The 43344-nt window shown below is 61.7% G+C and carries 41 protein-coding genes and 1 tRNA gene (1 of these 42 only partly in view); 10 read left to right on the top strand and 32 right to left on the bottom strand.

Annotation, left to right across the window (positions count from 1 at the left end):
• A protein-coding gene (locus ASD64_RS17880) for a M23 family metallopeptidase (RefSeq protein ID WP_056107790.1) crosses the window boundary here: on the top strand, positions 1-485 show its end. 1483 nt of this gene lie to the left of the window's left edge; the window shows 485 of its 1968 coding nt (coding positions 1484-1968); its start codon lies off the left edge, out of view; the stop codon is at positions 483-485.
• Positions 486-634: 149 nt separating this feature from the next.
• Here the strand turns inward: ASD64_RS17880 and ASD64_RS17885 are convergent, their stop codons facing one another.
• From ASD64_RS17885 to ASD64_RS17925, 8 genes are all read right to left on the bottom strand, one after another.
• Entirely contained in the window at positions 635-2197 is a 1563-nt protein-coding gene (locus ASD64_RS17885; RefSeq protein WP_082550042.1) for an MFS transporter, read from the bottom strand.
• A gap of 72 nt (positions 2198-2269) precedes the next feature.
• Entirely contained in the window at positions 2270-3736 is a 1467-nt protein-coding gene (locus ASD64_RS17890) for a L,D-transpeptidase family protein (protein WP_056107793.1), read from the bottom strand.
• 178 nt (positions 3737-3914) lie between these two features.
• Entirely contained in the window at positions 3915-6524 is a 2610-nt protein-coding gene (gene clpB, locus ASD64_RS17895) for an ATP-dependent chaperone ClpB (protein ID WP_056107796.1), read from the bottom strand.
• A 242-nt stretch (positions 6525-6766) separates the two neighbouring features.
• Positions 6767-7615 (bottom strand): DUF4167 domain-containing protein, encoded by an 849-nt coding sequence (locus tag ASD64_RS17905; protein WP_056107801.1) that lies wholly within the window; start codon positions 7613-7615, stop codon positions 6767-6769.
• A 313-nt stretch (positions 7616-7928) separates the two neighbouring features.
• Positions 7929-8804 (bottom strand): peptide chain release factor N(5)-glutamine methyltransferase, encoded by an 876-nt coding sequence (gene prmC / locus ASD64_RS17910; protein ID WP_156460211.1) that lies wholly within the window; start codon positions 8802-8804, stop codon positions 7929-7931.
• A gap of 7 nt (positions 8805-8811) precedes the next feature.
• The gene (gene prfA, locus ASD64_RS17915; RefSeq protein ID WP_056107807.1) at positions 8812-9888 is read right to left on the bottom strand and encodes a peptide chain release factor 1; all 1077 of its coding nucleotides are present in this window, start codon (positions 9886-9888) and stop codon (positions 8812-8814) included.
• Between the two features lie 26 nt (positions 9889-9914).
• Positions 9915-12185 (bottom strand): phosphoenolpyruvate--protein phosphotransferase, encoded by a 2271-nt coding sequence (gene ptsP, locus ASD64_RS17920; protein ID WP_056107810.1) that lies wholly within the window; start codon positions 12183-12185, stop codon positions 9915-9917.
• 83 nt (positions 12186-12268) lie between these two features.
• A complete protein-coding gene (locus tag ASD64_RS17925; RefSeq protein ID WP_056107813.1) occupies positions 12269-13522 on the bottom strand; it encodes an aspartate kinase in 1254 nt (417 codons plus the stop codon).
• A 212-nt stretch (positions 13523-13734) separates the two neighbouring features.
• On the opposite strand from ASD64_RS17925, the gene ubiG reads away from it, so the two are divergent.
• Complete coding sequence (gene ubiG, locus ASD64_RS17930; protein WP_056108109.1) at positions 13735-14484, top strand: bifunctional 2-polyprenyl-6-hydroxyphenol methylase/3-demethylubiquinol 3-O-methyltransferase UbiG; 750 nt, start codon at positions 13735-13737, stop codon at positions 14482-14484.
• Positions 14485-14490: 6 nt separating this feature from the next.
• On the opposite strand, the gene ASD64_RS17935 is transcribed toward ubiG, so the two are convergent.
• From ASD64_RS17935 to ASD64_RS17955, 5 genes are all read right to left on the bottom strand, one after another.
• Complete coding sequence (locus ASD64_RS17935; protein WP_056107817.1) at positions 14491-15387, bottom strand: DMT family transporter; 897 nt, start codon at positions 15385-15387, stop codon at positions 14491-14493.
• Positions 15388-15467: 80 nt separating this feature from the next.
• Positions 15468-15893, bottom strand: a complete 426-nt coding sequence (locus ASD64_RS17940; RefSeq protein WP_056107819.1) for a DUF1178 family protein — start codon at positions 15891-15893, stop codon at positions 15468-15470.
• Complete coding sequence (locus ASD64_RS17945) at positions 15890-16753, bottom strand: carbon-nitrogen hydrolase family protein (RefSeq protein WP_056107822.1); 864 nt, start codon at positions 16751-16753, stop codon at positions 15890-15892. Before ASD64_RS17945 ends, ASD64_RS17940 begins: the two co-directional genes overlap by 4 nt.
• Before the next feature lie 9 nt (positions 16754-16762).
• Entirely contained in the window at positions 16763-17032 is a 270-nt protein-coding gene (grxC, locus tag ASD64_RS17950) for a glutaredoxin 3 (protein WP_056107824.1), read from the bottom strand.
• Between the two features lie 31 nt (positions 17033-17063).
• Entirely contained in the window at positions 17064-17837 is a 774-nt protein-coding gene (locus tag ASD64_RS17955; RefSeq protein WP_056107827.1) for a ComF family protein, read from the bottom strand.
• A 67-nt stretch (positions 17838-17904) separates the two neighbouring features.
• On the opposite strand from ASD64_RS17955, the gene ASD64_RS17960 reads away from it, so the two are divergent.
• Positions 17905-18786, top strand: a complete 882-nt coding sequence (locus tag ASD64_RS17960; protein WP_056107829.1) for a methyltransferase domain-containing protein — start codon at positions 17905-17907, stop codon at positions 18784-18786.
• Between the two features lie 96 nt (positions 18787-18882).
• On the opposite strand, the gene ASD64_RS17965 is transcribed toward ASD64_RS17960, so the two are convergent.
• The 6 genes from ASD64_RS17965 to ASD64_RS17990 form a co-directional block, all read right to left on the bottom strand.
• Positions 18883-19059: a Flp family type IVb pilin gene (locus tag ASD64_RS17965; protein ID WP_056107832.1), complete on the bottom strand. Its 177-nt coding sequence runs from the start codon at positions 19057-19059 to the stop codon at positions 18883-18885.
• 134 nt (positions 19060-19193) lie between these two features.
• Positions 19194-19505, bottom strand: coding sequence for a hypothetical protein (locus ASD64_RS17970; protein ID WP_056107834.1), 312 nt, complete (start codon positions 19503-19505; stop codon positions 19194-19196).
• Positions 19506-19620: 115 nt separating this feature from the next.
• Positions 19621-20043: an 8-oxo-dGTP diphosphatase MutT gene (gene mutT / locus ASD64_RS17975; protein WP_056107837.1), complete on the bottom strand. Its 423-nt coding sequence runs from the start codon at positions 20041-20043 to the stop codon at positions 19621-19623.
• Positions 20040-20807, bottom strand: coding sequence for a GNAT family N-acetyltransferase (locus ASD64_RS17980; protein ID WP_413813617.1), 768 nt, complete (start codon positions 20805-20807; stop codon positions 20040-20042). Before ASD64_RS17980 ends, mutT begins: the two co-directional genes overlap by 4 nt.
• Before the next feature lie 6 nt (positions 20808-20813).
• A complete protein-coding gene (gene argJ / locus ASD64_RS17985) occupies positions 20814-22055 on the bottom strand; it encodes a bifunctional glutamate N-acetyltransferase/amino-acid acetyltransferase ArgJ (RefSeq protein ID WP_056108114.1) in 1242 nt (413 codons plus the stop codon).
• A gap of 171 nt (positions 22056-22226) precedes the next feature.
• Positions 22227-23141 (bottom strand): peptidylprolyl isomerase, encoded by a 915-nt coding sequence (locus ASD64_RS17990; protein WP_056108118.1) that lies wholly within the window; start codon positions 23139-23141, stop codon positions 22227-22229.
• 254 nt (positions 23142-23395) lie between these two features.
• Here ASD64_RS17990 and secA point away from each other — a divergent pair, with 254 nt between their 5' ends.
• Both secA and ASD64_RS18000 read left to right on the top strand, forming a co-directional pair.
• On the top strand, positions 23396-26122 hold the full coding sequence (secA, locus tag ASD64_RS17995) for a preprotein translocase subunit SecA (protein ID WP_056107838.1): 2727 nt from the start codon (positions 23396-23398) through the stop codon (positions 26120-26122).
• Positions 26123-26484: 362 nt separating this feature from the next.
• Entirely contained in the window at positions 26485-28734 is a 2250-nt protein-coding gene (locus ASD64_RS18000) for a diguanylate cyclase domain-containing protein (protein WP_244480843.1), read from the top strand.
• A 28-nt stretch (positions 28735-28762) separates the two neighbouring features.
• Here the strand turns inward: ASD64_RS18000 and ASD64_RS18005 are convergent, their stop codons facing one another.
• The 7 genes from ASD64_RS18005 to ASD64_RS18035 form a co-directional block, all read right to left on the bottom strand.
• A complete protein-coding gene (locus tag ASD64_RS18005) occupies positions 28763-29641 on the bottom strand; it encodes a 3-hydroxybutyryl-CoA dehydrogenase (protein WP_056107844.1) in 879 nt (292 codons plus the stop codon).
• 104 nt (positions 29642-29745) lie between these two features.
• Positions 29746-30675 (bottom strand): electron transfer flavoprotein subunit alpha/FixB family protein, encoded by a 930-nt coding sequence (locus ASD64_RS18010; protein ID WP_056107847.1) that lies wholly within the window; start codon positions 30673-30675, stop codon positions 29746-29748.
• A gap of 25 nt (positions 30676-30700) precedes the next feature.
• On the bottom strand, positions 30701-31450 hold the full coding sequence (locus ASD64_RS18015) for an electron transfer flavoprotein subunit beta/FixA family protein (protein ID WP_056107850.1): 750 nt from the start codon (positions 31448-31450) through the stop codon (positions 30701-30703).
• 205 nt (positions 31451-31655) lie between these two features.
• On the bottom strand, positions 31656-32426 hold the full coding sequence (locus ASD64_RS18020) for a rhomboid family intramembrane serine protease (RefSeq protein ID WP_056107853.1): 771 nt from the start codon (positions 32424-32426) through the stop codon (positions 31656-31658).
• A gap of 27 nt (positions 32427-32453) precedes the next feature.
• Positions 32454-33035, bottom strand: a complete 582-nt coding sequence (locus ASD64_RS18025; RefSeq protein WP_056107857.1) for a cob(I)yrinic acid a,c-diamide adenosyltransferase — start codon at positions 33033-33035, stop codon at positions 32454-32456.
• Positions 33036-33067: 32 nt separating this feature from the next.
• Positions 33068-33259: a twin transmembrane helix small protein gene (locus ASD64_RS18030; protein ID WP_056107860.1), complete on the bottom strand. Its 192-nt coding sequence runs from the start codon at positions 33257-33259 to the stop codon at positions 33068-33070.
• 21 nt (positions 33260-33280) lie between these two features.
• Complete coding sequence (locus ASD64_RS18035; protein ID WP_082550043.1) at positions 33281-34141, bottom strand: SDR family oxidoreductase; 861 nt, start codon at positions 34139-34141, stop codon at positions 33281-33283.
• Positions 34142-34195: 54 nt separating this feature from the next.
• Between ASD64_RS18035 and ASD64_RS18040 the strand changes: the two genes are divergently transcribed.
• On the top strand, positions 34196-35050 hold the full coding sequence (locus tag ASD64_RS18040) for a YihY/virulence factor BrkB family protein (RefSeq protein WP_056107863.1): 855 nt from the start codon (positions 34196-34198) through the stop codon (positions 35048-35050).
• Here ASD64_RS18040 and ASD64_RS18045 read toward each other — a convergent pair.
• Positions 35017-35907: a DMT family transporter gene (locus tag ASD64_RS18045; protein WP_056107866.1), complete on the bottom strand. Its 891-nt coding sequence runs from the start codon at positions 35905-35907 to the stop codon at positions 35017-35019. The two genes, ASD64_RS18040 and ASD64_RS18045, sit on opposite strands and share 34 nt — an antisense overlap.
• A 269-nt stretch (positions 35908-36176) precedes the next feature.
• Between ASD64_RS18045 and ASD64_RS18050 the strand changes: the two genes are divergently transcribed.
• Positions 36177-36461 (top strand): hypothetical protein, encoded by a 285-nt coding sequence (locus tag ASD64_RS18050; protein WP_056108124.1) that lies wholly within the window; start codon positions 36177-36179, stop codon positions 36459-36461.
• On the opposite strand, the gene gluQRS is transcribed toward ASD64_RS18050, so the two are convergent.
• Entirely contained in the window at positions 36436-37338 is a 903-nt protein-coding gene (gene gluQRS, locus ASD64_RS18055; RefSeq protein ID WP_056107868.1) for a tRNA glutamyl-Q(34) synthetase GluQRS, read from the bottom strand. The two genes, ASD64_RS18050 and gluQRS, sit on opposite strands and share 26 nt — an antisense overlap.
• 75 nt (positions 37339-37413) lie before the next feature.
• On the opposite strand from gluQRS, the gene ASD64_RS18060 reads away from it, so the two are divergent.
• A complete protein-coding gene (locus ASD64_RS18060) occupies positions 37414-38055 on the top strand; it encodes a DNA-3-methyladenine glycosylase family protein (protein WP_056107870.1) in 642 nt (213 codons plus the stop codon).
• Between the two features lie 127 nt (positions 38056-38182).
• A complete protein-coding gene (locus ASD64_RS18065) occupies positions 38183-38740 on the top strand; it encodes an HNH endonuclease (RefSeq protein ID WP_056107873.1) in 558 nt (185 codons plus the stop codon).
• A gap of 13 nt (positions 38741-38753) precedes the next feature.
• On the opposite strand, the gene ASD64_RS18070 is transcribed toward ASD64_RS18065, so the two are convergent.
• Both ASD64_RS18070 and ASD64_RS18075 read right to left on the bottom strand, forming a co-directional pair.
• Positions 38754-39281 carry a disulfide bond formation protein B gene (locus ASD64_RS18070; protein ID WP_056107876.1) on the bottom strand — a complete coding sequence of 176 codons (528 nt, stop codon included), beginning with the start codon at positions 39279-39281 and terminating at the stop codon, positions 38754-38756.
• A 29-nt stretch (positions 39282-39310) separates the two neighbouring features.
• Positions 39311-39898: a YqaA family protein gene (locus tag ASD64_RS18075; protein WP_056107879.1), complete on the bottom strand. Its 588-nt coding sequence runs from the start codon at positions 39896-39898 to the stop codon at positions 39311-39313.
• A gap of 177 nt (positions 39899-40075) precedes the next feature.
• On the opposite strand from ASD64_RS18075, the gene ASD64_RS18080 reads away from it, so the two are divergent.
• Positions 40076-40160 (top strand) — tRNA-Leu (locus tag ASD64_RS18080).
• A gap of 110 nt (positions 40161-40270) precedes the next feature.
• Here ASD64_RS18080 and ASD64_RS18085 read toward each other — a convergent pair.
• Both ASD64_RS18085 and ASD64_RS18090 read right to left on the bottom strand, forming a co-directional pair.
• On the bottom strand, positions 40271-41554 hold the full coding sequence (locus tag ASD64_RS18085; RefSeq protein ID WP_056107882.1) for a GNAT family N-acetyltransferase: 1284 nt from the start codon (positions 41552-41554) through the stop codon (positions 40271-40273).
• Entirely contained in the window at positions 41554-42957 is a 1404-nt protein-coding gene (locus tag ASD64_RS18090) for a lipopolysaccharide biosynthesis protein (RefSeq protein ID WP_056107885.1), read from the bottom strand. The genes ASD64_RS18085 and ASD64_RS18090 overlap by 1 nt, the downstream gene beginning before the upstream one ends.
• Positions 42958-43344: the final 387 nt, after the last annotated feature.

Below are 43344 nucleotides of genomic sequence, written 5' to 3' on the forward strand. Positions count from 1 at the left end.
GCTCCGGCTTCGGCGCCCGGCGGCATCCGATTCTGGGATATGTGCGCATGCACACCGGCGTCGACTGGTCGGCTCCCGTCGGCACGCCGATCATCGCGGCTGGCAACGGCGTCGTTGAAAAGGCCGGCTGGGCAGGCGGCTACGGCAAGCAAATCATGGTTCGCCACGCCAATGGCTACGAAACCTCGTACAATCACCAAAGCGCCTTCGCCAAGGGAATGGCTCCCGGCGTGCGCGTGCGCCAAGGCCAGGTCATCGGCTATCTCGGCCAGACGGGCCTCGCAACCGGCCCGCATCTTCACTACGAACTGATAGTCAATGGCACCAAGGTGAACCCGATGCGCGTCCGCTTGCCGGTCGGCAAGGTGTTGAAGGGTGACGAACTCATCACCTTCAAGCGCGAACGCGAGCGCATCGACGACCTGTTGAAGCAGGAAGAGAAAGATCAATTGAAGGTCGCCAGCGCCAGCAAGGCCGAAGGCTGATCGACGCGACCTGGCGATTCGCGTTCCCCTGCGAAAATTCATTCTTCTAGAGTGCGTCGCGATCTTTCGGATTCGCCGGCGCGCTCTAAGTACCTGTTTCTATGCATGGCGTTATCCCGAAACCGGCGCCCATTTTCGGGCAACATGCATTAAGGCTGGCGATCCTGCCACGGCCAGGCGCTGCCCGGCGTGCTGACCCAGGCGACAGCTGCCGAAATCAGGCACAGTCCAGCCGTCACCCAAGCCACCACCGCAAAGGCAAAATTGCTCGCGGCAATCCGGGCCATGTCGAGGCCTTGCCCGATAGTGCCGGCCACCGGCTCGCCAAAACCCGGAAAATCCGCAATCGCCTGCGGCCCGAGCGCCCAGGCATAGGCCCAGGCCGCGATCGACCCCATCGCCGCCACCGCCATAAGGCCGCCTATGCGCGAAACCGCGTTGTTGATTCCGGACGCAGCGCCCGTGTCGCTGTCTTCGACCGAGGTCATGACCGCCGTCGACAATGGCGACACCACCAGCGCCATGCCCAGCCCCATGATGACCATGAACGGAAAGATGCCCAGCCAGAAATGGCGGATGCCCATACCGACCGTTACAGCTGAACCGGCAAACGCCAGCCCGACCAGAAGGCTTCCCGCAGCAATCGGAAAACGCGGCCCGATCCGATCGGACAGGTTTCCCACTGGCCCCGACAGAACGGCGATCGCAGCCGAGAGCGGTGCGAACGTAAAGCCGACCACCGCGGTGCTCAGCCCCCAGCCGGCAATCAGCAGCATGGGCAGGTAGAACAGGACGGCGGATAACGCAAAATAGAGGAAGAAGGTGACGATGTTGGCACCCGAGAAAGCGCGATTGGCAAACAGGTAAAGTTCGATCATCGGCTGGCGCTGGCGTCGTTCCCACCAGATGAATGCGATGAGGACAAGAAACCCCGCCGCGACCGCAATCAGGCTTTGGCCGGCCGTCCCTGCCGGGCTTTCCCCGCTAACCGACGTCAGCCCGTAAGCCATCGCACCGAAGGCCACAGTTGCCAGCGCTGCCCCGCCGAGATCCAGCGACCGCTTTTCCGTCGGCACGTCGTTCGGTACTTTCGTCAACAACAGGAAGATCGCCAAGCCGCCCAAAGGCAGGTTGATGGCGAAGATGGCGCGCCAGATGCCATCGCCGAATGCCGACAGAACCAAGCCGCCAAGGATCGGGCCGAGCGCCGTGGTCAACGCCGAGGCAGCCGCCCAGATGCCAATCGCCCTGCCCCGCTCCTTCTTCGGATAAGCCTTGGCGATGATGGCGAGGCTGCATGGCACCATGATGGCCGCGCCGATGCCCTGAACGGCCCGACACAAAATGAGCACAGACGGATTCGGCGCGACGGCGCAGGCAAGAGATGCTGCAATGAAGAGAGCGATACCCGCTGCAAAGACGAACCGCAGCCCGAACCGGTCCCCTGCTGTTCCGCCGGCAAGAATGAGAGCCGACAAGGCGAGCGCATAGGCATTCGAAATCCACTGCGCCTCGACAAGGCTGGCGCCGAGATCGACGCGGATCGCCGGGATGGCGATGGCGAGAACGGAACCGTCAATGAACCCGAGCGCCGATGCCAGGATTGCTGAAATCAGTACGAACTTGCGCTGGCTCTGCGGGCAGAACGAGCGCTCTTGTCCCTGACCGTTCAGGGCGGCGGCTGTATCATTTGCCGAAGGCGCCGATTGCATCCGCCACGATTAGACCTTCGGCAGTCACGCGGCAATGCGGCGGCTTCCGATTCGCGGCACGGATCGACCTGGTCAGTCGACGAACTCCACGGTGACTCCGGGCTTCACCAGCTTCGCCAGTTCCGTCGCATCCCAATTGGTCAGGCGGATGCAGCCATGACTTTCGGTCTTGCCGATCTTGGACGGTTCCGGCGTGCCGTGAATGCCGTAGGTCGGCTTGTCGAGGGCGATCCAGATCGACCCGACCGGCCCGTTCGGACCAGGAGGAATGGTCAGGACCTTGTCGTTGTTGCCCTGCTTGAAATTGAGATTGGGATTGTAGGTATAGTTTGGGTTGACCGCGATACGTGAGATCGCGTGGATACCCGACGGCGATGGCGTATCTGTGGAGCCGATTGTTGCCGGATAGGCCGCGACCAGTTTGCCGTCCGCTCCATAGGCGCGCACCTGCTTCTTGGCCTTGTCGGCAAGAATTCTTGCCACGGGCTTGTTGACCAGCTTGCCGAAATTGGCGACCTTGATGATGGTGCCCGGCCGGTTGAAATTGAGACCGGGGTTGATCGCCTTCAGATAATTCTCGTCCATGTGGAAACGTTCGGCGATCGCCTCGGTCACGGAAGTGTAGGCCATGCGCTCCAGTTGCGCCTTCTGGCTGTAGTCTTCCGGAATGGAAGCGACGTAAGGGCCGGCGGCATCCTCGGGCGTGATGGTGTAGGATGCAAAGGCATCGCCGCCACTATTGGCAAGCGCTTCGGTGATGCCGACCGAATCCGTCGATTTCAGGTAATTACCGGTAATTTCGCGGTAAGCGGCGAGCGATTTGTCGACATTGGAACCGAAACGCCCGTCGATGACGCCAGGCGAGGCGCCGGCACGATCGAGCAGGACTTGTAGGGCGGCGACCTCCTCGCGCGCTCCGATCGATAGGGACGAATCGACCTTGCCGGAGACATTGGGGGCCGAGGCATTGGGGACGGCAGATTCCGTGAGACCCTCTTCCGGTTGCGCCGGCTGGATGGAAGCTTCCTCCAGAGGCCTGCGTTCGACCGGCGGCTGGCTTGTCACGCGAGGTTGCTCGCGCTCCGTCGCACCCGGATAGCCGTCATTGCCCGGCGCATCGGGAAACACGCCCTGGTCATATGGATCGTAATTGTCGACCGGCGGGGCGATAACGCGCCCCTCCTCTTCCAGTTGCCGTTGCCGCAACCGGGCCATGTCTTCCGGATCATCGAGATAGTAGCGATCTTCCCCGGCCGGTTCCTGGCCGAATTGCCGTGCCTGCTGGCGTCGCAACGCCCGCCGGTCCAGGCGCGTTTGTGGCGGTTGTATAGCCACGACCTCGCCGGTATTGGCGTCGACGATGACGCGGTTTCCACGGCCGTCATAATACACTTCGTAGTCGCCGTTCTGGGCAACGACAATGGCGCCGGCCTCGGCTGGGCGGTCGTTGTGCTGATCGCTCACGTTCTGCGAAGCCGCCGCACAGGTCGAAAAAAGCGCCGCAGCAACCGCTGAAAGCGAAAAGATCATGCGCAACATCTGGATCAGAACCTAGCTCTCCGGTGCATTTCGTGCCGCTCACCTCGAGCGGTTAAAGAATAGAGGTGCAACCGCGCCCCAAACCATTCATTCAAAATAAGGTTCCAACATGAACCGGGCATGAAGATGGCCGCATTGCTGCGGCCATCTTGTGTTGCATCGTCTGATTTCGCGGAGCTTACGCGGCCTTCTCCTCATCCTCGACCACTGTCGGCTTGGAGCGGAAGTTCAACCTGTCGGAACCGGCAGTCACCTTGACGGTCGAGCCATCGAGGATTTCGCCCATCAAGATCTTCTCCGCCAACGGATCCTGCAATTCCTTCTGCATGATGCGCTTAAGCGGGCGGGCGCCATAGGCGGGGTCGTAACCCTTGCCGGCAAGCCACTCGATCGCATCTGCATCGAGTTGAAGCTCGATCTTGCGGTCGGCCAACAGCGATTCCAGCCGCTTGAGTTGGATTTCAACGATATGGTCCATATCCTTGCGGTGCAGCCGATGGAAAAGCACGACTTCGTCTATGCGGTTGTAGAACTCCGGCTTGAATGACGCCTTGACGACGTCCATCACCTCGTTGCGAACGGCATCGACGTCCTGTTCCTCGCCGAGATTAACAAGATACTCGGCACCAAGGTTCGAGGTCATGATGATCAGCGTATTGCGGAAATCGACGGTGCGGCCCTGCCCGTCGGTCAGGCGGCCGTCGTCCAGAACCTGCAACAGCACGTTGAAGACATCCGGGTGCGCCTTCTCGATCTCGTCGAACAGAACCACCTGATAAGGTCGCCGACGCACCGCTTCAGTCAGCGCGCCGCCTTCCTCGTAACCGACATAGCCGGGAGGAGCGCCGATGAGGCGGGACACGGAATGCTTTTCCATGAACTCCGACATATCGATGCGCACCATCGCGCTCTCGTCATCGAACAGGAAGTTCGCGAGCGCCTTGGTGAGTTCCGTCTTGCCGACACCAGTGGGGCCAAGAAACATGAACGAACCGATCGGCCGGTTCGGGTCCTGCAAGCCGGCACGGGCACGGCGAACCGCTTTCGATACGGCCTGCACTGCCTCGCCCTGTCCGACAACGCGCTTGCCGATCTCGTCTTCCATGCGCAGGAGCTTGCCGCGCTCGCCTTCAAGCATCTTGTCGACGGGAATGCCGGTCCAGCGCGACACGATGTGGGCAACGTGATCAGGCGTGACCACTTCCTCGACCATGCCGCCCTGACCGTCGCGGGCTTCAGCTTCCTTCAACCGCTTTTCCAGTTCCGGGATCTTGCCATAGGCCAATTCGCCGGCGCGCTGGAACTCGCCCTTGCGCTGGGCAGTGGCCAGTTCGTTGCGCGCCTCTTCCAGTTCCTTCTTGAGGTCGGCGGCAAGACCGAGCTTCTGCTTCTCAGCCTGCCACTTCGAGGTCAGTGCAGTCGATTCTTCCTCAAGGCCGGCGAGTTCCTTTTCGAGCCGCACAAGCCGATCCTTCGAGCCCTCATCCTTCTCGACCTTCAGCGCCTCGCGCTCGATCTTGAGCTGCATGATGCGGCGGTCGACTTCGTCCAGCGCTTCAGGCTTCGAATCGACCTGCATGCGAAGCCGCGAGGCGGCCTCATCGACAAGATCGATGGCCTTGTCGGGCAGGAACCGGTCGGCGATGTAACGGTTGGAAAGCGTTGCGGCCGATACCAGCGCCGAATCGGAGATACGCACCTTGTGGTGCTGCTCGTACTTTTCCTTCAGGCCGCGCAGGATCGACACCGTGTCCTCGACGGTCGGCTCATCGACGAACACCGGCTGGAACCGGCGGGCAAGGGCGGCATCCTTTTCGACGTGCTTGCGATATTCTTCCAGCGTGGTTGCGCCAACGCAGTGCAGTTCGCCGCGCGCCAAAGCGGGCTTGAGCAGGTTCGACGCATCCATAGCGCCGTCGGCCTTGCCGGCACCGACCAGCGTATGCATCTCGTCAATGAACAGGATGATGCCGCCAGCCGCCGAAGTAACTTCCGACAGCACGGCCTTCAGCCGTTCCTCGAACTCGCCGCGATATTTGGCGCCCGCGATCAACGCGCCCATGTCGAGCGCCATCAACTGCTTGTCCTTGAGCGATTCCGGCACGTCGCCGTTGACGATGCGCAGCGCCAGGCCCTCGGCGATCGCTGTCTTGCCGACGCCGGGCTCGCCGATCAGCACGGGATTGTTCTTGGTGCGCCGCGACAGCACCTGGATGGTGCGGCGAATTTCGTCGTCGCGGCCGATAACCGGATCGAGCTTGCCCGCGCGAGCTTCGGCAGTAAGATCGCGGGCGTATTTCTTCAGCGCATCGTAGCCCTGCTCCGCACTCGCTGAATCGGCGGTGCGTCCCTTGCGCATATCGTTGATGACCTGATTGAGCGCCTGCGCCGTCACACCTGCCCTGGCAAGGATGTCAGCCGTCTTTGCCGACTTTTCCATGGCCAGCGCCTGCAAAAGCCGCTCGACGGTGACGAAGCTGTCGCCGGCCTTGGTCGCCAGTTCCTCGGCAGTCGAGAACACCTTGGCCAGCGGCTGCGCCAGATAGAGCTGGCCATTGCCGCCCTCCACCTTGGGCATCGCCTCAAGGGCTGCTTCGACGCCCAGCTTGGCGTCGCGCGCCCGCCCGCCTGCCCGCTCGATAAGCGAAGCAGCCAGGCCTTCATCGTCATCGACCAGAACTTTCAGGATATGCTCGGGCGTGAATTGCTGATGGTTGCGCGACAACGCCATGGTCTGCGCAGACTGGATGAAGCCGCGCACGCGCTCGGAATACTTCTCAAGATTCATACCTGTCTCCTTCCATCACCGGCCCGCTTTGCGGCACCGGATCAGCTTGCGGTGACGAACCCGCCGAAGGGCCGGGTCCAGTTCTGGACTGATATGGTACACGAACCCCGCCGCCTCAAGAAGCTTGAGGGCCAGCCATATCAAAATGTGGCCAGCCTCTAAGATAACACTGTAAAGCCCTCTCAAAGCAAAAACGGCGGGGATTTCTCCCCGCCGGATGCATTGCATGAATGGTTTCGAAATCAGGTTTCCGAAACCGCTGGCGCCGGTTCTCCGGCTCCAGTCTCAGTCTCCACTACATTGCCGTTCGCATCGTCGGCGCTCACGCGCGGGCGGCGCGGACGGCGTACGCGGCGTGGTGCAGCACTTTCCGCTGCGGCTTCGTTGAGTTCTGCCTTGGCGGCCAAAGCGGCAGGTCCAAGGTTCTCGACCGGCACCGACTCGACGGCAACCGGCTTGACTGGCTGGCTCTCTTCGCTCGGCGCCGCCGCTGACTGCGCCTCGCTTTGAGTGTTGTCCTGGTCATTGCGCGGGCGGAAATCGTTGCGCTGACCGTTCCGGCCATATTCGCTGTGACGACGATGCCGGCCGTTATTTTCGCGGCTGTCGCGATTGCCGCGGTCTTCACCAGTGCTGTCGGAATTGAGCGCGACTTCAGCAGGCGTCCCTTCGATCTCAGGCTGGGGGCCGGAACCGTTGGCCAAATCCTGGGCCTCGCCGCCATTCGCGTTTCCTTCGAAATCGTCGCGATCTTCCTCGCCGTCGTCATCGAAGTCGTCACGGGACTGCTGGGTGTGCTGGATCGGCATCTGCGCCTGGGCGGCGGCAATGATGCGGTTATAATGTTCGGCGTGCTGGAGATAGTTCTCCGCCATCACCCTGTCGCCGGAACTCATCGCATCACGGGCGAGCGTGGCGTATTTTTCGGCAATCTGCTGTGCGGAGCCACGAATTTTGACGTCCGGGCCATTGCTCTCGTAGTTGCGGTTGAGAGGATTGGGCCCCTTGCGATTGTTGTTGTTGTTATTGTTGTTGTTGCCGCCGCTATTGTTGCGACCGCGCATGCGTCTGTTCTGCTGTTGTGGCCTCATCAGACTCTCTTCAGTTGGATATTTTGAAAAACCCATCGCGAAAGGCGGCGCTCATGCAGCCAGCCGTCTCGTCATCCCGCCGGTGTTCGCCCGCATCGATTGCGTTGGCGCCACGTGCCATCCTGTTCTGGTCACATAACACTTGCCGGATGATTCCCGCACGAAGCTCAAGCGTCATTTGCACAAGAGGGCAGCTATTTCCAAGGAAACCGAATCGCTAGGAGCACTGCCTGCTTCGTCTCATCCGGTTGCCGCGACCCTATATATATTCCCAACCCTTGCCAAGCTTTATTTCGTTGCGCCCATAAGCCTTTTACCGATGGGCAAACACCAGAACCCGATCATTTCCGGCCAGATCGGCCAGCGCATGAAGCACGGCAAAACCGGCCTGCTCGAATATGTGGATCACATCGAACCTCTGCGTGCTGCCCATTTCGACTGCAACGACGCCACCTTCTTCCAGATGGGCAGCACTCTGCGTCGCGATGATACGATAAGCCTCAAGCCCATCGGCTCCGCCATCAAGGGCGCGAAGCGGATCAAAGGCACGAACTTCCTTTTGCAAGGTTCCGATTTCGTCGGACCTTATATAGGGAGGGTTCGAGGCGATTACATGATATCGTCCGGAAATACCTGCCAGCCAATCGGACTTGACGGCAGTGAACCGGTCCGACAGGCCGAGCGAGCGGGCGTTCGATGCAGCCGTCGCCAGCGCATCTTCGGAAATGTCGGTTCCAGTCGCCTCCGCTCGCGATTCGGCACTCAAAAGCGCCAGCGCAATGGCGCCGGTCCCCGTGCCAAGGTCGAGAATGCGGCACTTGCCCCCACGCGCCGCGACCATTCTCACAATAGGCAGCAAGGCATCGACCAGCGTTTCCGTGTCCGGTCGCGGCTCCAGCGTTTCGGACGAGAGCGCCAGATGCAGGCCATAGAATTCGCGAAACCCGAGGATACGGTGAACCGGCTCGCCTGCTGCCCGCCTCTCCAGCGCCGCCTCGATTGCCGCAACGGCGTCCGCCTCCACCACGCGGCTGGGATCGGCGATTGCGTCCGTCCGCCCGGTGCCGGAAATATGTTCGACCAGAAGCCGCGCATCCAGAGCAGGGTCGTCCACGCCGGCAACGACCAGGCGAGCGCGCGCAGCGCGGTGGATCGCCGCCAATGTCGCCGCAACGTTTACGGGCGGCAACACAGCCTCAGCCCTCGGAAATATCGGCCAGCAGCCTGGATTGGTGATCGGCGATCAAGGCATCGACGATTTCGTCCAGTTCGCCCATCATCACCCGATCGAGCTTGTAGAGCGTCAGGTTGATGCGATGGTCGGTCACCCGTCCCTGGGGGAAATTATAGGTGCGGATACGCTCTGACCGGTCGCCTGATCCAACCTGCGATTTTCGCGACGAGGAGCGCTCTTCGTCGGCGCGGCTGCGCTCGAGGTCGTAAAGCCTGGCGCGTAAAATCTGCATGGCGCGCGCCCGGTTCTGGTGCTGCGATTTTTCCGCCTGCACCACCATGATGCCGGTCGGCAGATGGGTGATGCGCACCGCCGAATCGGTGGTGTTGACGTGCTGACCGCCGGAACCGGAGGCGCGCATCGTATCGATGCGGATATCCTCCGACCTGATTTCGATGTCCACTTCTTCCGCCTCAGGCAAAACCGCAACGGTAGCCGCCGACGTATGGATACGCCCTTGCGCTTCCGTTGCCGGCACGCGCTGCACCCGATGCACGCCCGATTCGAACTTCAGATGCGCAAACACGCCCCTACCCGAGATGGTGGCGATGATTTCCTTGAAGCCGCCAGCATCACCATCGCTGGCCGAGGCCGTTTCAAACCGCCAGCCGCGCTCGGCGGCGTAGCGCTCATACATGCGGAAAAGATCGCCGGCAAACAAGGCCGCCTCGTCGCCGCCGGTGCCGGCGCGGATTTCCAGGATGGCATTCTTTTCATCGGCGGCATCCTTGGGCAAAAGCAGAATCTGGATATCCTGCTGCAACGCCTCGATCCGCTCCTCGACATCCGGCAAATCCGCCTCGGCCAGCGCCCGCATCTCGGCGTCGGTGCCCTTGTCGGCAAGCATCGCCTCGAGGTCGGCCTGTTCGTGCTCGGCCGCGCGCAACGCCCTGATCCTAGCGACAAGATCCTGGATATCGGCATATTCGGACGCCATTTTGACATAGGCGTCAGCTGCCGGCCCGGCCGCCATCTGCGCTTCGAGCATCTCGAAACGCTTGACGACCTGATCCATGCGGTCACGAGGAAGATTGGCCATGATTTCCAGACGCGGCTAGATAAATCTCAAAGCGGGATCGAACGGTCGTCGGCGAACGCCTGCAACAGTGCCCGCATCGGTATGCCGTTTGCCGGCGCCTGCAGGTTGTCGTCGAAGAAGGCTTCGAGTTCCGCCACCGGAAGTTCGCACAACATCGCCTTGACCGGGCCGATCGAGGCTGGCGACATGGAAATCGAGCGGAAGCCGACGCCGATCAGCGCCATGGCCGAGATCGGCTTGCCGGCCAGTTCGCCACACAAGGTCACCGGGGTATGGTTGCGCCGGCTGGCGTCTGCGATCTGCTTCAGCACGCGCAGGAACGGCACCGACAATGGATCGAAGCGGTCCGACACCAGGGTGTTGCCGCGATCGACGGCCATTACGAACTGGAACAGGTCGTTGGACCCGACCGAGACGAAATCGACCGACCTCATGAGATCGTCGAGCTGGAACAGGAGCGACGGCACCTCCAGCATGGCGCCTAGCTTGAGGCTGGTTGGCAAAAGGTGGGCGAAGCGTGACAGGTGGCGAACCTCGCGATCGATGATTTCGCGCGCCTGGACAATCTCGCCGAGTTCGGTGACCATCGGCAGCATCAGCTTCAGTTCGCGCCCGCCGGCAGCCTTCAGCAAGGCCCGTATCTGCGTTCTCAAAAGACCCGGGCGATCCAGCGTGAGACGGATCGCCCGCCAGCCAAGTGCGGGATTTTCCTCCTGCACGGTGTTCTTGAAATACGGCAGCACCTTGTCGCCGCCGATATCGATGGTGCGGAAGGTGACCGGCTTGCCACGCGCAGCTTCGAGCACGTCGCGATAGAGCTCTTCCTGGGCTTCGGCACGCGGGAAGGTCGACGCCACCATGAACTGCAGTTCGGTGCGGAACAGGCCGATGCCGCCGGCGCCCGATTCGGCCAGTTGCGGCAGATCGACCATCAGCCCGGCGTTCATCAGGAGATCGACCTGCACGCCGTCCGTTGAGACGGAAGGCTTGTTGCGCAGTTCGCGATAGAGTTCCTGCCGCCGCGCCCTGAAACGCACCTTCTCGGCATAGGCCTTCTCGAGGTCGGATTGCGGCCGAAGATGGACCGTGCCTTCCTCTCCGTCGACGATAACGGCATCGCCGTTCTCAGCCATGGAGACAGCGCCCTTGACCTGTCCGGCCACCGGTATGCCCATGGCACGCGCCACGATCACCACATGGCTGGTCGCGGTTCCGTCCTCCAGAACCAGGCCTCGCAGCTTGTCGCGCGGGTAGTCGAGCAATTCGGCCGCGCCCATGGAGCGGGCCACGATGATGGCGTCCTTGGGCAAGGACGTCGCCACATCGTCCGGTCCGCGTCCCATCAACTGGCGCAGCAGCCTGTTGGCGAGGTCGTCGAAATCGCTCATCCGCTCGCGCAGATACGGATCGGTCATGTGGAGCATGCGGGCGCGCATGTCGCTTTGCACTTTTTCCACCGCCGCTTCGGCAGTCAGGCCGTTGCTAATCGCCTCCTCCAGCCGGCGCACCCAGCCGCGGTCGTTGGCAAACATGCGATAGGCTTCCAGGACTTCGCGATGTTCGCCTTCGAAGGCGACGTCGCGGCGCTCGAGCATGTCGTCGATGGAAAGCCTCAGCGAGCCGAGCGCACCGGCCAGGCGGCGCACCTCGTCTTCGCTGTCTTCGTTGAACAGGTTCGTGACGACGATGCGGGGTTCGTGCAGCACCACATGGCCAAGCCCGATTCCTTCGTTGAAGGAAACGCCTGCAAAGCTGGCCGGCCGCTTGAGATCGAGTTCGAGGCCGGGCCGTGTCAGACGGGCAAGGTCGCCGGTGGCGATCATTTCCGCGATCACCATCGCGGTGGTTTCCAGCGCCTCGACTTCGTCGTCGCGGTAGGTGCGCATGGTCTTGTTCTGGACAACCAGTACGCCAAGGGTGCGGCCGGCCCTCAGCAACGGCACGCCAAGGAAGGAGGAGTAAATCTCCTCCCCTGTTTCCGGAAGATAGGCGAAGGCTGGATGTTCCTGTGCATTGGAGAGATTGAGCGGGCGCGCGCTGGCGGCGATCGTGCCGACAAGGCCCTGGCCGAGCCGCAGTTGCGCCATGTGCACGGCGTTCGGGTTAAGACCCTCTGTGGCATAGAGTTCGAGCATGGAGTCGGAACGCAGCACATAGAGCGAGCAAACCTCGGCCACCATGTTGGAGGCGATGTCGCGCACGATCCGGTCAAGCCTCTCCTGCGGCTCAAGCGGCTCTTGCATGAGCTCGCGGAGCCGTTTCAGCAAAACGCGTGGGCCAACGGCCGTTTCACGCATCGAGGCATGTTCTCCAATGGCTTTCGCCCAGTGAGCACTGCTGCTCACCGGCGTTCAACGCAACAACCGACTCTTGACGCCCTTTATTGCCTATCTAGACCGTATACGGAATGGAGAGTGCGAACTGCAAGCTCTGTATAAGGTCCGTCGATCAGGATCGAGATCTTGATCTCCGATGTCGTGATGGCGCGGATGTTGATCGACTTTTCCGATAGAGCCTTGAACGCCGTTGCCGCGACGCCGGTGTGGCTGCGCATTCCGATGCCGATGACAGACACCTTCGACATGCCGTCGTCATGCTGGACAGCGTCGAACCCGACCGTTTCCTTGACCTTTTCCAGAACTGCCAGCGCCTTGCCGACATCGCCGGAAGGCACCGTGAAGGTCATGTCGGTCGACTTGCCGTCTTCCGAGATATTCTGGACGATCATGTCCACATTGATGCCGGCTTCGGCCAGCGGGCCGAAAATGCCGGCGGCAACGCCCGGCCGGTCGGCGACCCGGCGCAATGAAATCTGTGCCTCATCCTTGGCGTAGGCGATTCCGGTGACGACCTGCTGTTCCACGATTTCTTCCTCGTCGCAAATAAGCGTTCCGGGCGGGTTGATCGGATCTCCCATGCCGGGCGCGTCCGGGTCTGCAAATGACGACCGCACGAAGGTACGCACCTTGTGCACCATGGCAAGCTCGACCGAGCGGACCTGCAGCACCTTGGCGCCGAGCGAAGCCATTTCGAGCATTTCCTCAAACGAGATCTTCGCCAGCCGCCGCGCCTTCGGCTCGACGCGCGGGTCCGTCGTATAGACGCCGTCGACATCGGTATAGATATCACAGCGGTCGGCCTTCACGGCTGCCGCAATGGCAACGGCGCTGGTATCGGAACCGCCCCGGCCCAGCGTCGCAATGCGGTTGTCGGGGCTGATGCCCTGAAAACCGGCAACCACCGCAACCTGCCCCTCGCCGAACCGCTTGATCAGGAAAGACCCGTCGATGTCGGTGATGCGGGCAGCGCCATGGGCGTTGTCGGTCTTGATCGGGATTTGCCAGCCCTGCCAGGAGCGGGCATGCACACCCATGTTCTGCAAGGTGATGGCAAGAAGCCCGGCAGTGACCTGCTCACCGGAGGCGACCACCGCGTCGTATTCGCGCGCATCGTGCATGGGCGACGCTTCGCGTGTCCATGCGACAAGTTCATTGGTTTTGCCGGCCATGGCCGAAACCACCACGGCAACGTCGTGGCCGGCATCGACCTCGCGTTTGACATGGCGCGCAACATTGCGGATGCGGGCGATGTCGGCGACCGAAGTCCCGCCGAATTTCATCACGATACGCGCCATGGGAGCGGAATGCCTTTGGATACTCGACCGAGCTGGCCGAAAACGACTTTATTGAGCGTCCAAGATGTCTGAACGCCGATGCGCGGCCTCCTTAGCCAAAACGGCCAATGTGTGCAAGCGACAGGAGACCGCGCCTTGAGGTCTGACAAATTGTTGCCTTGACATTCGTCGCCCCGCGCACGACTTCCTATGACTTCCACGGAGATCAGGACATGCCCGACACCCGACGGTCAACCATCGATGCCGGTGAAGTGGAGCGCTTCTCGGCGCTTGCCGCGGAATGGTGGAACCCAAACGGCAAATTCCGCCCCCTGCACAAATTCAACCCCGTTCGCCTTGCCTATATTCGCGACCAGGTGGCTCAGCGCTTCGGCCGTGATCCGCGCGAGGCACGGCCGTTCGAAGGCCTGCGCATCCTCGATATCGGTTGCGGCGGCGGGTTGCTGTGCGAGCCGATGGCTCGGCTGGGAGCCGAAATTGTCGGTGCGGACGCATCATCCACCAACATCGAGGTCGCCAGGCTGCACGCCTCGGACTCCGGCGTCGAGGTCGACTATCGCGCAACGACGGCGGAAGACCTCGCCGAGGCCGGTGAAAAATTCGACGTGATCCTCAACATGGAAGTCGTCGAACATGTCTCCGACATCGACCTTTTCGTTGGAAAATGCGGTGAAATGGTCAAGCCGGGCGGGATCATGTTCGTCGCCACGATCAACCGGACGCTGAAGGCGCTTGGCCTTGCCATCATCGGGGCCGAATACGTGCTGCGCTGGCTGCCGCGCGGCACTCACCAGTTCGGCAAGCTGGTGCGTCCGGAGGAACTGGAACGCGCGCTCACCAGCGCCAGCCTTGCCATTACGGATCGCACCGGCGTCACCTACAATCCGCTTGCCGACCGCTGGCAGCGCTCGAAGGACATGGACGTCAACTACATGGTGCTGGCCGAGAAAGCGGCGGCCTGACCGTTATTACGGCCCGGTTTCCTGGCGCTGCGCCCTGGTGGTGACAATGACCCCAAGCGTGATGATCACGGCTCCCGTCCAGGTCAGCCACTGATAGTGCTCGCCGAGAAAGAAAAGGCCGGAGAAAAGGCCGATTGCGGCGGCCACATAGCCGATCTGGCTGAGATAGACCGGGCCCCCGACGGCTTGCAGCCGGAAGAAAAAGACAAACATGGCCGAGGCAGACGCGATCTGGGCCGCGGTGATGGCGGGCACTGCCCCCAATTGGCCGAATGGCTCGCCCCCTTGCACAACAAGGACTGCCGCAAGCAGCATGATCGCCGCCGCCAGATGGCTGCCGACGGCAAGTTCGATCGGGCCGGTTTCGCCGGGCCAGTCCCAGGTCCGGTAGATGTTGCCGACAGCGAGGCTCACCGGGATCATAAGCCCGGCCGCTACCCACAGCGGGTCGGCCGGCTGGCCCGCCTCGCCGCGCGTTACCGCCACCATGACGGCACCTGAAAAGCCGACAACTATGCCAACGACACCGAGCAGGTTGGGCCGTCTTACCCCAAGCAGGATCGAAAACATCAAGGTAATGACCGGCGACAGGGTGAACATGATGCCGGTGTAGCCGGCCCCGAGATGCCTGATCGCCGAGAACATCAAGAGATTGGGTAGAGCATAGGAAACGGCTGCCGTTACCGCAAAATAGCGCAGCTTGTGGGCATCAAGCCGGATCGGCTTGCGGCGCAGCAGCAGCGAGATCAAGAGGACGCTCCCCGCCCCGGCCGAAATCACGAAGGCCCAGACGATGCCCTCGACGCCTGCATCGGTGGCCAACTTCCCGAACGGAAGCGACAGACCAAGCAACGCGCCCGTGATCACCAGCAATCCCGGTGCCGAAGCCCAGATAGGGTTCATGGATTATCCCGACGTTTCGGTGTGTATTTGGCGCAAACGCAGTGTCGCGCGAATAAGCCAGTCGACGCCAAAGGAGAGGGTCAGTTCTGGTCGTCGGGGAAAACCGGCACCGGCATGAACTCCACGCCGTCTTCTACCAGGGCCTTTGCATCATCGAGCGTCGCCTCGCCATAGATGCCGCGCTTATCGGCTTCACCGAAATGGATCTTGCGCGCCTCCTCGGCGAACTTGTCACCGACGTAATCGGCATTGGCGCGGATCTTGTCGGCCATGGCCTTCATCTGCGCCATCATGCGGCGCTGGTCCTCTCCCATGGCAAGGGCGACCTTCTCCTTCTTGCCGCCTGTCGAGACCGCCGGCGCCATCAGCGCCTTCTCGATCTTGTGCGAACCGCAGGCTGGACAATCAACGAAACCGCGTTTCTTTTGTGCTTCGAAGTCATCGCTGGAGCGGAACCAGGCTTCGAACTCGTGCTCGCTGTCGCAGACGAGGGAAAAGCGGATCAAGACGCCGCCCCTTTCAGGTTCACGTCCCCGGACGCAAGTTTGACCGAGAATTCGCGCGCGTTCTTCAGGTTGGGTATCTTGCGCCGCGCCGCTGCCGATTGGGACGGATCGATCTCGGCAACGACCACTCCAGGTTCGTTGTGATCCGCCTCGGCAAGAACCCGGCCCCACGGATCGACGATCAGCGAATGCCCGTAGGTTTCGCGGCCGTCCTCGTGCAGTCCGCCTTGCGCGGCGGCAACGACGAATGCGCCGTTCTCGATGGCGCGGGCGCGCAGCAGCACATGCCAGTGCGCCTCGCCAGTCTGGCGCGTGAAGGCTGCTGGAACCGACAGGATTTCGGCACCGGCAAGCGCCTCCGACCTGAAAAGCTGCGGAAAGCGCAGATCATAGCACACGGCGAAGCCCAGCTTCGCGCCGTTCACTTCAGAAACTACAGCTTGGGCGCCGGGTTCGTAAGCAGCCGATTCGCGCCAGCTTTCGCCATTGTCGAGATCGACATCGAACATGTGGATCTTGTCATAGGAGGCCAGCGTCTTGCCTTCCGGCGAAAACAACAGCGCACGATTGGCGATCTTGCCGTCTGCACGCAGGATCGCAGTCGAGCCGATGTGCAGGAAAATACCGAGTTCGCTGGCCAGTTTGCGGGCGGTGGCAACGATGATGTCGCGATCCTCTGCAACGAACAACGCCGCGCGCGCCTCCTTGTCGCGCAGCAATGCGCCGGTCATCTCAGGCGTCTGGATGTAGGTAGCACCTTGCGCCACCGCATCTCGAACAAGCCGCTCCATATCGATCGCGTTGCGTTCCGGGCTCGTTCCTGAACGCATCTGAACTGCTGCAGCCTTGAAAACACTCATATCCTGACCTCAAACAAACGTGCCGTTGGCGAGCAGTGTATCAAGCCTGCCTTCCGCTTCCAACGCGTGCAGGTCATCGCAGCCGCCGACATGCGTCGAGCCGATGAATATCTGCGGAAAAGTCGTGTGCCCATTGGCGCGCGCCATCATCTCCCGGCGCAACTCCGGCGAGAACGAGGCGTCGTGCTCGGTAAACGCAATGCCCTTCTTTTCGAGCAGCCGCTTGGCTGCCGAACAATAACCACACATTGCGCGCGTATAGATCGTCACGTCGACCATGGGTCAACAATCCTGTCTTTTGTTACGACGCTTATATAGGCGTTGTTTCGTCGGCTCGGAAGTCCTCAGGCAGGACCCGCGCAAAAGTGAGGACGTCGACGGCGGCGGCGCCGCCCTTTCTCAGCGCCCTGGTGGCGGCGGCAACGGTAGCCCCTGTGGTATAGACATCGTCGATCAACAGCACCCGCCGGCCGGCGACCGCGATTTCTGCCTCCGGTGGGACGCGAAAGGCGCGATGCACGTTGTCTTCCCGCTCCTTGCGTTGCAGGCCGACTTGTTGGCGTGTCAACTTCACGCGTTTCAAGGCGGAAGGCGCAAGCGGCACGCTGCTCTGCCTTGATATGGCACGGCCGAGTTCGGCCGACTGGTTGAACGTGCGCCTGAAGAAGCGCCGCCAATGCAGCGGCACCGGCACGATCACGTCGGCGTCTGCAATAAGCTCGCTGCCTGCCCGCACCATCCACCTGGCCATCCAGGGCGCTAGATCGGTGCGGTCGTGATATTTCAGGCCCTGCACCATATCGCGGGCGACGCCGCCATAGGCGACAGCGGCACGCGCCCGCTCGAATGGAGGCGGATCGGCGATCGCCTCTGCCGAAAGAAACCCGTCGCCCATTTCATGCACGAACGGCGTGCCCATCACCGGGCACCAGGGCCGCTCAAGAAGCTTGAGCCTCGACCAGCAGGCGCCGCAAAGCACACCAGGCTCCAGCACATGTCTGCGGCACCCGGCGCAAATCGGAGGAAACAGGATTCGCACCGGCCACTTCAGAACCGTATGAGCAAAACTCTTGATCTCAGCCATCTAATCGGCCACGTGACTTGGGTAACGGCTCACCCTACAGCAGACGCCGGTTGAATCGAGACATTTCGTGCAGACGATCTTCGACACTCCGTTATGGCTTGCGCGCAAACAGCGAGCGCTTGCGGCCCCTGTTTCGGGCGCTGATTTCCTCATGAAACGTGCTGCCGAAGACCTTGCCGACCGCCTTGCCGCCGTGGAGCGGAGCTTCAACAAGGGCGCGGCCCTGTTTTGCCAGACCTGTGACGGTGCGCGTGTCCTTGCCGAAAGCCACAAGGTGGCCGAGTCCGTGCGGGTCGAGGCCGACACGGCTTTCCTGCTCGGCGGTGAGGAGGGAACAGAACTGGTCGCAACGCCCGAAACTGTGCCGTTCGAGCCGGAGAGCCTCGACCTCGCCGTGTCTCTCCTCTCGATGCAGGCGATGAACGACATTCCTGGCTTCATCGTTCAGGTCCGGCGCGCGCTGAGGCCGGACGGGCTTTTTCTGGGCGCCATGGCCGGTGCCGGCACACTCAACGAATTGCGCGAGAGCCTGCTCGCTGCCGAAACCGAACTCCATGGCGGCATCAGTCCGCGCGTCAGCCCCTTCGTCGACGTGCGAGATGCAGGCGCCTTGCTGCAGAGGGCAGGCCTGGCCTTGCCCGTAGCCGATATCGAAACCGTGACGGTGCGCTATGACAATCTGTTTGCACTGATGGCCGACCTGCGCGCGATGGGCGAAACCAGCGTGCTCGCCGACCGGTCGAGGCGACCGGGCACGCGTCGCCTGTTCACACGCACGGCTGAAATCTATGCCGAGCGCTTTTCCGATCCGGATGGGCGCATCAGGGCCAGTTTCGCCATAGTTTGGCTATCGGGCTGGGCGCCGGACCCGTCGCAGCAAAAGCCGCTCAAGCCAGGCTCGGCGAAGATGTCGTTGGCGAAGGCGCTGGAAAACCCCGGCAAATCCTAGAGCATCGGACTGCAAAGTGGAATCCGGTTTTCGGAATATCCGATGCTGAACAAGGCGATAGATCGCCACTATGCATCCGTCAGGATGCACGGCGATCTAGCGGAAAACTTTGGCGAGCTCGCTGTTGTTGCCGTTCCACAATTCGACCAGGGAATCGGCTGCAACTCCCACGCCGGCGATGATGACCAACGAAAGAACCGCGACAATCAACCCGTATTCGATTGCCGTCGCGCCTCGATCGTCGCTCAAGAACTCCTGGAGAAGTCGTGCCATGGCTGTCGATCCTCGTTGACCAACGCTACCATCCGGCCGTTAAGAAAGGTTAACGCAACGCAATTAACGCCCGGTGAAGCAACGGCGTAAAAACGATCAGAAACCTACCGACGTCTCGCAGGAGCCACAAGGCTTCAGCAGTCGCCGTTGCGCACGCCGTTGTCGCGGATGATGCAGACCGCGCTCGGCGACTGCTGCAGCACGCTACGCCTTACAGTATAGGTGTTTGTCCCCACCGATCCCGTGCTCATCAGGTCCAGTCCGCCAAATCCTGTGCCGACAGAACGCTGTCGGCCGTGATCAGCCAGATATGGCGTCGCGAAAAGGGCAAGCGCGATGGCGGCCGATCCGAAAAGCAGGGTAACACGCAACATGCCCATGCCGGCTTTGACGGTGCGAGCGCCACGGCTGGGGTGGTCTGGGTTCCAATCAGTGTCGAGGCTCATGCTGGATTCCCCGCAAATGCTGCTGCGCGGCCTGTTCTGGCTTCGCTCAATTTTTCACGGCAAGATAAATCTTCCATTAACGCTCGCAAAAGGCGGCATCCCGAAGCGGCACAACTCACAGGAGTTCGATCAGGAAGGGAATGAGCGGCGCATCCGCCGGCGGCATCGGGTAGTCGCGCAGTTGGCGCGGCTTGACCCACTTCAACGTCTGCGCCTCCTTCGGCTGCGGAATTCCGGTGAAACGCCGGCATACGTAGAGCGGCATCAGGAGGTGAAAATCATCGTAGCTGTGGCTGGCGAAGGTCAGCGGGGCCAGGCACGCAATCTTGGTCTCGATGCCAAGTTCCTCTCGCAGTTCGCGCACCAGGCATTCCTCGGGCGTCTCGCCCTTTTCCACCTTGCCGCCGGGAAACTCCCACAGGCCGGCAAGTTGCTTGCCTTCGGGACGCTGTGCAATCAGCACGCGCCCGTCGGTATCGATCAACGCACAGGCGGTAACCAGAAGCAGGCGTTTCCCCGCTGATTCCAAGGCTGTCATGATCCGGGTGGCCGCCTGTAGTGGTAGTGATAGACTTCGCTGAAGCCGAGCGCACGATAGAGCGCCAGCGCCGGGGCGTTGTTTGCTTCGACCTGCAGCCATGCCTCGCGAGCGCCACGCAGCCGCGCCCATTTCAGGGCCGACAGGATAAGCTGGCGCCCATGGCCCTGTTTGCGTACCGCCTCTCGCGTGGCGATCTCGAACAAGCCGGCAAGATCGGCTTCGTGGACACAGATCAGCGTGGCCAGCGGATCGTCGCCGCGCTCCAGCGCAAACAAACCCGCCTCCGGCTGGATGGCGCCGATGAGCTCGGACAGCCCCGCGCGCAATGCCGGATCGCTATCATGCACCCTCAATGAAGCCGTTACAAAGCGGCCGATATCCTTCAACGGTATCTGATCGAGCGCCAGCTCGACAGGCGCTTCAGCGAGCGGCAGGCGCATGACCAGCGATTCATCGAAGCGCGACCAGCCCTGCGCATCGAAATGCGCCGAAAGCTCCGGTCCGGACAGCGGCGAGACGCGAAAGGTCAATGGACGCCCGTAGGCCTCGAACCGCCGGCTGGCACGAGCGATGCGTTCGGAAATGTCGGCAATATCACCCGGATCGAGCGGGTTTATCGAATTCAGGCGTTTGGCCGGATGACCCGCCGTCAACCTGATCACCCATGTCCCGTCGTAATGAACGGCAGCCGCCGGCCACGACCGGAACCCCGCCGCCTCGTAGCGGCGCACCGCAGCCAATTGCTCGGAGGGATGGATCAAGGGCAATCAGCTCCGATAGTCGCCATTGATGGCGACATATTCCTTGGTGAGATCGCACGTCCACACGGTCGCCTTGCCGCGGCCGATGCCGATATCGGCTCGGATGCGGATTTCGTCGCCTTTCATGTAGGCAGACGTCGCCTCCTCCGAATAGGAAGGATCGCGCTCGCCCTCATGGGCAAGCCGGTTGTTGCCGAACCAGATCGACAGGCGGTCCCGGTCGGCTGGTTCGCCGGCCTTGCCGACAGCCATGACGACACGGCCCCAATTGGCGTCTTCCCCGGCAACCGCCGTTTTGACCAACGGCGAATTGGCAATGGCGAGCGCAATACGCTTGGCCGAACGCGCCGACTTGGCACCGGTTACGGTGACTTCGACCTGCTTGCGCGCGCCCTCGCCATCGCGCACCACTTGCAGCGCCAGCGTCTTCAGGATCTTGCCAAGCGCGCGGCGCAGGCTAGCGAGGCGCGGATCCTTCGGATCGTCGATCATGGCGGCACCGCGCTTCGCCGCAGCACCGGTCGCGAACAGCAGCAGCGTGTCACTGGTCGAGGTGTCGGAATCGACGGTAACCGCATTGAAAGTCTTGCCTACGCCACGCGACAACAGACCCTGCAGAACGGGTGCCGCGATCGGCGCGTCGGTGGCGACAAAGGAGAGCATGGTCGCCATATCCGGCGCGATCATGCCGGCACCCTTGGCGATGCCGTTGATGGTGACGTCGACATCGCCAAGCTTGACGGTTGCCGTCGCCACCTTGGGGTAGGTGTCCGTGGTCATGATCGCCTTGGCCGCGTCCGTCCACTGGTCCGGCTTGCCATCGCGGACGAGGCCGGCCAGGAGATGGCTGAATTTGCCGGCGTCGAGAGGCTCGCCGATCACGCCGGTGGAGGCCAGGAACACCTCGGCCGCGGTGCAGCCCGCAGCCCTGGCGGCCGCCTCGCCCGTCATGGAGGTGGTTTCACGGCCACGCTTGCCGGTGAACGCGTTGGCGTTGCCGGAATTCACCACCAGCACACGCGCCTTGCCGGCGGCAAGGTGCTCGCGGCAGAAATCGACTGGCGCCGACGGGCATTTCGAGCGCGTAAACACCCCCGCAACCGTCGTGCCGGCATCGAACACCATGGCCAGAAGGTCGGTGCGGCCCTTGTACTTGATCCCCGCCGCCGCGGTCGCAATGCGCACGCCGTCAACGGCCGGCATCTTCGGATATTTCTTGGGAGCGAGCGGCGAAACGGTTGCGGACATGGAAGCCTCGGGCGGATAACGCGAAATATCGCCGGTTTGCCCGATACCGCCGCGCCACGCAAGGCGTTTTGCACCCGTGTTGAGAAACTGGGCCGGCCTCGGCAAAGCCGCAGACGACCAGCCAGAAAAGGCCGATCTGGGTGATCGGCCTTCTCAATTCGGTGGGCAGGTCTACTGGGCGCCGCCGTCGGCGGCGTCGATCGCCTTCTTCAACTCAGCGTCGGGGATGTCCACCTTGGCGGCGGCGCGCGCTTCCTTGACCAAGGCGAAATATTTGTCGCGGATGAGCAGCGACTTTACCTGCTCCTTGACCTGATCGAAGGTCGGCGGCTGCTTGGCGCGCTTGTCCTCGAGCTTGATGATATGCCAGCCGAACTGGCTCTGAACCGGTTCCTTGCTGTAGGCGCCGACTTCGAGCGCGCTCGCCGCCTTCTCGAACTCCGGCACCATTTGGCCAGGACCGAAATAACCGAGATCGCCGCCGTTGGTCTTGCCGCTGGGGTCACTGGTGTGCTCGTTGGCAAGTTTCTGGAAATCGGCGCCGCCATCCAGTTGCTTGATGATGCCGTCGGCTTCTTCCTTGGTCTTCACGAGAATGTGACGGGCATGGACCTCGTTGACGGGAGGCGCTGCGGCGATCTCCTTGTCGTAACGGGCGCGAATCTCGTCATCGGTGATCTTGCCGACGACTTCCTTCTCGACCATCCAGCCGTGCAGCGCACGCTGTTGAAGAAATGCCACGCGGCGCTGAAAGTCGGTATCCTTGTCCAAGCCATCGGCAACCGCCTTGTCTGCCAGAACCTTGATCTCGATTGCCGCAGAAAGGGCGGCGGCGCGCCGTTGCTCGGGGGGAAGCTGCGCGAATTGCTGTGCAAGCTCGGCCTCGGCAAGCTCAAGATCCGCTTCGGTGATTGCCTTGCCGTTGATCGTTGCAACGACCGCATTCGGGTCAACCGGCTTGACGGCTTCGGCAGCGGGTGCCGCCGGAGCCGCTTCCTGCGCCGCAAGCGGTGCCAGCGCCAAGGCCGACAACCCGACTGCTATGCCGATACCGGCGAGCGAAACGCGGCGGGACGAAAATGACATGAAAAAGACTCCGATGGAGATTGTGAGGAGAGCGCTGACTTTCCAATCAGCCAGAATGTGGCGGAATTTGGCGTGTTCCAGCAAAAGATCGCAGCGTTGACATCAGTGGTGCCCCCTCTTATCTGTCCAACGACTTTGCGTCCAGAACCGTTTTCCGGGCGCTTTTTGGTGTTTCTTTCGCTCGAGGGCGGATAAGACGGGGCCATCCGGCTTCAGTCACAAGTGTTCAGGATTGCAATCGAAAGGGCCATTATATGGTCAGTTTTGGCGGTCTCGCCCGCAAAGTTTTCGGCTCCTCCAACGATCGGCGCATCAAGGCGACCAAGGCGCGCGTCGAAGCCATCAACGCCCTGGAAAGCGAAATACGAGCGCTTTCAGACGATGATCTGAAGGCTCGTACACAACAATTCCGTCAGGAACTTGCCGACGGCGCATCGCTTGACGATTTGCTCATCCCCGCATTCGCCACGGTTCGCGAAGCCGCCCGCCGGGTTCTGGGCATGCGCCCCTTCGACGTGCAGATGATCGGCGGCATGGTCCTCCATCGCGGCGGCATCGCCGAAATGCGCACGGGCGAAGGCAAGACGCTGGTGGGCACGCTTCCCGTCTACCTCAACGCGCTCGCTGGCAACGGCGTCCACGTCGTTACCGTCAACGATTATCTCGCCACGCGCGACTCGGGCTGGATGGGCCGCATCTACAAGTTCCTGGGGCTGACGGTTGGCGTCATCGTCCATGGCCTGACGGATGAGGAACGGCGCGCCGCCTACGCCTGCGATGTCACCTACGCCACCAATAACGAGCTTGGCTTCGACTATCTGCGCGACAACATGAAGTATGAGCGCGCCCAGATGGTCCAGCGTGGCCATCACTACGCGATCGTCGACGAGGTGGACTCGATCCTGATCGATGAGGCGCGCACCCCGCTCATCATCTCCGGACCGCTCGAAGACCGTTCGGAAATGTACAACACCATCGACAAATTCATGCTGAGGCTCGATCCGGCCGACTACGAGATCGACGAGAAGCAGAAGACCTCGACATTCACCGAAGAAGGTACGGAAAAGCTCGAGAACCTGCTGCGCGAGGCCGGCCTGTTGAAAGGCACGGCGCTCTACGACATCGAGAACGTGGCCATCGTCCACCACGTCAACAATGCGTTGAAGGCCCATCGGCTGTTCCAGCGCGACAAGGACTACATCGTGCGCGACAACGAGATCGTCATCATCGATGAGTTCACCGGCCGCATGATGCCGGGCCGCCGCTATTCCGAAGGCCTGCATCAGGCCCTCGAAGCCAAGGAACACGTGTCGATCCAGCCGGAAAACCAGACCCTGGCCTCGGTGACCTTCCAGAACTACTTCCGCATGTACAAGAAGCTCGCCGGCATGACCGGTACGGCGCTGACCGAGGCCGAGGAATTCGGCAATATCTACGGCCTCGAAGTGACCGAGATACCGACCAACCTCCCTGTCAAACGTATCGACGAGGACGACGAAGTCTATCGAACCGTCGAGGAAAAGATCAAGGCTATCGTGCGCGAGATCAAGGAGGCGCATGCCAACGGTCAGCCGACACTCGTCGGCACCACCTCGATCGAGAAGTCCGAGCAACTGGCCGATCGCCTTCGCAAGGAGGGATTCAAGGATTTCGAAGTCCTCAATGCCCGCCATCACGAACGCGAGGCATCGATCGTCGCCCAGGCCGGCAAACCCGGTTCCATCACCATCGCCACCAACATGGCCGGCCGCGGCACCGACATCCAGCTTGGCGGCAATGCCGATATGCGCATCGCAGAGGAACTGGCGGATATGCCGGAAGGCCCGGAGCGTACCGCCCGCGAGAAGGAAATCCACGAGGACGTGGCACGGCTGAAGGAAAAGGCGCTTGCTGCCGGCGGACTCTACGTGCTGGCCACCGAACGCCATGAATCGCGCCGTATCGACAACCAGTTGCGCGGCCGCTCCGGCCGCCAGGGCGATCCTGGCCGCTCGAAGTTCTTCCTGTCGCTGCAGGACGACCTGATGCGCATCTTCGGTTCCGAGCGCATGGACAGCATGCTGCAGAAACTCGGCCTGAAGGAAGACGAAGCCATCATCCACCCGTGGATCAACAAGGCTCTCGAAAAAGCCCAGACCAAGGTCGAGGCCCGCAACTTCGACATCCGCAAGAACCTGCTGAAATACGACGACGTTTCCAACGACCAGCGCAAGGTCGTCTTCGAGCAGCGGATCGACCTGATGGATGGCGAAGGCCTTTCCGACATTGTCACTGAGATGCGTGAGGGTGTCATCGAGGAGATCGTCGCCAAGGGCATCCCCGAGAACGCCTACCCCGAACAGTGGAACATCGACGGCCTCAAGGCCGAGGTTGCCGAATACCTGAACCTCGACCTTCCCATTGACGACTGGGCCAAGGAAGAAGGCATCGCCGAAGACGATATCCGAGAACGCATCACCGAGGCCGTCAACGCCGCTGCCAAGGACCGTGCCGAGCGTTTCGGCCCTGACGTGATGACCTATGTCGAGCGTTCGATCGTCCTGCAGGCACTCGACCTTCTGTGGCGCGAGCACATCGTCAATCTCGACCACCTTCGCTCGGTCGTCGGCTTCCGCGGCTATGCTCAGCGCGACCCGCTGCAGGAATACAAGCAGGAAGCCTTCGAACTGTTCCAGGCCATGCTCGGCAATCTGCGCCAGGCGGTCACGGCGCAGCTCATGCGCGTCGAACTGGTCCGGCAGGCGGCGGAAGCCCCGCCTCCCCAGGCTCCGGAAGCCTATGGCCAGCACATCGACGCCTCCACGGGCGAGAACGACTACGGCGAAACGGCCTTGTTGGCCAGGGCTGAGCAAAATGTGATCGTGGCCCCCGAGGATCGCGACCCGCAAAACCCCGCTTCCTGGGGCAAGGTCGGCCGCAACGAACTTTGCCCGTGCGGATCAGGCAAGAAATTCAAGCATTGCCACGGCGCATTCGCCTAAGGGCATCGGACCGAAAAGTGCATTCGGTTTCGGATTATTCCGATGCTCGATCAAACGGCTAGGCGTCCTTTATGCGTCCGAAAGGACGCACGGCGCGATAGCAAAACCTAAGAATAGCATGGAAGCGGGTGGCATCCCCACGATGCCGCCCGCTTTTCTTTCCAGCGCCGAAACGTCTCTAAAACGCGTGCGCTGACGGTCTCTGCGCAAGCGCCTGTCGCTCGCACACCATTCCTTAATCATACCGCCGAATGCCGGGGCGGCGCAGGCGGCCAAAACCTCAGGAACAACCTTTCTTAAAGGCAGTTCCTCCAATGTCGAACACCATATCGGTCGCTTAAAAGTTCGGGGTTTTTGTGCGTTTGACGGGGTTGGAGCGCTTCAAGCCAGGCAACTGGAAACGGGCGGCGACGCTTGCCGGCGGTTTCTTCGCGACGGGCGCTGCATCGATCCTTTTATCGCGCCTGGGCGACGGCATTGCCGGCCTTTGGCTGCCGAACGCATTTGCCTTCGCCATGCTGGCCCGGCAGAAATGCACCATCTCCATCGAAAGTGCCGTGATTCTGATCGCCACGTCGCTGGCAGTCAACATGGCATTCGGCTCAAGCCCGGAAATGGCCGCGCTCTTCGCCGCCGCCAATCTGTGCCATATCGCCATCGCCCTGTATCTCACCCGCAGGCTCATCGGAACGATAAGCCCAGAAAAGCTCGGCGCCCGCGATTTCGGTCTCGTACTTGGCGCTGCGGGAGGTATCGCATCTCTGTTTGCGGGGTTTGCCTTCGCCGCCGCTACCCTGGCCCTGAATGGGTGGGCCGTCGTAACGACCGGCTGGGCCTGGTTTTCGGCCAACGCATTGGGCTTTGCCATTTTTCTGCCTGCGATGGCCTTCGTCTCCCGCGCCAAACTGGCTGCATTGCTGGACGTTGGCGCGTTGGCAAGATTGCTGGCCATTTGTGCCGGCTGCATCGCGGTTACGTGCCTTTCCCTCACCTCCGGCCACTTCCTGTTCGCAATCGCAATGTTGCCGCTCATGGTGCTGACGCCGCGGCTCAGCGTCTTCGAACTGGCTCTGGTCTGCTCGGTAACCGGAGCGGCCGCTGTCGTCACCGCAATTTTGGGTTTCGTGCCGGATCTCGGCGAAGGCATCCAAGCCTTCAGCAACGGCTTCCAGGTAGCCGTGGCCATCACTGTGTCGACGCCGTTCCTCGTCGGCCTGTTCGTGCGCCAGGTCATCGATGACAAGGAGCGTATTGCCGAAACCGAGACACGCTGGAATTTCGCCCTCGCAAGTGCCAAGCAGGGCGTCTGGGACGCCAATCTGCAAAAAGGTACGACGGCCTATTCCGATACATGGCTCGAACTGCTCGGCTACCAGCGAGTTGGGCAGGAGAACGACCCGGACCTGTGGCTCAAGCTTGCGCACCCGGACGACATCGAGCGGATCAAGGCCGCCGATCAGGCGCACATGGACGGTACGGTTCCCTACTACGAGGCCGAATTCCGCATGCGCCACAAGAGCGGCAGGTGGATTTGGGTGCTCGATCGCGGCAAGGCGGTCATACGCGACCCGCAAGGCCGCGCCCTGCGGGTTATCGGCAGCATCACCGATATAACCGCGCGCAAGGAGGTGGAACTTCGACTAGCCCAATCGGCAGCCTTGCTGGCCGATGAAAAGGAGCGGCTGAGGGTAACTTTGCGATCGATCGGCGACGCGGTCATCTGCACCGACGCCATGGGCGCAATTACCTTCATGAACCCTCTGGCGGAAAAGCTCACCGGCGTTGAAAGCGCTACAGCGCTGGGCAAGGTGCTGGAAGCAGTTTACTGCACGGAGGACGAGGAAACCAGCCAGATACTCGACCTCGCCCGGTCGATCGCGTCCGATCGAAAGTCGGACCAGGACAACCGGGCAGTCCTAGTGCGGCACGACCGCACGCGCTGCAGCGTGCGCCAGGTGGTTTCGCCGATCACCAATGAAAGGGGTGAATTCTGCGGCTCGGTGGTCGTCTTCCAGGACTTCACCGATGCCCGCGCCTTGCAGCGGCAGCTTGCCTATGCCGCGACCCACGATGCCTTGACCGGCTTGGCCAACCGCTCTTTTTTCATCCAGAAAGTGACGGAACTGGTGGCGAAAGCGCAGCCTGACGACGCCGGGCATCACTTCATGTTCATTGACCTCGACCATTTCAAACAGGTCAACGACACCAGCGGTCACGCCGCCGGGGACGCATTGTTGAAGCGTGTAGCGGCCATCATTCGCAGCGGCCTCGGGCCAGCCGATCTCGTCGCCCGGTTGGGTGGGGACGAATTCGCGGTGGTCCTGCAAACGGGGTCCGCCGAGGCAGCACAAGAGGCCGCCAGAACGATCGTTGCTGCCATCGCGGCACTGGAATTCGATTGGAACGAGCGCTCACACTCGATCGGCGCCAGTATCGGCGTTACGCCGATCGACGCCGGCTACTGCGAGGTGGACGAGATCATCGCGCGGGCCGATATGGCCTGCTACGCGGCAAAGGCGGCCGGCCGCGGCTGCGTGTTCGTGACATCATCGGCCAAATCAGCAGCCGAACCCCTCGAAAAGAGGGCGTTCAAAGCCGCCAAGGCATTCTGATCTCGAAAACCTGTCGGCCCGCCGCCGATCAGCGCGTCGGAACCGGGGTTTCGCCGCGATAATCGTAGAAGCCGCGACCCGTCTTGCGGCCAAGCCAGCCGGCCTCGACATATTTCACCAAGAGCGGGCACGGGCGGTATTTCGAGTCGGACAAGCCATCGTGCAGCACCTGCATGATCGACAGGCAGGTGTCGAGCCCGATGAAATCGGCAAGCTGCAACGGCCCCATCGGATGATTGGCCCCGAGCTTCATCGCCGTGTCGATCGCCTCGACCGTGCCGACCCCTTCGTAAAGCGTGTAGATCGCCTCATTGATCATCGGCAAAAGAATGCGGTTGACGATGAAGGCCGGAAAATCTTCAGAGACAGTGATCGTCTTTTCGAGTTGCTTGACGTAGGTCTTGGCCACGTCGAAGGTCTGATCGTCGGTCGCAATGCCACGCACCAGTTCGACCAGTTTCATCAGCGGCACCGGGTTCATGAAATGAATGCCGATGAAACGCTCCGGCCGGTCGGTCTGGGCCGCCAGACGGGTGATGGAGATCGACGACGTATTGGTAGCCAGTATGGCGGCTGGATTGAGTTGCGGGCAAAGTTGCGCATAAATCTTGCGCTTGATGGCTTCGTCTTCGGTCGCCGCTTCGATGACGAGGTCGGCCGCGGCGAGGTCGGACATTGCCGGCGCTGCCGCGATGCGATCCACCGCCGCCTTGCGCTCCTGATCTTCGAGCTTGCCGGAAGCCACCTGGCGCGCCAGGTTGCCGCTGATCGTGGCAAGACCCTTCTCGATGCGCTCTGACGAGATGTCGTAGACGAGCACCTTGTAGCCGGCCAGTGCAGAAACATGGGCGATACCGCCGCCCATCTGGCCTGCTCCGACGATGCCGATGGTACCGATCTTGCTCATTTGATGATCCCGTCCGCCTGCTTTTTGTGCAGCGCAAACTAAAAGGGCGAGGCGACTTAGTCTACCCCGCCCTCCGACTATTTAATAGGCTTCGCCGCCCAGCGTCAAAGTGCCTTTTCGAGTTCCGGCAGGATTGTGAAGAGGTCTCCGACGATGCCGTAGTCGGCAACCTGGAAGATCGGCGCTTCCTCGTCCTTGTTGATGGCGACGATGACCTTGCTGTCCTTCATGCCGGCCAGATGCTGGATGGCGCCGGAGATGCCGCAGGCGATGTAGAGGTCGGGCGCGACCACCTTGCCGGTCTGGCCGACCTGCCAGTCGTTGGGCGCATAGCCGGCGTCGACGGCCGCACGGCTGGCGCCGACGGCGGCACCCAGCTTATCGGCAACCGGCAGGATGACTTCCTGGAACTTTTCCGAGGAGCCGAGCGCCCGGCCGCCGGAGATGATGATCTTGGCCGAGGTGAGTTCAGGACGGTCGTTTTCCGAAAGCTTGTTTTCGACAAATGAGGACAAGCCCGGATTGGCCGCAGCCTTGATCGTCTCGACCGCCGCCGAACCACCCTCGCCCCCCGCCTGGAAGGAAGCGGTGCGCACGGTGATGACCTTCTTTGCGTCGCTGGATTGCACCGTCTGGATAGCGTTGCCGGCATAGATCGGCCGCTTGAAGGTATCGGGCGAGACCACCTCGATGATCTCCGACACCTGCGCAACGTCGAGCAGCGCCGCCACGCGCGGCGATACGTTCTTGCCGGTCGAAGTCGCCGCCGCAACGATGGTGTCGTAGGAGCCGGCCAGCGAAACGACCAGTGCCGCAAGCGGCTCGGCCAGGCGTTCCGCCAGTTCATCGGCTTCGGCCAGCAGAACCTTGCGCACGCCCTTCAGCTTGGCAGCGGCGTCGGCGGCTGCCTTGGCGCCCTTGCCGGCCACAAGCACGTCGATGTCGGAGCCGATCTTGAGCGCCGCCGACAGCGCCTTGGCGGTCTGGTCGGAGAGCGAAGCATTGTCATGCTCGGCGATGAGGAGAATTGCCATTTTCTTTTCCTTTCCTGCCCGAACCCTAGAGGACGCCGGCTTCGTTGCGCAGCTTGTCGACCAGTTCGGCCACGGTCTTGACCTTCACCCCGGCCTTGCGACCACCCGGTTCCTCGGTCTTCACGACTTTCAGGCGCGGCGTAACGTCGGCGCCGAAATCGGCCGGCGTCTTCTCGTCGAGCGGTTTCTTCTTCGCCTTCATGATGTTGGGCAGCGAGGCATAGCGCGGCTGGTTCAAGCGAAGGTCGACCGTCACGATCGCCGGCATCTTCAGGTCCACCGTCTGCAGGCCGCCATCGACTTCGCGCGTCACCTTGGCATGGTCGCCGGCAAGTTCCACCTTCGAGGCGAACGTGCCCTGCGCCCAGCCGAGCAAGGCCGCAAGCATCTGGCCGGTCTGGTTGCTGTCGTCATCGATCGCCTGCTTGCCAAGGATGACAAGGCCGGGCTGTTCGGCATCCACGACGCCTTTCAGCACCTTGGCGACGCCGAGCGGCTCGACCGCCTCGTCGGTCTTGACCAGGATGGCGCGGTCGGCACCCATGGCGAGCGCGGTGCGCAATGTCTCCTGCGCCTGCTGCGGCCCGATGGAAACCACCACGATCTCCTCGACCTTGCCGGCCTCCTTCAGCCGGATCGCTTCCTCGACGGCGATCTCGTCGAACGGATTCATCGCCATCTTCACATTGGCAAGCTCGACACCCGAACCGTCCGCCTTCACGCGAACCTTCACATTCGCATCTACAACCCGTTTAACAGGGACGAGAACCTTCATCTCTTTTCACCTCTTGCGATGTTTCGGGTGCGCTATAGCAGCGCTTGCCCCTTCTGAGTTGTCGAATGCCGACATTCCGCACAGAATTAAGGTCTTCAACCGCCTGATTGTGGCGGGAAGGCTTCCGCAGGCGCGCCGGAACCTAGTTGCGGGTTTCTGGTACGTCAATATCAGCTCGGCGCGCAAATCGGTTGAATTACAGACCCTAATGCCGTCCCCAACGAGGCGCGGGCTGCGCCTCGATCGGTTCGACGGCGCTTTTCTGCTCCACCTTGACCGAACGCGGCGTGACCACTTCCCTGTCCAGTAGCGGCACGTTGCGGCGATTCAACACCACGACGAGCAGCGCACCTGAAATGATGCCGCCGACATGGCAGGCCCAGGATATCTGGTCCTCGCCACCAGCCGCGAACATGAAAAACTGCAGCCCGATCCACAGCGCCAGCACAATGTAGGCGGGAATGCGCAGCGGGATGCGCCCGAAAGCCAGGATCCAGACTTTCACCCGTGGGTGCAGGATGAGATAGGCTGCGACCACACCCGCAATCGCGCCGGAAGCGCCGATCAGCGGTGCTTGCGAATCCGGCGCAACCAGGCCGTGGAAGAAGGCCCCTCCAACCGCGCACAGCAGGTAGAAGATCAGGTAGCGGACATGGCCAAGCGCGTCCTCGACATTGTCGCCGAACACCCACAGGAACAGCATGTTGCCGCCCAGGTGGAAGATGTCGGCGTGCAGGAAGGCATACGTCAGATAGCTGAAATTCTCGGGGATGACGACGAACTGCGGCGACAATTCCGCCGTGTTGTGCACCACCGAAGGAATAAAACCGAGCCCCAGCACAGCGGCGTTGGAAAAATTCTCGCCACCCAGCGCGGTCAGGAAATAGCCTATGACATTGGCCGCGATCAGCCCGATCGTGACATATTGCAACTTGATGTAGTGCAGGCTGTTGGCATCATGAAGCGGAATGAACATTTGCCCCTCCGCTATCGGCTGGAGAATTCAGCGGTTCTTGCCCGGAACCCATAGCACATCGGCATTTCCGTTGTCATTGACCGTGCGTGCAGCCACGAACAGCAGGTCGGAAACCCGGTTGATGTACTTGATGCCTTCCGGATTAACATGCTCGTCCGCGTCCTGCGCCAGCGCCACCATCGCCCTTTCGGCGCGGCGGGCCACGGTACGGGCGAGGTGAAGGGCAGCCGCAGCCGGCGTGCCGCCATTGAGGACGAACGACCGCAACGGCGACAGGTCCTTGTTGAGCAGATCGATGTCCTGTTCGACGCGTGCGACCTGGGCCGCAATGATGCGCAGCGGTTCATAGTCGAGCGGTTTGCCGGTGTCCGGCGTCGCCAGGTCCGCGCCAAGATCGAACAGGTCGTTCTGGATACGACCGAGCATTGAATCGATCTCGGGATGAAGCGTGGTGGTGTGGACACGGGCAAGGCCGATGCAGGCATTGGCCTCATCGACCGTGCCATAAGCTTCAACACGGGGATCACACTTCAGCCGCCGTTCGCCGCTGCCAAGCCCGGTGGTGCCCTTGTCGCCGGTACGTGTGTAGATCTTGTTCAGCTTGACCATAGGCCGCTCCCCTCGTCCTGAAATATCGCTGCCTATTTGCGGGTGAAATAGACGGCGAGCAGGATCAGGACCAGCGCGACGAACTGCAGTAGCACGCGCGCCTGCATCAGTTTGTTCGACGTATTGCCGGAGCCGCCCCGCATCATGTTGATCAGTCCTCGCACCAACACCACCACGACGGCAAACATGAAGACGACGGCGACGATGTTGAAGACGGTTGCCATGAGAAAATCCAGTCCGGTTGTTCAGGCGGTCTTGGCTAACAGACGGTAGAGCAGTTGCGCCGGCAGGAGCCGCTTCAACAGGATGCCGATTCGAGCCGGAACCGTTACCACATAGTGAGGGCGAGGACGCCGCGACACAAGCGCATGGTGCAGAGCCCGATAGACGACAGCGGGGTCCGCGCGTCGTTTGGCCGGAGCCGCCCTCAGCCCTTCAAGCTGGGCGCGATAACCGGCCCGATGCACCGAATTTCCATAGTCCACATTCTTGAGGAACCAGGTCATGCCGTTCTTGTGGATGTTGGAGGCAACCGGGCCAGGCTCGATCAGCGAAACATGGATGCCGCTTTCGTCCAGTTCCTGCCGCAGCGAAAGCATGAGGCCTTCGACGGCATATTTCGAAGCACAGTATGCGCCGCGCAGCCGCGCCGGCATCAGCCCAAGTATCGATGAACAGTGTACGAGTCGGCCATGACCTTGTGCGCGCATCACCGGAATCACGCGGCGCGTGAGATCGTGCCAGCCGAAGAAATTGGCCTCGAACTGTTCGCGCAGCGCGTCCACCGTCAGGTCTTCGACCGCGCCCGCCTGGGCAAAGGCTCCGTTGTTGTAGAGGGCATCGAGGCGACCGCCGGTCCGCGCCAGCACCGCGGCAACCAATGCTTCGATCGACTGTGGTTCGCGATAGTCGAGATAGAAGCTCTCGATGCCATCGGCTTCCAGTGCCGCCAGGTCGGCCTTTTTTCGCGCGGTGGCAAAGACCCTCCATCCATCGGCCTTCAATGCGCGGACGCAATGTGCACCGATGCCGGATGAGGCGCCGGTGACAATGATGGTGCGCAACTCATTGGCGGTCAGGATCGTTGCTCCGGCAAGGCTTGTCATTTGCCGCAATCCCTTCCCATATTCACGGCTGGGATACAATTACAGGACGGGTCATTGTTACGGAAGATCGTTGCCCTCAAGCGGGTGCTCTATGATGCGCTCGGGCACTTCAATGTGGACGATGGCTGGTCCATGGCCAGCCATCTTGCCATCACCGCCTTGATGGCGTTGTTTCCGTTTTTGATCTTTGCCACCACGCTTGCCAGCTTCCTCGGCGCACAGGCTTTTGCCGACACCGCCGTCCACATTGTCTTCGACACCTGGCCCGAACAGATCGCCAAGCCGATCGCACGAGAGGTGCTGAACGTGCTGACCGTCCAGCGGACAGACCTTTTGACCTATGGCGTCCTGTTGGCCGCATTCTTCGCCTCGAACGGCATCGAAGCGCTGCGCACCTCACTGAATCGCGCCTATCGGGTGAGCGAAAATCGCGGCATCATCTACCGCCGCGTGCAAAGCATCGGCTTTGTCCTCATCGCCACCGCCGGTTTCCTAGCAATCAGCGTATTGTTGGTTTTCGCGCCACTTCTGGCTCGAGTGGCCGAAGCCTATCTGGAATGGATCAGGCCCTACACGGGCACCATCACCGTGTGGCGCTATATCATTGCCTCGACGGTCATCGTCGGCGGTTTGATCGCCGTCCATTTCTGGCTGCCTGCTGGCAAGCGCAGCTTCGTCTCGATCGTCCCCGGCATCATCTTCACGCTGGTCGCCTGGCTGATAGGCTCCACGGTGTTCGCCACCTACCTCGATCATTTCTCGTCCTACGTCACGACATATGCCGGCCTGGCATCGATCATGATCGCGGTCGTCTTCCTTTACATCGTTTCGGCGATCTTCATCCTCGGCGGCGAACTGAACGCTGCAATCAGCCGCTATCTCGATGCGCGCGCCCGCGTCGGCACCTGAGCCGTCGCAAGCCCCACCCCGAACGTGGTGATCGCCATGCCCACGATCTGCACGAGACTGAGTTCCTCGCCAAACAGCACCCATGCCATCACCGCCGTAACGGCCGGCACGAGGTAAAACAGCGACCCGACCTTGGACATCTCACCGTCGCGGATCATCACCATCAACAGGAAGATCGCCCCTACCGAAAGGACCAGAACCAGCCAGGCAAGCGCGAAGATGAGTTCGCCATTGATGACCACCTGACGCGTTTCGAGAAGAAAGGCAGCCGGCACGACGACGACCGCACCGCCGACATACTGCCAGAACGTTCCCGTGAGGAGATCGCCGCCGGAGCCGAAGCGCTTCTGCCAGACCGTCCCCGCGCTCATGCCGACGACAGAGACCAGCGAGGCCAGAAGCGTTTCGAAGGTGATGCCGCTGCCGATCGCACCAAGCTTCGGCCACAGCACGACGACCACGCCGACAAAGCCGATTGCCAGTCCCAGCCAATGGCGCGGCAATATCTTTTCACCCAGGATCTTGCCGGCCATGACTGCGGTGATCAAGGGTTGCAGCCCGACGATCAAAGCCGAAAGACCGGCCGGCATTCCCCGGTGGATCGCCCAGAACACACCACCGAGATAGATCCCGTGCATCAGCATCCCGGAGACGGAAGCGAAAAACGCCTCCTTGCGCGACGCCTTTTTCGAGCCGAGCAAGACTATCAGGCCGATGAACAGACCCGCGGCGATCACGAACCGTGCGCCAAGAAACGTGAACGGCTCAGCCCACGGCATGGCATAACGTGCGCCGATGAACCCGGTGGCCCACAACACGACGAAGGTCGCCGGGATAAATCTCTTGATGTCCTGCATGCCGATGGGTCGCCGTGCCTTGGTGAAATTTGTGCTAACGCGCTCGCTCTAATGCCACGGCCTGCTGCAAGCAAAAGGAAACGACTGAATTATAAGCTAAGCCCAATTGAATGGCCGGCGGCCTCAGACCGGCGCCAGCAGCGCATGCTCCGCCCAATTCAAACAAACCAAACCCGGATCATGTGCAAATTCAAGACTCTGGAGCGCGATCAGCGAACCGGAATCCCTCGTCAAACCGATCGCGTTCTGACCTCTTGAAGGGAACGGCCATGTGGGACATGGACATCAGCGGGCTCGCGATCGGCCTCACCGTCGTTGCCGCGATCGCATTTCTGTCGGGCACGGTGCTCGATGCAGTTGTGAAAGAGAACGGCTTCGGGCCGACCGGCAATGCCTTGCTCGTCACGGCCGGTTTCCTCACCGCCGTATACTTGGCCAATCGTCAGGGCTTTATTTTCACCGACCTCAAACTGGCGGCAGCCTACGGTCTTGGTGGCGGTTTTGCCCTGTTCAGCCTGCTCGCCCTGATCAAGGCGGGACTGGCGCGCCGGTAACTTCAAGCCCGACAAGGCGCCTCACATCAAGCGGCGTCACCCCGGCCTTGCGAAGCGCAGTGAGGCCGGTGTCCTTTTGGCTTTTCGACAGTTTGCGCCCGTCCGGACCCGGCACCAGACGGTGATGGAAATAGCGCAGCTGCGGTAGCCCAAGCAGGTCCTGCAGCAGGCGCTGGATGCCGGTGGCGAAGTAAAGGTCCATGCCGCGCACGACATGGCTGACCCCTTGCAGCGCATCGTCCACCACCACCGACAAATGGTAACTGGTCGGAATTTCGCGCCGCGCCACGATGACATCGCCCCAGGCCTGCGGTTGAGCGTCGACCAGGCTCATCTGCACCAGGTTCTCGTCTGAATACTCGCACCATGTCAGGGACGGGTCGATACGCGCCATCGCGGCCCGTACGTCGAGACGCCAGGCAAAAGGCGCGCCATCGGCGACGCGCCTGCCGCGTTCCTTCAAACCCAGCGTCCTATCGAGAGCCGGATAGAGCGGCACGCCGTCGGGATCGCGTGGCCAATCACGACCGCTACCCTCGCTGTCGGCGATGAAGGCGCGGATTTCGCCGCGGCTCATGAAGGCCGGATAGACAAGCTCTTCATCGATCAACCGCGACAGGGCTTGCTCATAGTCGGCGAAATGGTCGGACTGCCGTCGCACCGGCTCTTCCCAACTCATCCCCAGCCAACGCAGATCCTCGTAGATGCCAGCCTCGAGTGCCGACGTACAGCGGGTCGTGTCTATGTCTTCGATACGCAGCAGCATGCGTCCGCCATTTGCTTTCGCCATGGCATGGTTGAGCATGGCCGAATAGGCGTGCCCAAGGTGCAACTCGCCGTTCGGGCTTGGCGCGAAACGAAATGTCGGCAGTGTCATTGTGCGGGCGGTTTTCGGGTTGTGCTGCGCTTTAGCTGATTGCTACCTTGAGGACGCCAGCGATACAAGAAAGCCATGCAGCGCATAGTAACCCTCGACCACATCACCATGGGGCTGGACGCCTTATGCAGCATTGATCCGAGGCTGGGGAAAGTGCGCGCCATGGCCGGCGAAGTGCCGCTGCGCCTGTCTGAGCCGGGTTTCAGCAGTCTCGCCTCTATCGTCGTTTCTCAGCAGGTTTCGCGCGCCAGCGCCGATGCCATTTTCGGCAGATTGATCGGTCTTCTCGACCCGTTGACACCGCAAGCCGTTCTTGCCGCCGGCGAACAGGTCTTTCGCGAGGCAGGCCTTTCGCGGCCCAAACAGCGCGGCCTGGTTGCTGTCGCGCAAGCGGTGGAAGACGGGCTCGACCTCCATCGCCTTTGCTCGCTCGATGCCACGGAGGCGCTTGACCTTTTGACCGCTGTTCCCGGCATCGGGCCATGGACAGCCGAATGCTACCTGCTGTTTTCCGCCGGCCATCCCGACATCTTCCCGGCCCGCGACGTCGCCTTGCAAAGCGCCGTCGGCCACGCCCTCGAAATCAATCCGCGTCCAGGCGAAAAAGCACTGATCAAACTGGCCGAATCATGGAGCCCTTGGCGAGGCGTCGCATCACGTCTCTTCTGGGCCTACTATCGCGAAACCAGGGGCCGGGACGCTGCGCCACCCGTCTGAACTACAAAAAAACGCGGAAATCATGTAAATTTGAGGGGCGGCACAGCGGACAATCCGCTTCACATCCCTGTCATGTCGGGCTTACAGTATCCGTGCCGTTGATGATTAGGCGAAGGAGGTCAGAAGCGTGACGGTTGCCGTATCTCCGGATGGGCTGCCAGCACTGGTGCTGAACGCGGACTACCGCCCGCTCAGCTACTATCCTTTGTCGCTCTGGTCCTGGCAGGATGCCATCAAGGCAGTGTTCCTGGAACGTGTGAACATCGTCGCCGAATACGAGCACGCCGTCTCTTCTCCGACCTTCTCTATGAAACTGCCCAGCGTGGTCAGTCTCAAGACCTATGTGAAGCCTTCGCGCTATCCGGCCTTCACCCGTTTCAATGTCTTCCTGCGCGACCACTTCCGCTGCCAGTATTGCGGCACGCCGGAGGACTTAACCTTCGACCACGTTATCCCACGTCGTTGCGGCGGTGCAACGACGTGGGATAACGTGGTTGCCGCTTGTTCGCCCTGCAATTTGCGCAAGGGCGGCCTCCTGCCTGCAAAAGCCAAGATGTGGCCACTGCAGAAGCCGTACCAACCTACCGTTCAAGACCTTCACAACAACGGCCGTTCGTTCCCACCCAACCACCTGCATGAAAGCTGGATGGATTACCTTTACTGGGACGTCGAACTGGAGCCCTAACCCTCGCTTTACGCTATCGGGTCAGCCCACGCGACAACGCGCCGCGAAATGCCACGACGGCCAGGATCAGGCTGGCGATGGCGTTCCAGCCAGCCAGCGACAAGCCGAGAATGCGCAGCGCCGCCTTGTCGCAGGACGGCGGCACATACTGATCCAGCGCATCGAGCACGCCATTGCTGCCGGTGTCGATCGGACCCGCCACATTGGTGCAGTCGGTCGGACCCGGCCACCACGCCCATTCGACCCCGGAATGATAGATGCCGAGATAGAGGCCGTAGGCCATCAGCAAACCGCCGACGACCAGCAGTCCGCGTGTCGCCCAGGCCGGCAGCTTGACCAGCGAAGCCGCCACGGCGAGCAGCATCAACGGGATCCCGACATAATAGGGGATGCGCTGCTCGTAGCAGAGCTTGCAGGGAATGTAGCCGCCTATGTACTGGAAGCCGAGCGCCGAACCAACGGTCACCGCCATCGCGACAGCGAGGAACAGCGCGGTCAGCATCGGTCGGCGCCTGCCTTCGGAAAATACGGTGTCGGACATCGTGTTTGGCCTTTATCGTTCAAGAGCCGTCAGTGGGCATATTTGACCAGCGCATAAAGCAAAATCAGGGCGGCGGCGGCAGCGGCAGCGATGGTGCCAAGCCGCTTTTCGATAAATTCGCGGATCGGTTCGCCATACTTGCGCAACAGCCAGGCAAGGAACAGGAAGCGCGCGCCGCGCGCCACGATCGCCAGAACGATGAACAGCATCAGATTGACGCCGATGACGCCCGACAGGATCGTCACAACCTTGATCGGCGGCAGATGGGCAAGGCCGGAAGTGACCAGCATCAGGATGATGAAGCCGATGCCGGACGATGTCCGCATTGCCTCGAACTGGTCGTACTTGCCGTAGAATTCGAGCACCGGCCTGGCCAGCGCGTCATAGGCATAGTGGCCGATGAACCAGCCGGCGATGCCGCCCAGCACGGAAGCGACTGTGGCGATCAACGCATAGCGATAGGCGCGTTCGGGCTTCGACAATGCCATTGGCAGGTAGAGTACGTCGGCGGGGACGAGGAACACCGAGCTTTCCACGAAAGCGATGAGGGCCAGCCACCATTCGGCGGATTTCCTTGCCGCGAGCGACAAGGTCCAATCGTAAAGTCCGCGAAGCATAGGTCCCTCGAATTGCGCGCCGCTTGGAATAGGAAGAAATTCGTGGCGGCACAATGGCCGCATGGTCACGAAACCGACAGATGGTGTTTTGACCCATCTTTGCGAATAGCGAACTGGCCTGTTGACGAACCCCCCGCGGGCCGTATAGTCCGCGCCCATCGTGACCGTCCGGTCCGAGCCCCTATGGCGGAATTGGTAGACGCGCTCGACTCAAAATCGAGTTCCGCAAGGAGTGCTGGTTCGATCCCGGCTAGGGGCACCACTCAACCATCTTTGTTGCCGGTTGAAGCGGGCTCGGCGACAAAACTGTTGTGGCTTTCACCGATGTCATGCTTTTCCCACCCCCAAATCAATGCTGTTTGTCACCGGCATCTACCGCCGCTTGAGCAGACCGCGCACGCGGTTGCGCAACACCCGCGCCATGTTGCGGGTTTCGCGGTAGAGATGCAGTTGCGATGCGGCCTGGCGCACCGCCCGGTCCGCGTCCGGCGTCAGCCCGATGACGAAAGTTCCGACCCGCCTGCGCTCCGTCCACAGCCGGCTCATCACCGGATGATCCGGCACCGCGCAGGAATCGGTGAGGGTGATGTTGGGATCTTCGAGGTGCTGCCTGGTTACCTCGATCATCAAAAGAGTACCCGGCGAAAAGGCCGCTAGGTTCTCGTCGTAGGCTGTCTTCCACGTATAGGCGACGCCTTGCTCGACGAAGACGATCAGGCTGGCGATGGTGCGCCCGTCGAGGGTCAGCGTGTGGATGCGGCACATGTCCTGCTCGGCCAGCCCGTGCACGGCCTCGCGGGCAAAGGCTGCGAGGTAGCGGTCGATCGCCATCGCCGTACGCTCCCGGCCCTTCCAGCCGTCTGCTTCGAGCGCCAGAAAGCTTTCCGTGGCGTGGCGGATTTCATCCGGGCTGCGCGCTACCGTGTGTTCCAGCCTGCCAGTATCGGCGAGGCGACGCCACAGCCGGCGAAACTCCCGGTAGTGATGCGGGCGCAAGGAATCCTTGAGATAGGCGTCGCCGTCCAGGTCGCTGTCGAGGATCGGTCGTTCCACCTCGCCGGTCGTGACCAAGGTGAGATGTCTGGCCTCCGCTACTGAGGTAAGCAGGCTGGCCATCGGTCCGTCGAGACGCAAATCCGGCAAGGCCAGCACTTTCGGCAACTTGAGTCGCGGACGCGACATCATTTCGAGGAAGTCTTCCAGCACACCCAGCGGATCGTCGCGGTCGACAAGCGGCGTGCCGCTCGGCCCGAACGGGTTCGACCATATGCGCATGATCGGATGGCCCAGCGGCACGGTCGGGCGCTCCACGGAAAACGGCACCAGCAGGCGCAACCGGGAGCGGTAGTCGTCGCCATCGCGAATGACGGCCAGCCGCACCTCACGGTCTTCGAGGCGGGGCATGGCGGGCGCCAGAAAACGCGGGTTGAAGAAAATGTTGGACTCGACGGTGCGAACGCACAAATGGTCGAGTTCCTCAACCAGATCGAAGCCGGCGGATGCCGGGTAGATGGCAAGCCGCCGTTCTGGCCTGCCGCTGGCGAGAAGCTCGATCTCGGCCAGTTCGGCGGGATCGCGCGCCAGCCCGGCCAGGCCGGAGACCATGGCGCCGGCCGGCCCGCCGCTGGTCTCCTCAATCAGTGGAATGGCGGCCATCAGGCGGCACTCCGCACCGGAATGAATATCGCCATGGCGATACCAAGTTTTCGCCAGACCGTGAAGGACAGCGCCGCCGCTTCGAACATCATCGCCAGGGCCGTCGCGGTGGCCGCGCCCCACAAGCCGAACGGCGGCAGGAGAATGACGTTGAGGCCGACATTGATCACCAATGTCAGGGCGAAAACCGCGGCGCAGACGTTCTGGTTGCCGCTCATGGTGAGCAGGCTCTCGCAGGGACCGACAGAGGCGCGCGCCACGACGCCGAGGACAAGCAGAAACAACAGCGGATAACCCGCGACGAACTCCTTGCCGAACAGCGCCAGCATCGGCTCGCCGAGGATCAGCACCACCGCCGCCATGGCCAGCGACGGCCAGAACGTCCACGACACGGTCTCCTTGGCAAAGAGTGCCAGCCGCGCCGGGTCGCTGCCATGGGTGAACTGCGCGTAGCGTTGGGCGACCCCTGCCCTGACGGCGAAATAGACGAAGTGCACCAGCGCCAGCACCTTCACCGTCGCGAAATAGACCGCGACCTCCTCGGGAGGCCGATAGAACCCGACCATCAGCACATCGGCGTTCGTCACCAGATAGTAGAAGCTTTCGACCAGGAAAATCGGCAGCGACACCACGATCCAGCTGCGGAAATGGACCTTCGCCGGCCCGGCGGGAATCCGCGCTCCGAGTTGCCGTGAGAGGCCGACCAGCTGCGCCAGCGCCGTCACATAAGTCGCCGCGATCGCCGACAGGGTTGCGGTGATCGCGTCGGGTTTGAAGCCGAAGAGAAGCGCCAGGACCATGAAAACGAGGATCAGGACCGGGCGGGTGATGTAGGTGGGAAACAGCGCCGACAGCGCCCAGGAATGGGCCCGCGAGAAGCCTTGCATCAGGTCGGTCAGGGCAATCATCGGCAGGCAGACCATGCCGAGCAGGAACGGCACCAGATAGTAGCTCTCGATCGACGCCGAAAAGAGCCACACGCCCAGCGCGCCGACGCTGGCGATAATCGTCGAAGCGGCGACGACGAAATAGCGGCTGGCCAGAACGATGCCGCGCAATTCGTCCATCATGGCGCGTTCGCGAAATTCGGGGATGAAGCGAATGACCGAACTGCTGAAGCCGAGGCAGGAAATGCTGCCCACGATCAGCACCGTCAGCCACACCAGGACGAAAATGCCGTATTCGAAGCCGCCCATCCAGCGCGCCATCAGGACCTGGCTGACGAAAGCGATGAAAGCGCTGCCGACGCGCACGGCAAAGGCGATCAGCGACATGCGGCCGGCTTCGCTGCGCTCGTCGGCGCCAAAAAGGATTTCGTCGATGCGCACGAATAGCGGACGCGCGCGAGACGCCAACCGTCGCGGCAAAATCCGATCGGCTGCCGTGGCCGCGGAAAAGCGCACCCTGTCCGTCTCCCGTCTGCGCAAAAGTTGCTCTCGTTTAGCAAAGACACCTTAAGAAACGGTGGGGAGGCGACCGCCGCTTTGCCCCCGGGCGGATCACTGAGGAGCAGGACGGGGCCTTGTGCACCGTACCACGCTGCCGCTCCGTCACGGCATGGATCCCAGGGTCTGCGCGACGGCCTTCGGCCTGCTCCGCCCTAGGATGACGAAGGTGTGATGGCACATCTATTCATCGCCACGCCCGGCATCCGCCGTCTGGCCATTGTCAAAGAACTGACCTCGATTGCGAGGTCGGGAAGACGGGCGGCCGTTCGGACGCTCGTTTAGTAATTTAGTGCGACCTCGCGGCCGCCCGTCCGGTGGCTGTCATCCCGTCGACCGGTCCCA

This window comes from Mesorhizobium sp. Root157, from assembly GCF_001427385.1.
GTDB lineage: Bacteria > Pseudomonadota > Alphaproteobacteria > Rhizobiales > Rhizobiaceae > Mesorhizobium.

Bases quoted from the DNA above. Each gene is read 5' to 3' on its own strand.
- ASD64_RS17885 (WP_082550042.1), bottom strand. From the start codon at position 2,197: ATGCAATCGGCGCCTTCGGCAAATGATACAGCCGCCGCCCTGAACGGT.
- ASD64_RS17890 (WP_056107793.1), bottom strand. From the start codon at position 3,736: ATGTTGCGCATGATCTTTTCGCTTTCAGCGGTTGCTGCGGCGCTTTTT.
- clpB (WP_056107796.1), bottom strand. From the start codon at position 6,524: ATGAATCTTGAGAAGTATTCCGAGCGCGTGCGCGGCTTCATCCAGTCT.
- ASD64_RS17905 (WP_056107801.1), bottom strand. From the start codon at position 7,615: ATGAGGCCACAACAGCAGAACAGACGCATGCGCGGTCGCAACAATAGC.
- prfA (WP_056107807.1), bottom strand. From the start codon at position 9,888: ATGGCCAATCTTCCTCGTGACCGCATGGATCAGGTCGTCAAGCGTTTC.
- ptsP (WP_056107810.1), bottom strand. From the start codon at position 12,185: ATGCGTGAAACGGCCGTTGGCCCACGCGTTTTGCTGAAACGGCTCCGC.
- ASD64_RS17925 (WP_056107813.1), bottom strand. From the start codon at position 13,522: ATGGCGCGTATCGTGATGAAATTCGGCGGGACTTCGGTCGCCGACATC.
- ubiG (WP_056108109.1), top strand. From the start codon at position 13,735: ATGCCCGACACCCGACGGTCAACCATCGATGCCGGTGAAGTGGAGCGC.
- ASD64_RS17935 (WP_056107817.1), bottom strand. From the start codon at position 15,387: ATGAACCCTATCTGGGCTTCGGCACCGGGATTGCTGGTGATCACGGGC.
- ASD64_RS17945 (WP_056107822.1), bottom strand. From the start codon at position 16,753: ATGAGTGTTTTCAAGGCTGCAGCAGTTCAGATGCGTTCAGGAACGAGC.
- grxC (WP_056107824.1), bottom strand. From the start codon at position 17,032: ATGGTCGACGTGACGATCTATACGCGCGCAATGTGTGGTTATTGTTCG.
- ASD64_RS17955 (WP_056107827.1), bottom strand. From the start codon at position 17,837: ATGGCTGAGATCAAGAGTTTTGCTCATACGGTTCTGAAGTGGCCGGTG.
- ASD64_RS17965 (WP_056107832.1), bottom strand. From the start codon at position 19,059: ATGGCACGACTTCTCCAGGAGTTCTTGAGCGACGATCGAGGCGCGACG.
- ASD64_RS17970 (WP_056107834.1), bottom strand. From the start codon at position 19,505: ATGAGCCTCGACACTGATTGGAACCCAGACCACCCCAGCCGTGGCGCT.
- mutT (WP_056107837.1), bottom strand. From the start codon at position 20,043: ATGACAGCCTTGGAATCAGCGGGGAAACGCCTGCTTCTGGTTACCGCC.
- argJ (WP_056108114.1), bottom strand. From the start codon at position 22,055: ATGTCCGCAACCGTTTCGCCGCTCGCTCCCAAGAAATATCCGAAGATG.
- ASD64_RS17990 (WP_056108118.1), bottom strand. From the start codon at position 23,141: ATGTCATTTTCGTCCCGCCGCGTTTCGCTCGCCGGTATCGGCATAGCA.
- secA (WP_056107838.1), top strand. From the start codon at position 23,396: ATGGTCAGTTTTGGCGGTCTCGCCCGCAAAGTTTTCGGCTCCTCCAAC.
- ASD64_RS18005 (WP_056107844.1), bottom strand. From the start codon at position 29,641: ATGAGCAAGATCGGTACCATCGGCATCGTCGGAGCAGGCCAGATGGGC.
- ASD64_RS18010 (WP_056107847.1), bottom strand. From the start codon at position 30,675: ATGGCAATTCTCCTCATCGCCGAGCATGACAATGCTTCGCTCTCCGAC.
- ASD64_RS18015 (WP_056107850.1), bottom strand. From the start codon at position 31,450: ATGAAGGTTCTCGTCCCTGTTAAACGGGTTGTAGATGCGAATGTGAAG.
- ASD64_RS18020 (WP_056107853.1), bottom strand. From the start codon at position 32,426: ATGTTCATTCCGCTTCATGATGCCAACAGCCTGCACTACATCAAGTTG.
- ASD64_RS18025 (WP_056107857.1), bottom strand. From the start codon at position 33,035: ATGGTCAAGCTGAACAAGATCTACACACGTACCGGCGACAAGGGCACC.
- ASD64_RS18030 (WP_056107860.1), bottom strand. From the start codon at position 33,259: ATGGCAACCGTCTTCAACATCGTCGCCGTCGTCTTCATGTTTGCCGTC.
- ASD64_RS18035 (WP_082550043.1), bottom strand. From the start codon at position 34,141: ATGACAAGCCTTGCCGGAGCAACGATCCTGACCGCCAATGAGTTGCGC.
- ASD64_RS18045 (WP_056107866.1), bottom strand. From the start codon at position 35,907: ATGCAGGACATCAAGAGATTTATCCCGGCGACCTTCGTCGTGTTGTGG.
- ASD64_RS18050 (WP_056108124.1), top strand. From the start codon at position 36,177: ATGTGGGACATGGACATCAGCGGGCTCGCGATCGGCCTCACCGTCGTT.
- gluQRS (WP_056107868.1), bottom strand. From the start codon at position 37,338: ATGACACTGCCGACATTTCGTTTCGCGCCAAGCCCGAACGGCGAGTTG.
- ASD64_RS18060 (WP_056107870.1), top strand. From the start codon at position 37,414: ATGCAGCGCATAGTAACCCTCGACCACATCACCATGGGGCTGGACGCC.
- ASD64_RS18070 (WP_056107876.1), bottom strand. From the start codon at position 39,281: ATGTCCGACACCGTATTTTCCGAAGGCAGGCGCCGACCGATGCTGACC.
- ASD64_RS18075 (WP_056107879.1), bottom strand. From the start codon at position 39,898: ATGCTTCGCGGACTTTACGATTGGACCTTGTCGCTCGCGGCAAGGAAA.
- ASD64_RS18085 (WP_056107882.1), bottom strand. From the start codon at position 41,554: ATGGCCGCCATTCCACTGATTGAGGAGACCAGCGGCGGGCCGGCCGGC.